Origin of the sequence: Nocardioides asiaticus, assembly GCF_040049175.1 — a bacterium.
Taxonomy (GTDB): domain Bacteria; phylum Actinomycetota; class Actinomycetes; order Propionibacteriales; family Nocardioidaceae; genus Nocardioides; species Nocardioides cheoyonin.
Genome location: NZ_JBDZDM010000005.1, coordinates 1 through 56,490 on the forward strand (window position 1 = coordinate 1; position 56,490 = coordinate 56,490).

The following is a 56,490-nucleotide window of genomic DNA, read 5'->3' on the forward strand; positions in this document are numbered from 1 at the left end:
CGACAGCGACGCTCCCGAACACACCAACTCGAACAACCGCGAACGGACCTCAGGCGAACACGCCCTCGTCATCTGCACCACTCCGTCTCACATCAGGAGCGTTGCTTCGACCGCTGGATTCCGCCGTGTCACCGGACCCGCGAAGTGTCACGGTGACACTTTGGCCGCCCACCAGGCGAGCAGCCGCTCCTTGGCCTCCTCCTCGGAGAGCACGCCCTCGTCGATGCGCAGGTCGAGGAGGAACTTGTACGCCGCGCCGACCTCGGGGCCGGGCTTCAGGCCGAGGACCTCCATGATCTGGTTGCCGTCGAGCGCCGGCCGCATGGCGGCGAGCTCCTCCTCCTCGGAGAGCCGCTCGATGCGCGCCTCGAGGGCGTCGTAGGTCCGGGCGAGCCGCTCGGCCTTCCGCCGGTTGCGGGTCGTGCAGTCGGCCCGGGTGAGGACGTGGAGGCGCTCGAGCTGGTCGCCGGCGTCGCGGACGTAGCGGCGTACGGCGGAGTCGGTCCACTCGCCCGTGCCGTAGCCGTGGAACCGCAGGTGCAGCTCGACCAGCCTGGCGACCGCGTCGATCTCGTCGTTGGAGAACCGCAGCGCCTTCATCCGCTTGCGCACGAGCTTGGCCCCGACCACGTCGTGGTGGTGGAAGCTGACCGTGCCGTCGTCGTGGAAGCGGCGCGTGCGGGGCTTGCCGACGTCGTGCATGAGCGCCGCGAACCGTGCGACGAAGTCGGGGCCTGCGCCGAGTCGCTCCTCCTGATCGATGGTCTGCTCGAGCACCGTCAGGGTGTGCTCGTACACGTCCTTGTGGCGATAATGCTCGTCGCGCTCGAGCCGCAGCGCGGGCAGCTCCGGGAGCACCCGGTCGGCCAGCCCGGTGTCGACGAGGAGGGTGAGGCCGAGTCGGGGGTACGGCGCGGTCACCAGCTTCACCAGCTCGTCGCGGACCCGTTCGGCGGAGATGATCGAGATCCGGTCGGCCATCGCTGTCATCGCCGCGACCACCTCGGGGGCGACGCTGAAGCCCAGCTGCGCGGCGAAGCGGGCCGCCCGCATCATCCGCAGCGGGTCGTCGGAGAAGGAGTCCTCCGGCCGGCCGGGGGTGCGCAGCACGCGGGTGGCGAGGTCGACCACGCCGCCGTACAGGTCGACGATCTCGCGGCCGGGCACGCGGACCGCCATCGCGTTGACGGTGAAGTCGCGCCGTCCGAGATCCCCGGCCAGGCTGTCGCCGAAGTCCACCTCCGGCTTGCGGGAGTCGGGGTCGTAGACCTCGGAGCGGTACGTCGTCACCTCGACGGTCCAGGGCCCCCGGCGGCAGCCGATGGTGCCGAACGCGCGGCCCATGTCCCAGGTCGCTCCCCGCCGGTCGGCGCTCGCCCACCGCTTGAGGATCCGCTCGGTGTCGTCCGGCCGCGCGGAGGTGGTGAAGTCGAGATCGTTGTGGGCCCTGCCCAGCATGGCGTCGCGCACCGGCCCGCCGACGAGCGCGAGCTCGAAGCCCTCGTCCGCGAACGCCTCGCCGAGCTCGTCGATCACGGGCCCGATCCGATCCAGCTCCGCCGTCACCGAGCGCTGGACATCGGCGACACTGATCGGGGGCAGTTCGGTCTCGGACACGACTGACCAGTCTAGGGCCGGTCGGTCGAATCCCCGCCGCCGCGCCGTTGGGAGTGAGGCGGCCGCCGGCCGATATCCTCGACGCCATGCTTCACCGCCCCATGCCGTCGCGCCTGCCCGCGACCGCATGGAAGGCAGGGGGTACGACGGGCCTCCTGCTGGCGCTGCTGCTCGCCCTGCTCGCGCCCGTACCGGCGCGCGCGGCCGAGCCGGACACGCCGCTCGCCCTCAGCATCGACACGCTGGGTGCGACGACCATCAACGGGAAGGGACCGATCCGCGTCAGCGGCACGCTGACCAACCTCGACACCGAGGAGTGGGACGACGTCCGGATCTACCCGTTCATCGGCAGCACGCCGATCACGACCGAGTCCGACCTCGCCGACCAGGCGGCGTCGCCCGACAACGCGCTGGTCGGCAGCCGGATCACCGACGAGGGCGACTACACGACGGTCGACAAGGTGGCCGCCGGTGAGACCGTCGCGTGGTCGCTGACGGTGAAGCGCAGCGACCTTCGAGCGCACCTCGCGGTGACCGAGCCGGGGGTCTACTGGTTCGGCGTCCACGCGCTCGGGTCCAACGACGTCGACGGCGTGCCCACCGCCGACGGACGGGCCCGCACCTTCCTCCCCCTCGTCCCGAAGCAGGGCAAGAAGGCGAAGCCCGAGAAGGTCGCCGTCATCCTGCCGATCCGGCGTCGCGTCATCCACACACCGGACGGACGCATCGCCGATGCTGCCGGCTGGGCACAGCAGCTCGGAGACGACGGCCGCCTCGGCCGCCTGCTCTCGTTCGGCAGCACCAGCACCCGGATCAGCTGGCTCCTCGACCCGGCCGTCCTCGACGCCGTACGCATGCTTGCCGGGGGCAACCAGCCCCGCAGTCTCGGCGCCGTCGACGGCAGCGAGGACGGCAGCTCGTCCGCCTCGCCCAGCGCCTCGGCCTCGCCGTCCGCCGACGCCGGGGAGAGCGACTCCGGCCTGACCGAGGAGGAGATCGCCGACGACAAGGCGGCACAGACCGCCGCGACCCGGTGGCTGGAGCGGCTCCGCAGCGCACTGCCGGGCCACGAGGTGCTGACCCTGCCGTACGCCGACCCCGATCTGCCCGCGCTGGCGGTGCACGACAAGCGGCTGTACGCCAAGGCGCGGGAGCGCGCCGACGCCGTCTTCTCGGCGCTGGGGATCACCGGCGGCGTGCCGGTCACGGCGCCGCCGTCCGGCTACCTCGACGAGGCCGCGATCAAGCTGCTCCGTGACCGGCCGCTGACGATCGTCAGCGACCAGATGGTCGAGGGCGACGCCCCACCCGTGGCCCTGGTCGACGGACACCGCCTTGTCACCACCTCCTCCGAGGCAGCCTCGGGCGGGGCCGGGCCGGGCGACCGGCTCTCGCCGGTCGCGCTGCGCCAGCGGATCGTGGCGCAGGCCTCGCTGCGGCTGGCCACGCACCGGCCGCTCGTCGTCCTGCTGCCGTCCCGGTGGACGCCCGCGGGCAGCGCGCCGGCCTTCTTCGACGACCTGACGACGACGTCGTGGGTCGACCTCACCACCGTGGGAGACGCCGTCTCCGACCAGTCGGCGACGTCCGTCGCGTCCGACGACCTGGTCTACCCCGAGACCGAGGCCGAGGCGCAGCTCGGCGAGAACGTGTTCGACAGCGTCGACGACCTGATCCGCGCCGGCATGACCCTGCAGAGCGTGCTGACGCACAACACCGACGTCGGAACGCAGGTGCTCTCCGAGGCGCTCACCTCGACGTCGTACTTCGCCCGGCGCGGCCGCGGCGAGGCGGCCGACCGCTCCACCAACGTGATCAGGTCCGAGCTCGGCAAGATCTCCGTCGAGACGCCCGCCGCGGTCACGCTGTCGAGCGACAGCGGCAGGTTCGCCGTCACCGTCGCCAACGGGCTCGACGAGCCGATCACCGTCAGGCTCCGGGCGGACGCCGACCCCGGAATCTCGATCACCGGTCCCGAGGAGGTGCAGGTCGGCCCGCAGGCGCGCAGCACCGTCCTCCTCACCGCCAGCGCGCTGAACAACGGCGTCCACACCGTGCGACTGCGGCTGACCGACGCCGACGGCACCCACGTCGGCGACGGTGCCGTCCTGCCCATCCGCTCCGCCCAGGTCAGCACGATCATCTGGTGGTTCGTCGGCGTCGGCCTGGCACTCCTGTTCCTCGCGATCTTCGTCCGGCTGGTCCGCCGGGTGCGCGCCGCGCGGCGTACGCCCGAAGAGGCCGCCGCCACGGCCGACCCCGCCGACCCCGCCGACCACACCGACGCCGCCGCAACCCCGCCGGCCCCGGGGACGCCGTGAGCCCCGCCGGAGCGCCCGACCTGGCGCGCACCGGGCAGCGCTCGATCCTGGCCTCCAGCGCGGTGATGGCCGCCGGGACCGTCGTGTCGCGGGCGAGCGGGTTCGTCCGCAACGCGATGCTGGTCGCGGCGCTCGGGTCCGGGCTGCACGCCGACGTGTTCACGATCGCCAACACGATCCCGAACATGCTCTACATCCTGCTGGCCGGCGGGATCTTCAACGCCGTCCTGGTCCCCCAGCTGGTCCGCGCCCAGCGCAACGACCCCGACGGCGGCATCGCCTACACCAACCGGATCATCACCCTCGCCACCCTCTTCCTCGGCGTCGTGACGGTCGCGCTGGTGGTGGCGGCGCCGGCGCTGCTCCACCTCTACGTCAACAGCAGCTGGTACGCCGCCGACCACGCCGCGCAGCTGGAGTCGGCGATCGACTTCGCCCGCTGGTGCCTGCCGCAGGTGTTCTTCTACGGGCTGTTCGTGCTGGTCGGCCAGGTGCTCAACGCGCGGGGCAGCTTCGGCCCGATGATGTGGGCGCCGATCGCCAACAACATCGTCTCGATCGCGGTGCTGGCGCTCTACCTCGCCAGCTACGGCCCCTCCTCGACCGGCGGCTACAGCTCGGGCGAGGAGCTGCTGCTCGGGCTGGGCTCCACGGTCGGCATCGCGGCGCAGTTCCTGCTGCTGCTCTGGCCGCTGCACGCCGCGGGTGTGCGCTTCGCGCCGCGGTTCGACTTCCGCCGTACGGGCCTCGGCCACACGCTGCGGCTCGGCACCTGGACGGTCCTCTTCGTGATCGTCAACCAGGTCGCCTACACGTTCGTCACCCGGCTGGCCTCGAGCGGGTCGGCCGCCTCAGGCACCGGCTACACCGTCTACTCCAACAGCTTCCTGGTCACCCAGGTCCCGCACTCGGTGGTGACGGTCTCGCTCGCCACCGCGGTGCTCCCGGCGCTCTCGGCACGCGCGGCCGCGCAGGACCCGACCGGCCTTGCCCGGACCCTGTCCGGGACGCTGCGATCGGCGCTCGCCGTCGTCATCCCGGTGGCCGCGCTGCTGCCGGTGCTGGCGACGCCGGTGGCCCACCTGCTCTTCGGGTACGGCGCCAACGCCTCGCGCTTCGAGGTCTACGGGCCCACGCTCGCGCTCTTCGCGCCCGGGATGGTCTTCTTCACCGTCCACTACCTCATGCTGCGCGGCTTCTACGCCCTCGAGCGCAACCGCACCGCCTTCGTCGTGCAGTGCCTCATCGCCGCGACCAACATCGCCGCCGCGATCCTGCTCGTCCGCGAGGCCTCGGCCGAGCACACCTCGCCGGCGCTCACCATCGCCTACGGGCTCTCCTACCTGGTCGGCTCGATCGTGTCGTACGCCGTCCTGCGCCGCGCCCTCGGTGGCCTCGACGGAACCCGGCTGCTGCGGTTCGTCGTACGCCTCCTCGTCGTGACCGCCGCGGCGACCCTGGTGGCGGGCCTCTTCCACGCCGCTCTCCTGACGTACGACGACAACCCGGGCTGGGCGCTCACCCTGGCCGAGACCGTCGCCGTCGGCATCGTCGACGTGTGCATGCTGCTGCTCGGCGCCCAGGCGCTGAGGCTCACCGAGCTCACCTCGGTGATGGGACAGATCGCCCGGCGGCTCGGTGGGCCGCTGGGCCGGCACTGAGAGACTGTGCCCATGGAGTCGACGCGATCCGGTGACGTCCTCGCCGGCAGGTACCGCCTCGCGGACCTGCTCAGCGAGGCCCGCAACGGTCGCTTCTGGAAGGCTGAGGACGCCATCCTCGGCCGCCCCGTCGCCATCCACGTGCTCGCGGCCAACGACGAGCGGGCGCCGGCGCTGATGGCGGCGGCCCGCGACTCGGCGTCGGTCACCGACGCGAGGCTGCTGCGGGTCCTCGACGCGGAGACGACCGGCGACATCGCGTACGTCGTCAACGAGTGGGGCTCGGGCACGTCCCTCGACAACGTCCTCGCCACCGACGGCCCGCTCCCACCGCGCCGGGCGGCGTGGCTCACGGAGGAGGTCGCCGACACGCTGAGCCGGGCCCACGAGGCCGGCCACGCCCACGGCCGGCTCAACCCGGAGAACGTCCTCATCGACGACCTCGGCGCGGTGCGGATCATCGGCTTCGCCGTCGAGGCGGCGCTCCACGGACTCGAGCCGGGCCGGGTCGAGGACGACGTCGTCGACCTCGGCGGCGTCCTGTACGCCGGCCTCACCGGCAAGTGGGCCGGCCGGACCCCGTCCCGCGTCCCGGCCGCCCCCACCGCCCACGGCCACGTCCTGCGCCCGCGACAGGTGCGTGCCGGCGTACCCCGCGTGCTCGACGATCTCTGCGGCCGGGTGGTCGGGGACTCCGCGGCACCGCCGTCGGCCCGCGAGATGGTCGCCGTCCTGGCGTCGTACGTCGGTGACGCGACCGACCTCGGCGGCGCGCCGCGACCCGTGACAGGCGCGCCGGTCCCGCCCCTCGCCCAGGCGGCCGGGCCGAAGCCCGAGGACTCCACTCGCACGCTCGGGACGCCTGACGACGAGTCGGCCACCGAAGCCGTCCCGCTCGGCGCCGCTGCGGTGGCGGACGCCGAAGACACCGGTGCCGACACCGGTGCCGACACGGCCGACGACACGGCCGACGACACGGATCGGTCCGCACAGGAGGACGCCTCCGCGGAGAAGCCCGCCGACGAGGCTCCGTCTGCCGCGCCGTCCGCCCCGTCACCGGCCGACGAGCCCGAGCGCACCCAGCCAGGCCTGCCGACCTTCGACGACGAGGACGAGGAGTGGGACAACTGGCAGGCGCCGCGCACGGAGCCGGTGCCGCCACCGCCACCCCTCGAGCCCCCGGCGCCGAAGCCCCTCTTCGCCGACGAGCCGCGGACCCCCCGGGCGAACGCGCCCGCGAGCACCACCGCGCCGGAGCCGCAGGGCGCCGCGCCGGAGTACTGGCCGTGGTCCGGCGCCACCCCCGGTGTCGACGTCGCCGAGGAGCCGGAGCAGGCGCCCCCCGGCCGCGGCTGGATCCGGCTCGCCATCGCCGTGGCGGTCGCCGCCGTCCTCGTCGTGTGCGTCGCGCTGGCCTACAACGCCACCCACGGCGGGACCCTGCTCGGCGGCGACTCCGACGAGTCGCCCTCGGCCGCCGCGAGCAGCCCGGCGGCCAAGCCCGTGGTCGTCCGGGGCGTGACCGCTCGCGACTTCGACCCGATGGGCGACCCGCCGGCGGAGTACCCCGACCTCGCCCACTACGCCGTCGACGGTGACACCGCCACGGAGTGGCGCACCTCGCGCTACAACGACCAGCTCGGCCCGCCGCCCGGCCTCAAGACCGGCGTCGGCCTGGTGCTCGACCTGCAGGCGTCGTACGCCGTCGACTCGGTGCACCTCGACCTCGTCGGCGAGCCGACCGGCGTCTCGATCTACGTCAGCGACGACCCGCCCGCGTCGACCCCGACCGGCAAGCCGGCGGCGACGGCGCAGGTCGGCACCTCCGACGACGTCGAGGTGTCCGGCCAGCCCGAGGGCCGCTACGTGCTGCTCTGGTTCACCTCGCTGCCGGAGGTGCCGGGCGGCTACCGTCTCGAGGTCGCGGAGGCCAAGGTCACGGGCACGAAGGCCGAGTGACGGCGCCGGCCGGCGCCGGCCTCAGCCCTGCGGCACGAGCCCGTCCCAGGCGTGGTCGTGGAGGTAGCGCTCGATGCCCGCGGAGTCGAGGACGTCTGGACCGATGACGACGCCGGGGTCGACGAGGGCCAGCCGGGCGCGCTCGAGCACCTCGCCCCAGCCGGCGCCGTACGACCAGGCGCCGCGGGCCCTCAGACCGGAGTGGACGACGGTGACCCGGGTGCGCTCCTCGCCGAGCGGCTCGCAGCGCAGCTCGACCACCGAGGCGCCCTCCCCGAAGCCGCCCCAGTCGACCACGACCCGCGCGTGCTCCTCGCACTCGCGCAGGCCGATCATCTGGACGAACTCCTCGGGCACCTCGTCCTCGTTGGTCACCATCGCCATCGTGGTCGTGCCGCCGATCTCGGGCACCCGCTCGAGCCGCCCGAACCAGCGGGCGAGGCGCTCGGGATCGGTCCAGCACTCCCACACCTCCGCGAGCGGGACGTCGTAGTCCTGGGTGAGGGTGATCGTCCAGCTCCCGTCGGGCTCCTGGCGGGCGTCGCGGGAGTGCTGCTCGGCGATCCGCGCGAACACGTCCTTGGTCGAGATCATCGGTCCTCCTCGGAGGTCGGGTGGGTCGAGCGCCTGCCCCGGCGCAGCTCGGTCTCGAGCGCGGAGAGGCGGTTGGTCCAGAACCGGCGGTACGGCGCCAGCCACGCGTCCGCCTCCTGAAGCCGGTCCGGGCGCAGCGCGTAGAGCCGCCGGCGCCCGTCGGGCGTCGCGGCCAGGAAGCCGCTCTCCCGCAGCACCTTGAGGTGCTGGGACACCGCCGGCTGGCTGATGGCGTACGCCGCCTGCACGCTCGCGACGATCTCCCCGGCCGGCAGCGGCCGGTCACTCGACGAGACGGTGTCGAGGATGTGGCGGCGTACGGGATCGCCGAGGACGTCGAGCGCGTGCACGTGACCAGACTGCCGTCGTACGACGCATAAGTCAATACTTATTCTTTCCGTACGGCGCACGTCGCCTTCGGCGCGGGAATCTTCCTCACCTACGATCGGTTATCGCAGCGTCACCGAACCCAGGGAGTGTCCCTATGCCCGTCGCCTCGACCCCGACCGAGCCCCGCAACGTCATCGTGATCGGATCCGGTCCGTCCGGCTACACCGCCGCGGTCTACACCGCGCGTGCCGGCCTGGCCCCACTGGTCTTCGAGGGCTCGGTGACCGCCGGCGGAGCGCTGATGACCACCACCGAGGTCGAGAACTTCCCCGGCTTTCGCGACGGCATCATGGGCCCGGAGCTGATGGACAACATGCGCGCCCAGGCGGAGCGGTTCGGCGCCGAGCTGGTCGCCGACGACGTCGTGGAGGTCGACCTGACCGGTGACGTGAAGGTCGTCAAGACCGCCACCGAGACCCACTACGCCAAGGCCGTCATCCTCGCGATGGGCTCGGGCTACCGGAAGCTCGGCCTGGAGAAGGAGGACATCCTCTCGGGCCGCGGCGTCTCCTGGTGCGCCACCTGCGACGGGTTCTTCTTCCGCGAGCAGCACATCGCCGTCGTGGGCGGCGGAGACTCCGCGATCGAGGAGGCCACTTTCCTGACCCGCTTCGGCTCCAAGGTCTCGCTGCTGGTCCGGCGCGACGAGCTGCGCGCCTCCAAGATCATGCAGGAGCGCGCCTTCGCCGACCCGAAGCTCGAGATCGAGTGGAACACCGTGGTCGAGTCCATCAACGGCACCGACCGGCTGGAGTCGCTGACGCTGCGCGACACCAAGACCGGCGAGACCCGCGAGATGGCGGCCACCGGGCTGTTCATCGCGATCGGCCACGACCCGCGCTCGGAGCTGGTCAAGGGGCAGGTCGACCTCGACGACGAGGGCTACGTCCTGGTCGAGCACGACTCGACGGGGACCAACCTCCCCGGCGTCTTCGCGGCGGGCGACCTGGTCGACCACGTCTACCGCCAGGCGATCACCGCCGCCGGCACCGGCTGCGAGGCCGCGCTGGACGCCGAGCGCTACCTCGCCGAGCTCGCCCACGCGTCCTCCGCGGACGCGGAGGCCGAGGCCGAGTCGGACGCACAGGTCTTCACCGAGCTTCAGCAGACCGCGGGCGCCTGAGCCCCACCCACCCGATCGCCCCGCCGACCAGCAGCAGGGCCGCGCAGACCAGCATCGCCGAGCGGTAGGCGGCGGTGAGGGCCGCCGGGTCGTCGTACTCGCTGCCGCCCAGGCCCACCGCCACCGGCAGCGCCGCGACGGCCAGCAGGCTCCCGATCCGGGCGACGGCGTTGTTGACGCCACTCGCGATCCCGGCCCACCGGTCGGTGACGGCGGCCAGCACGGTGGCGGTCAGCGGCGCGACCAGGCAGGTCAGCCCGAAGGCGAAGACGAGCATCCCCGGCAGCACGGAGAGCCAGTACGACGACGTGGCGTCGACCCCGAGCATGAGGACCGTCCCCACAGCGCAGAGCACCGGCCCGAGCCCCATCTGCAGCCGCGGACCGATCCGGTGCGCCAGGGCGGCGGACTGCCCCGAGAGCGCGAACATGACGACCGTAATGGGGAGGGTCGCGAGTCCGGCGGCGAGCGGTCCGTACCCACCGCTGACCTGCAGCTGGAGCACCAGGAAGAACGTCATCGCCCCGAGCGCGCCGTACACCACGAAGGTGAGCAGGTTGCTCGCGGTGAACACCCGCGACCCGAACATCGCCGGCGGCACCATCGGGTCCGGCCGCCGCTGGCTGACGACGAAGGCGGCCAGTGCGAGCACGCCGCCGACCGCGGCGACCGCGATGGTCGCGGCCGGCTGCTGGCCGGCCTCGATGAGCGCGTACGTCACCGCTCCCAGCCCGACCGCGCCGAGCCCGGCACCGACGACGTCGAACCGGCGGGCGGCCTCCGGGTCCCGGCTCTCCGGGACGTGGTGCACGGCGATGAGCACGACGACCACGGCGATCGGCACGTTGATCCAGAAGACGTAGCGCCACCCGACGCTCTGGACCAGCCCGCCGCCGAGGAACGGCCCGAGGACGGTGGCGATCCCCGACATGCCCGACCAACGCCCGATCGCCTGCGCCCGGTCCTCCTCCCGGAACGACCCCTGCATGAGCGCGAGGCTGCCCGGCGTCAGGAGCGCGGCGCCGACGCCCTGGACGGCCCGCGCGGCGACGAGGGTCTCGGCGTTCGGCGCCAGCGCGCAGGCGGCGCTGGCGAGCCCGAACCAGACGGTGCCGATGGTGAACACCCGGCGGCGGCCGAGCCGGTCGCCCAGCGACCCTCCGACGAGGATGAGGGACGCGAGCGCGAGGAGGTAGGCGTTGACGATCCACTGCAGCTGGGCGAGCGAGGCGTCGAGGTCGGTGCCGATCCGGCGCAGCGCGACGTTGACGACGGTTCCGTCGAGGAAGCCCATCCCCGCGCCGAGGACGGCTGCCGCCAGGAGCCACCGGCCGCGGGCGGAGTCGAGCGAGACCGGGTCGTCGCAGACAGGTGTGCCGCCGGCCGTCGTGGCGGATCCGGGCGCGGCGATGCCGTGCCCGCCGGGTCGGGCGTCGTTCGCCATGGTGCCTCCGTTCCGGCGCCGCGACCTCCGGCTGGCGTACACCCCCGGCTGTCAGAGGCGCAAGTTAGGGTTGGTTCGAGGGGAATGATCCGCGACCGCGACGACGTTCCCCTTCAACGAGCCTCCACCAAGCCAGTTCATCGCAGAAGGGTGCCCACCGTGGCTGACAACATCAACGCCGTGACCGATGCCGAGTTCGAGTCCACGGTCCTCAAGTCCGACAAGCCCGTCCTCGTCGACTTCTGGGCGGAGTGGTGCGGTCCGTGCCGCCAGGTCTCCCCGATCCTCGACGAGCTCGCCGGCGAGCACGGCGACAAGGTCACCTTCGTGAAGATGAACGTCGACGAGAACCCCGTGACCCCGTCCAACTACCGCGTCACCGGCATCCCGACGCTCAACATCTACAAGGGCGGCGAGGTCGTGAAGTCGATCGTCGGCGCCAAGCCGAAGGCCGCGCTCCTCGCCGAGCTCTCCGAGTTCATTGCCTGATCTCACCTGAGCTGCATCCGCACGCAGGCGCTGCTACCGCCCCGCCACCGGTCCCGGCCGGTGGTGGGGCGGAGTCGATTTCGGCCCCTCCTCCCGGCGTACGGGCGACGGCTGGTGGTGGACCGGCACAGGAGCGGGCGCGCGGTGGCGCCGCGGGCGTACGACGCCCCACAGCCGCTCCCAGGCGACCTCGACCTCCTCGCGCCAGCTGACCGCCGCCTTCAGCTCCATCCGGAGCCGGGGCGCGGTGACGTGGGCGCGGTGGGTCTTGAAGCCCACCCGGGCCAGGAACTCCGCCGGCGCCGCGCACCGACGCCCGTGGATCCCGCTGATGGGCCCGACGTCGCCGAAGGCCTCGACAGCGCGGACGTCCGGCCGGCCGATGAGGTCGCGCGCCATCCCCTGCACCAGCATCCGGCCCAGCCCGCCGCCGGCGTGGCGCGGGTCGATCCACACCGTCGTGAGCAGGACGGCGTCCGGGGACACCGGCGCCGTCGGGAAGGAGCCGGCACCGCCCGCGTACGACGGCGGGACGTAGATCAGGAAGCCGACGGTCTCGCCGTCGACGACCGCCACGCGGCCGCAGGAGCCCCACTCACGCAGGACCTCCGAGATCCAGGCCTCCTTCTCGGCGACGGCGCGCTCGGGCGGGACGTGCCTGAGGCGGACCGGATCGAGCTCCCAGAACAGGCAGCTGCGGCAGGGCGCTGACAGCTCCGCGAACCGGTCGAGGGTCAGCGGGAGGATCCTTCGCGACATTTGTTCCTCCGAAAGGCGGACGGAATGCGCGTCGACGGTCGACATCGTTCATGCTAGATCCATCATGGACAACACCCCTACGCGCGCGCCCGGCTCCCGACTCGACCCGTATGTCGACCGCTACGCCGCGCGCACGGCCGGGATGACCGCCTCCGAGATCCGCGCGCTCTTCGCCGTGGCGTCCCGCCCTGAGGTGGTCTCGCTCGCCGGGGGCATGCCCAACATCTCAGGGCTTCCCCTCGACGTGGTCGGTGGCGCGATCGGGGATCTGGTGGCGGCGCACGGCCCGGTCGCGATGCAGTACGGCTCCGGCCAGGGCGTCCCCGAGCTGCGCGAGCAGATCACCGACGTCATGCGGCTCGAGGGCATCGACGCCCATCCCGACGACGTCGTCGTCACCGTCGGCTCGCAGCAGGCGGTCGACCTGGTCACCCGGATCTTCTGCGACCCGGGCGACGTCGTGATCTGCGAGGCCCCGTCGTACGTCGGGGCACTGGGCGTCTTCAAGAGCTACCAGTGCGAGGTCGTCCACGCCGAGATGGACGCCCACGGGCTGGTCCCCGACGCTCTGCGCCAGGCGATCGCGGCCACGAAGGCAGCCGGGAAGTCGATCAAGTTCCTCTACACGATCCCGAACTTCCACAACCCGGCCGGCGTCACGCTGTCGGCCGAGCGTCGCCCGGAGATCCTGGAGCTCTGCCGCTCCGAGGGGATCCTCGTGCTCGAGGACAACCCCTACGGCCTGCTCGGCTTCGACGGCGAGCCCAAGCGCGCGCTGCGCGCCGACGAGGCCGAGGGGGTCATCTACCTCGGCTCGTTCTCGAAGACCTTCGCGCCCGGTTTCCGGGTCGGCTGGGCGCTCGCACCGCACTCGGTGCGCGAGAAGCTCGTCCTCGCCCAGGAGAGCGCAACGCTGTGCCCGCCGCAGTTCTCGCAGATGGCGGTCTCGGCCTACCTCGCCAACCACGACTGGCAGGGGCAGATCAAGCAGTTCCGCGAGATGTACCGCGAGCGTCGTGACGCCATGGTCACCGCGCTCTCCGACCTGATGCCGGCCGCCTGCCGCTGGAACGTGCCGGACGGCGGCTTCTACGTCTGGATGACGCTTCCGCCGGGCGTCGACGCGAAGTCGATGCTGCCGCGGGCCGTTACCGCGCGAGTGGCGTACGTCCCGGGGACGGCGTTCTTCGCCGACGGCTACGGCTCCTCGTCGATGCGGCTCTCGTTCTGCTACCCGACGCCCGAACGGATCCGAGAGGGCGTACGCCGGCTCGCCGGCGTCGTCGAGGCCGAGCTCGAGCTGCTCGAGACCTTCGGTGCCACGGGGCCGATCCCCGGGCTGCCGATCCGGGGCACGGAGTACCCCTCGTCCGACACCCAGTGAGCTGCTGGGTTCGTCGTTGGCGTCATCACGTCGACCTGACGTTTTGTCGACAAATCGACTTATCGCTACGTCGATGAGGCGCTAGATCGGCCTGTCGGTACGGTTCCGGGGATCCATGATGTCGACGATCCGGCGCAGGTCCTCGAGCGTCGCGAACTCGACGGTGATCTTGCCCTTGCTCCGGCCGAGATCGACCTTCACCCGGGTGTCGAACCGGTCGGAGAGGCGGTCGGAGATCTCCCTCAGGCCGGGCGCGCTCGGCTTGGGCCGGCTCACCCGCGGGGCGGACTTCTCGTCCGGCTCATCGAGCGCGACGAGCTCCTCGAGCCCGCGCACGCTGATCCCCTCCGCCACCACACGCTGGGCGAGCCTGTCCTGTCGCTCAGGGTCCTCGACCCCGAGCAGCGAGCGGGCGTGGCCGGCCGAGAGCACGCCGGCGGCGACCCGCCGCTGGACGGCCGGGGAGAGCCGCAGCAGGCGCAGGGTGTTGCTGATCTGCGGCCGGGAGCGGCCGATCCTCCCCGCGAGCTCCTCGTGGGTGCAGTCGAAGTCCTCGAGCAGCTGCTGGTAGGCGGCTGCCTCCTCGAGCGGGTTCAGCTGCGAGCGGTGGAGGTTCTCCAGCAGCGCGTCGCGGAGCATCTCCGTGTCGTCGGTCTCCCGCACGATCGCCGGGATCGTCGCAAGGCCGGCCTGCTGGGTCGCGCGCCAGCGGCGCTCGCCCATCACGATCTCGTACGACGCGTCGCCCGTCCGGCGTACGACGATCGGCTGGAGGAGCCCGATCTCCTTCACCGAGTGGACCAGCTCGGCCATCGCCTCCTCGTCGAAGACCTGGCGCGGCTGGGCGTGGTTCGGGCTGATCTGGTCGACCGGGAGCTCGGCGAAGTAGGCGCCGTCGACGGGGGCCAGATCCGGGCTCTCGACCTGGGGGCCGCCCGCCTCGCCGGTGATCCCCGCCTCCACGGACTCGTCGGCGAGGGCGCTGACGGAGAGGTCGGCTCCCCGGTCGCCTTCGTCGACCGGCGGCGCGGTCGGGATCAGCGACCCGAGGCCGCGTCCGAGCCCTCGACGTACGGGTGGCTTGCTCATCGACCGACTCCCCTCGTGGCCAGCTCCTTGGCGGCCTCGAGATAGCTGAGGGCGCCCGGTGAACCGGGATCGTAGGTCATCACCGTCTGGCTGTACGACGGCGCCTCCGAGACGCGCACGGAGCGGGGGATGTAGGTGCGCAGCACCTGGTCCCCGAAGTGCTCGCGCACCTCGTCGGCGACACCGGCGGCCAGGCGCGTGCGGGCGTCGTACATGGTGATGAGGATGCTCGAGACCGCGAGGCCGGGGTTGAGGTGGGCCCGCACCATGTCGACGGTCTTGAGGAGCTGGCCGAGCCCCTCCAGCGCGTAGTACTCGGCCTGGATGGGGATCATCACCTCGGCGCCGGCCACGAGCGCGTTGATGGTGAGCAGGCCGAGCGAGGGTGGGCAGTCGATGATGACGTAGTCCCAGCGCTCCTCGCCGGCGGTGGCCGCGTCGCCGACGCGCGGGTGGTTCCGCAGGGCCTTCTGCAGGCGGGCCTCGCGCGCGACGACGCTGACCAGCTCGATCTCGGCGCCCGCCAGGTCGATGGTGGCCGGTACGACGTCGAGGCCGGGGAGCTCCGGCGCCGACGTCACGACGTCGGCGAGTGGCGTCCCGTCGACGAGGATCTCGTACGTCCCGGGAGTGCCTTGGAGGTGCTCCACGTTGAGGGCGGTCGACGCGTTGCCCTGGGGGTCGAGGTCGATCACCAGCACCCGCTGACCGAGCTGGACCAGGGCCGCGGCGATGTTGACGGTGGACGTCGTCTTCCCCACGCCGCCCTTCTGGTTGGCGGCGACGATGACCCGGGTGGCCTCCGGCCGCTGCATCGGAGGGCGGTTGCTCGCGACCTGCCGGGCGAGCAGGGTGTGTTCGGTGGCCCGGGCGAGCGGCGTCTGCTCGTCGTCGAGGCCTGCGGTGAAGTCGGCGAGGTCTCCGGCCGTCCTCACCGTGAAGCCCGATCCCCGGGTCGATGTTTCACGTGAAACGTCGACCTCCGTGGCCTGGTCGGTCGGGCGAAAGGGTGGGAGATCGTCGTCCTGTGGCATGTCCTCGTCCTGTGGATGAATGGGTCCACTCTGTGGATATTCACGCTCAGCACCGCGGTCCGGAGCGGTGGATAACCCGCTCACCGACGACGCTTCTGCTTGCCCTTCCTCCGCTGGCTGCCACCCTGTCGGGCGCGCGGTTCCGGCGGCACGGCAGACCGCCAATCTACCCGTGACGGATCCGCCCAGGCCACTCGGACCGCCGTGGTTGTGGACTCCAGCAGCCCCTCGCCGAGAACGTGGACGGACGGCTCCGCGCAGCCCATCGCCGTGAGCGTCGAGCGCGCCTCCACGATCTCGTCGCTCACCGACTCGCCCTTCATCGCGAGCAGTGCACCGAACGGGGCCACCAGCGGCATCGACCATGCGAGGAGCTTCGGGAGAGCGGCGACGGCGCGGGAGGTGACGACGTCGAAGGTCCGGACGCCGTGGAGGCTGTCGGCCCGGCCACGGTGGACCTCCAGACCGTCGAGCCCGAGATCGGACCGGATCTCCTCGAGGAACACCGTGCGTCGCAGGAGCGGCTCGACCAGCGTGACGGTCAGGTCGGGTCGGGCCAGCACGAGCACGACTCCTGGCAGGCCGGCCCCGGAGCCCACGTCCGCGACCGTCGCCCCTCGAGGGATGAGGTCACCGAGCAGCGCACAGTTGAGCAGATGCCGGTCCCAGAGCCGCGGAACCTCCCGGGGCCCGATCAGCCCCCGCACCACACCGTCAGCCGCGAGCCGCGCGGCGTACTCCTCGACAAGTGGCAGCCGATCCTCGGGGAACAGGCGTGCCGCCACCGCCGGCACCTCCGGGGCGGGTGACGGGCTCGGCTCGCTGCTCACGCACCGACTGTTTCACGTGAGACCAGCACCCCGGAAATGCAACGCCCCCGCGCCGAGTGGCGCGGGGGGCGACGAACGGTCCTGTCAACGTTTCACGTGAAACAGGCTCACTCCGGGAGTACGACGACGTACCGACGAGGCTCGGCACCCGAAGACTCCGACGTCAGGCCGGCAGCCGCGACCGCGTCATGGACGACCTTCCGCTCGAACGGGGTCATCGGCTTCAGCGACACAGGCTCGCCCGACGCCTTCACCTTCTCGATCGTCTCCTCCGCAAGGGCGATCAGCGACGCGCGCCGATCGGCGCGGAAGCCGGAGATGTCCAGCATCAGCCGTGACCGCTCGCCGGTCTCCCGGTAGACCGCGAGCCGGGTCAGCTCCTGGAGGGCGTCGAGCACCTCGCCGTGCGCGCCGACGAGCTGCTGCAGGTCGGCACCGACGATCGACACGGCCGCGCGGTCGCCCTCGACGTCCATGTCGAGGTCGCCGTCCAGGTCGGCGATGTCGAGGAGCTCCTCGAGGTAGTCGGCGGCGATGTCGCCTTCCTGCTCGAGCTGCTTGAGACGCTGCTCGTCGACCTCGGGCTGGGTGGTCTGCTCCGTCACTTCTTGCCCCTGTTCTTCTGTGGGTTCGGGCGCGACCCGGGATTCGGCCCGGACTTGCGCTGGCTTCTGGTCTGCTTCTTCGGCTGCTGCCGCTGCGCCGGCCGGCGGTCGCGCTGCTCCGTCGAGGAGCCACTGCTGACGTCCGGGTCGACCGCCCCGGCATCCGCGGGGAGCGGCTGGCCGTGCTTCATCGCCTTGGCCCGGTCGCGCTCCTCCTTCGCCTTGAACGCGGGCGTGCCCGGGGCGGGGTTGTTGCGGATCACGTAGAACTGCTGGCACATCGTCCACAGGTTCGAGGCGGTCCAGTAGAGCATCGCCGCGATCGGGAACGCGAGACCGGAGACCGCGAACACGATCGGTAGGACGTAGAGCAGCATCTTCTGCTGCTGGGCGTACTGTCCCGTCATCGCATCCGACGGCATGTTCTTCGCCATCAGCTGCCGCTGCGTGAGGAACGTCGTGGCACACATGGAGACGACGAGCACCGCCGCGAGGATCTTCGGACCCGCGTCGGCCGACCCGGTGAACGTCGCCGAGATCTTGACCCCGAAGATCGCCGCGTCGTGGATGTGGTCGGCGTCGAGCTGCGAGAGGAAGCCCTTCGGCTCGCCGTGGGCGGCGTGGTTGATCAGCCGGAACAGCACCAGGAAGATCGGCATCTGGAGGATGATCGGCAGGCAGGACGCGAACGGATTGGTGCCTGTGTCCTTGTAGAGCTTCATCGTCTCCTCGGCCAGCTTCTGCCGGTCGTGGCCGTACTTCTTCTGCAGCTCCTTCACCTTCGGCTGGATCAGCTGCATGTTGCGGCTCGACTTGATCTGCCGCACGAAGAGCGGGATCAGGAGCGCACGGATGGTGATCGTCAGGCCGATGATGGCCAGCACCCACGACCAACCGTTGGACGCGGGGATCTGGAAGACGCCCGTGAAGAGCTTGTGCCAGACCAGCATGACGCCGGAGATGGCGTAGTACAGCGGTGTCGCGATCCAGCCGAACAGATCGCCGATGGATCCCACGGAATCAAGCTCCTCGAGTCGGGGTGCCCGCGCTGAGGCGGGCGGGACGGTGATGATGGCGGACGGCACGCTCCGGCACCGGGTCGAAGCCACCGGCCGCCCACGGATGGCAGCGGGCCAGGCGGCGTACGGCGAGCCACGAACCCCTCAGGGCACCGTGCTCACGGACGGCGTCGAGCGCGTACGCCGAGCATGACGGGTAGTAGCGACACACGTCGCCGTAGAGCGGGCTGATGAGGGTCCGGTAGAGCCTCAGCAGGCCGATGAGCAGGTACTTCATGACAGTCGGCCTTCAGGGGAGCACACGAGAGAGGCAACGGTGCAGCTCGGCCCCGAGTTCCGCCGAGGAGAGCGCGGCGGCGTCGGGAAGTGCTCGGACCACAAGCACAGCAGAGCCCGGGAGCTCCGTCAGGAACTCCCGGGCCAGGTGGCGCAGTCGGCGCTTCACACGATTCCGGACGACAGCTGAGCCGACGGCCTTGCTCACCACGAAGCCCACCCGCGGCGGGCCGGAGGAATCTCCGGCCAGCAGATGGACCACCAGGCTGCGAGAGCCGGCGCGCCGCCCCCGGCGTACCGCTGACCGGAACGTCTCCGAGTCGGTCAGCCGGTTACTGCGCGGTAACAACGCAGCTGGTGAGCCGTGGCCGGACGTCAGACGCTCAGGCTCTTGCGGCCCTTGCGACGGCGCCCGGACAGAATGGCGCGGCCGGCGCGGGTGCGCATGCGCAGGCGGAAACCGTGCACCTTGTGGCGACGACGGTTGTTCGGCTGGTACGTACGCTTGCTCACGAGTCTTCCTTCGGTGTCTGACAGGCCCCCAGGGACCTTCGATGGGCGTGTCGCCCCGGCTTCTCGGGCGTGCCGTGCTGGACTTCGGCAGGCACCGCCCGTCCGCGCCGGAGTGCCGACCTCGAGGGCCGGACGGGCGTGGACATGCGGCACCGGTCGACCCGGCGACCTCCAAACGGTACGCGTTGCGCGAAGACAGGGTCAAACCCTCGCGACCCCCTCCTCCGGGCGTGTCTTCGAAGCCTGTGGATGACGGGTTGCTCCGAGCCCGCGCGTGACGTTAAGTTCGACGGACACCGAGGTTCCCTGCATCCCGCCAGGAGCCGTCGGCCGTCACGGGGGGACGGAGTTTCCGAACCGTATCGATTTCGGTTCTGACCTGCCAAAACGGTCGTAAGGATCACTGTGGCGGGGTGTCTCGGCGGGCCCTTCTTTCGTGGAAGAGGCCCCGCTTCACAACTTGTGGACAAAGTTGTGGAGGAGTTACACCCGACAGCCCGAAGACCGACGAGCCCCCACAGGGAAGGCAGGCATCCGTGGACAGTTCCAGCACAGGACCACAGGACAACGGCTCGACGGGCGGGACGGCCACCGATCTCGGGGGCGCCTGGCACGCCGTCGTCGGAGATCTCCCGCCGAACCAGCGTGCGTGGCTCCGGGCGAGCGAGCCCGTGACGCTGCACGGCAACACGGCGATCGTCGCCGTGCCCAACGACTTCACCCGCAACCAGCTCGAGGGCCGGCTCCGACCCGGGCTCGAGGACGCCCTCACCGTGCGCTTCGGGCGCGACATCCGGATCGCCGTGACCGTCAACCCCGAGCTCGAGGTCGACCTCTCGACCGTCTCGACCCCGCCGACGTCCTACACCCCGGAGCCGCCGGAGCCCCGCCACGACGGCGACATGTCGACAAACCGGCAGATCCCCCAGGACCCGCCGGACTACCTCCCGAGCGGCGGCCCGACCCGCGTCGGTCCCAACGGCCACGCCGCCAACGGCCACGGAGACCCCAGCCCGGTGACCCCCCCGACGCTCGAGACCCGGCTCAACCCGAAGTACACCTTCGAGACCTTCGTCATCGGCTCGTCCAACCGGTTCCCGCACGCCGCGGCGGTCGCCGTGAGCGAGGCACCGGGCAAGGCCTACAACCCGCTGCTCGTCTACGGCGAGTCAGGGCTGGGCAAGACCCACCTGCTGCACGCCATCGGCCACTACGTCCGCAGCCTCTACACCGGCGCGAAGGTCCGCTACGTGAGCTCGGAGGAGTTCACCAACGAGTTCATCAACGCGATCCGCGACGACCGGCAGGATCGGTTCAAGCGCCGCTACCGCGACGTCGACGTGCTGCTGATCGACGACATCCAGTTCCTGGAGGGCAAGACCCAGACCCAGGAGGAGTTCTTCCACACCTTCAACACCCTCCACAACGCCAACAAGCAGATCGTGCTCACCTCCGACCGCGCCCCGAAGCGGCTCGAGGCCCTCGAGGACCGGCTGCGCAACCGGTTCGAGTGGGGGCTCATCACCGACGTGCAGCCGCCGGACGTCGAGACCCGGATCGCGATCCTCCGCAAGAAGGCGGCGATGGAGCGGCTCACCGCGCCGCCGGACGTGCTCGAGTTCATCGCGAGCAAGATCCAGACCAACATCCGTGAACTCGAGGGCGCGCTGATCCGCGTGACGGCCTTCGCCAACCTCAATCGCCAGGAGGTCGACATGACCCTGGCCGAGATCGTCCTCAAGGACCTCATCCCCGAGGGCGGCGAGCCCGAGATCACCGCCGGCCTGATCATCGCCCAGACCGCGGCGTACTTCGGGCTGACGATCGAGGAGCTCACGGGGCCGAGCCGCGGCCGTCACCTCGTGATGGCGCGACAGATCGCGATGTACCTCTGCCGCGAGCTCACCGAGCTGTCGCTGCCGAAGATCGGCGCACAGTTCGGCAAGCGCGACCACACGACGGTGATGTACGCCGAGCGGAAGATCAACCAGCTGCTCGCCGAGCGCCGCGCCGTCTTCAACCAGGTCAGCGAGCTCACTAACCGGGTCAAGATGCAGGCCCGGCAGGGCTGACCCACCCGACGTACGTCGACTTCTGTGATCCCCGTCCTGTGGAGAACTGCGGGCCGAGGGTGAGAACTACACGGGGAGGATCTGTGGAGGTCCCGTCGATCCGGCAACAGCGGCCCGGCGGCGTGCACAGCGAGGCTTGTGGTTCCACCGCCGCGTCCACACCCCTTGTGTACGCCGAAATCGCAGCACGACCTGCGACGATGCCGGCTCTCCACAGTTTCCACCGACGCTCTTACACCCCCTGGACCACACACTGCTCGATCGATCGTGTAACTCCTCCCCGGCCCCGGCCTGGGGATGAACCACACAAGATCACGACGCACCTCCCCGGCCCTGCCCATGCCGTGGAGGTCCGTGGCAGGATTCATGTCCCAGGACTCATGTCGTCGGGCCGAGTCATCTGAGAAGCGAAGGACAGGTCATCGTGAAGTTCCGCGTCGACCGCGACGTGTTCGCGGATGCCGTCGCCTGGGCTGCCCGCAGCCTCCCGGTCCGCCCGAGCACGCCGGTGCTGTCGGGTCTGCTGATCGAGGCGAGCGACGAGGGGCTGGTCCTCTCGACGTTCGACTACGAGACCTCGGCCCGTGCGACGCTGTCGGCGGAGGTCGCCGACGAGGGCAAGGCCCTGGTCAGCGGCCGGCTCCTGGCCGACATCTGCCGCAGCCTGCCGGCCAAGCCGGTGGAGATGGTGATCGACGGTGCCCGGGTCTCGCTGACCTGCGGCTCGGCGCGGTTCAGCCTCCAGACGATGCCGGTCGAGGACTACCCCACGCTCCCGGAGATGCCGACCGCCGCCGGCACGGTGAAGTCCGAGCTGTTCGCCCACGCCGTCGCCCAGGCGGTCACCGCCGCCGGCCGCGACGACATGCTGCCCGTCCTGACCGGCGTACGCCTCGAGATCGAGGGCTCGACCATCTCGCTTCTCGCCACCGACCGGTTCCGGCTCTCCCACCGCGAGCTCGAGTGGGACCCACGGACCCCCGACGAGTCGCTCGCCGCGCTGGTGCCGGCGAAGGTGCTCGGTGACACCGCTAAGTCGCTGACCAGCGGGAGCGAGGTCACCATCGCGCTCTCCACCGGCGGCACGGGCGAGGGGATCATCGGCTTCGAGGGCGCGGCCGCCGGCGGCGTACGCCGTACCACCACGCGCCTCCTCGACGGCGAGTTCCCCAAGGTCCGCAGCCTCTTCCCCAACGAGCACAACACCACCGCGCTCGTGGACAAGGCCGCGCTCATCGAGTCGGTCAAGCGCGTCGCGCTCGTCGCGGAGCGCAACACCGCCGTCCAGCTCGCCTTCTCCGATGGGGTCATCACCCTCGACGCCGGCTCGGGCGACGAGGCCCAGGCCTCGGAGTCGATCGAGGCGACCATCGACGGCGACGACCTCACGACCGGCTTCAACCCTCAGTTCCTGCTCGACGGCCTGACCGCGATCGACGAGCCCGTCGTCGAGCTCGCCTTCACCCAGCCGTCGAAGCCCGTGGTGATCACGGGCAAGGCCGACGGCGGCGAGGATCCGGGCTTCCGTTACCTCCTCATGCCCCGCCGTCTGCTTTCCTGACCGCTACTCGACACGGCACCGACCCCAACCCCGAAGAGGATCGCTCCATGGACATCGGACTCGTCGGCCTCGGCAAGATGGGCGGCAACATGCGCACCCGGCTGCGCAACGCCGGCCACACCGTCGTCGGCTACGACCGCAACCCGGAGATCTCCGACGTCAGCTCGCTCGAGGAGATGGTGGCGAAGCTGCCCTCGCCGAAGGTCGTGTGGGTGATGGTGCCGGCCGGTGACCCGACCCACTCCACCATCGAGGCGCTCAAGGCGCTGCTCGGCGAGGGCGACCTGGTGGTCGACGGCGGCAACTCAAAGTACACCGACGACGCCGTCAACGCCGCCAGCCTCGCCGAGAAGGGGATCGGCTTCGTCGACTGCGGGGTCTCCGGCGGTGTCTGGGGGCTGCAGAACGGCTACGCCCTCATGTACGGCGGCAGCGAGGAGGACGCGGCCAAGGTGATGCCGGCCTTCGAGGCACTCAAGCCCGCCGGCACGCCCGACGGCCTCGTGCACTGCGGCCCCACCCCCGGCGCGGGCCACTTCTCGAAGATGGTCCACAACGGCATCGAGTACGCCATGATGCAGGCGTACGCCGAGGGCTGGGAGCTCCTCGAGAAGGTCGACATCGTGGAGAACGTCCCGGAGATCTTCGCCTCCTGGCGCACCGGCACCGTCGTCCGCTCGTGGCTCCTCGACCTGCTGGTCGACCAGATCCGGGCCGACGAGCACCTCGAGAAGATCCGCGGCTACGCCGAGGACTCCGGCGAGGGCCGGTGGACCGTCGAGGCGGCGATCGAGAACGCCGTGCCGATGCCGGCGATCTCGGCCAGCCTGTTCCAGCGGTTCGTCTCGCGCCAGGACGACGACGTCGCGATGAAGGCGATCGCCGCGATGCGCAACGGCTTCGGTGGCCACGCCGTCATCTCCGAGTCGGAGGCCTGACGGGCGGGCGACCGGGCCCGGTCCGCGTCGTACGTCTGGGGAGGTGACATGTACGTCTCGCACCTCTCGCTCCACGACTTCCGGTCGTACGCCGTCGCGGAGGTGCCCCTCGACGCCGGTGTGACCGCGTTCCTCGGCCGCAACGGGCAGGGCAAGACCAACCTGGTCGAGGCGGTCGACTACCTGTCGCGGCTGCAGTCCCACCGGGTCGCCACCGACGCCCCGCTCGTCCGCTCCGGGGCGGACCAGGCGGTGGTGCGGGCCGCCGTGGTGAAGGACGGCCGGACCGCTGTGCTCGAGGTGGAGATCAACGCCGGCCGCGCCAACCGCGCCCGCGTCAACCGGTCCCCGCTCCCCCGGACCCGCGACCTCGTCGGCCTCGTCCGCACCGTCGTCTTCTCCCCCGAGGACCTCGCGCTGGTGAAGGGCGACCCCTCGGAGCGGCGGAGGTTCCTCGACGACCTGATGGTCCTGCGCGCGCCGCGGCTGGCCGGCGTACGCTCCGACTACGACCGGGTCCTCAAGCAGCGCAACTCGCTGCTGAAGACCGCCGGGCTGGCCCGCGGCACCGCGCGGGACGGGGCGCTCGCGACCCTGTCGGTCTGGGACGACCACCTCGCGCGCACCGGGGCCGAGATCCTTGCCGAGCGGCTCGTCCTGGTCGACGCGCTCCGGCCCTACGTCGGCAAGGCGTACGAGACGGTCGCGCGCGGCGCGACCCGCGACGACGCGGAGATCGACTACAAGCCGTCCTTCGACCTCGGTGGCGCGACCGAGCGCCGGGAGATCGCCGAGGCGATCCTCGCCGAGGTCGGGCGCCGGCAGCGCGACGAGCTCGACCGCGGGGTGTCGCTCGTCGGCCCGCACCGTGACGACCTGGTGCTCTCGCTCGGCCACGGGCCGGGCGAGGAACGCCTCCCGGTGAAGGGCTACGCCAGCCACGGGGAGTCCTGGTCGTTCGCGCTGGCGCTTCGGCTGGCGTCGTACGACCTGCTCCGGGCCGACGGCGACGACCCCATCCTCGTCCTGGACGACGTCTTCGCCGAGCTGGACGCCGGCCGGAGGCAGCAGCTGGCCGAGCTGGTGTCCGGTGCCGAGCAGGTGCTGGTCACGGCGGCGGTGCCGGAGGACGTGCCCGAGGCGCTCATCGGGGCGAGGTACCGCGTCGGCGACGGGGAGGTGGTCCGGGATGAGTGAGGACGAGGGCCCCGAGGCCGGGTCGGCCGGGGACGCCGCCGAGGGGGACGAGACGCAGAAGTCGGACGGGCTCGACCTCGCCCGCGCGCTCACCCGCGCGACGGCGAAGGCCCCGGCGCCGAAGGCCCAGCCGGCGCGGAGGAAGAGCCGGGACGCCCCGCGCCGCGGCCGCGTGAGCGGCGCGCGACCCGACGACCGCGACCCGCAGACCCTCGAGACCACGCTCGGCCGGCTCGTCGACGACCACGGCTGGGATCTCTCGCTCCGCGTCCACGGCGTGTTCGGCCGCTGGGAGGAGCTGGTCGGGGAGGAGGTCGCGCAGCACTGCACCCCGGAGAGCTTCGCCGACGGACGCCTCGTCGTACGCACCGACTCGACCGCCTGGGCGACCCAGCTGCGGCTCCTCTCCCCGGCGCTCGTACGCCGGCTCAACGAGGAGCTCGGCCACGGGACGGTCGTCCTGATCGAGGTGCTCGGCCCGCACGGACCGTCCTGGAAGAAGGGCCGCCGGTCGGTCCGCGGTGGCCGCGGGCCGCGCGACACCTACGGCTGACGACGGCCGCAGGACCGGCCCAGGAAACGGGCCCGTTACGGCCCCGGATCTGCCGCATCGTCTGCCGCCCGGACGTACAGGGACCCAGCGACCGCCCTGCCAAGCGCTCAGAAGTGGCCTGAAAAAGCGCAGACGGGCCAATCTCATCCACAGATGGACCCCCGGCGAAGCGGCGTACGTGGAATACGGTCCTCCACGGGGTATCATGGACGTCGGGTCGACCCACCAGCTTCGCGGTCGGCCCTCTTCATGCCAGCCCTTCAAAGAAGGTGGATGCCACCGGTGAGCTCCGCGGACGAGACGACTCCCCAGCCGGACGACAATGAGCAGCAGCCGACTGCTCCCACTCCCCCCAACGGAGTGGAGTACGACGCCTCCGCGATCCAGGTGCTGGAGGGCCTCGAAGCGGTCCGCAAGCGTCCCGGGATGTACATCGGGTCCACCGGCGCCCGCGGCCTCCACCACCTCATCTGGGAGATCGTCGACAACGCGGTCGACGAGGCGCTCGCCGGCTACTGCGACCGCATCGTCGTGACCCTCAAGGAGGACGGCTCCGTCCGGGTCGTCGACAACGGCCGCGGCATCCCGACCGACACCGCCCCCGGCCAGGAGGTGCCGGCCGCGACCCTCGCGCTGACCGTGCTCCACGCGGGCGGCAAGTTCGGTGGCGGCGGCTACAAGGTCTCCGGTGGCCTGCACGGCGTCGGCGTCTCGGTGGTCAACGCGCTCTCCAGCAAGCTGATCCTCGAGGTCAAGAATCGCGGCCACCTCTGGAAGCAGACCTTCACCTACGGCGTCCCGGACGGCCCCCTCGAGGCCGTCCGCGAGCTCGAGCCGGGCGAGCGCACCGGCACGGCCGAGACCTGGTTCGCCTCGACCGAGATCTTCGACACCGTCGAGTACGACCTCGAGACGATCACGAGCCGGTTCCGGGAGTACGCCTTCCTCAACAAGGGTCTCGAGATCGTCCTGCGCGACGAGCGCCCGAAGGCGATCGAGGTCGCGGACGCGGTCGACGTCGAGCCCGCCGACGGTGTCGGCGAGGGCGCGGAGATCGCCGCCGGCGTGGCCGACACCGAGGAGAAGGCCGCCGCCGACGCGGAGATGGGCACCGAGAAGGGTGCCGAGCGGCAGTTCGAGCAGATCTTCAAGTACGACCGCGGCCTGGTCGACTACGTCGAGTACATCAACCGCAAGAAGGTCCCGGCCAACCCGACGATCATCGACTTCGAGGCCTCGACGGGTGAGGACGTCCCGAACCCGATGAGCGTCGAGATCGCGATGCAGTGGAACACGTCGTACTCCGAGTCGGTCCACACCTTCGCCAACGCCGTGAACACCCCCGGCGGCGGCACCCACGAGGAGGGCTTCCGCGCCGCGCTCACCACCCTGGTCAACAGGTGGGGCGAGGAGTGGGGCCTGATCAAGAAGAAGGAGGACCGCCTCACCGGGGACGACATCCGCGAGGGCCTCACCGCGATCATCTCGGTCAAGATCTACGAGCCGCAGTTCGAGGGCCAGACCAAGGACAAGCTCGGCAACACCGAGGTCAAGGGCTTCGTCCAGAGCGTCGTCAACGAGCAGCTCGGCGATTGGCTCGAGAAGAACCCCGCCGAGGGCAAGGAGATCATCCGCAAGGCCCAGGCTGCGGCGACCGCCCGGATCGCCGCGCGCAAGGCCCGCGACCTGGCCCGCAACCGCAAGGGCCTGCTCGGCGGCGGCGGCCTGCCCGGCAAGCTGGCCGACTGTCAGTCCACGGACCCGGCCGAGTGCGAGATCTTCATCGTCGAGGGCGACTCGGCCGGCGGCTCGGCGAAGTCCGGCCGCGACCCGCGCATCCAGGCGATCCTGCCGATCCGGGGCAAGATCCTCAACGTCGAGAAGGCCAGGCTCGACAAGGTGCTCGCCAACCAGGAGGTCCAGGCGATCATCTCGGCGCTCGGCACCGGCGTCCACGAGGACTTCAACCTCGAGAAGCTGCGCTACCACAAGATCGTGCTGATGGCCGACGCCGACGTCGACGGTCACCACATCAACACCCTGCTGCTGACGCTGCTGTTCAGGTTCATGAAGCCGCTCATCGAGAACGGCTACGTCTACCTTGCCCAGCCGCCGCTCTACCGGCTGCGGTGGAACAAGCCCCACGAGCACGAGTTCGTCTACTCCGACGCCGAGCGCGACGCCCTCATGCGCGACGGCCTGGCCCAGGGCAAGAAGCTGCCCAAGGAGAACCCCGTGCAGCGCTACAAGGGCCTCGGCGAGATGAACGCCGACGAGCTGTGGGAGACCACCATGGACCCGACCCAGCGGCTGATGCTCCAGGTGACCCTGGACGACGCCGCGCACGCCGACGAGATCTTCTCGATCCTCATGGGCGAGGACGTCGACCAGCGCCGCTCCTTCATCCAGCGCAACGCCAAGGACGTCCGATTCCTCGATATCTGAGTCTCTAGCTCAGACCCTAGACATCGATAGACACACGCAGAGAGAGCAATCGTGACCGATACACCGATCGAGGGCCCCGCCGGCCGGATCGAGGCCATCGAGCTTCAGACCTCGATGCAGCGCAGCTACATCGACTACGCGATGGCCGTCATCGTGGGGCGCGCCCTGCCCGACGTACGCGATGGTCTGAAGCCGGTGCACAGGCGCGTCCTCTACGCGATGTTCGACGGGGGCTATCGCCCGGACCGCGGCTTCTCCAAGTGCAGCCGTGTCGTCGGCGACGTCATGGGTCAGTACCACCCCCACGGTGACTCGGCCATCTACGACACCCTCGTCCGCCTCGCGCAGACCTGGGTGATGCGCTACCCGCTGATCAACGGCCAGGGCAACTTCGGCTCCCCGGGCAATGACCCGGCCGCGGCGATGCGATACACCGAGTGCCGTCTGGCCGCGCTGGCCATGGAGATGGTCCGCGAGATCGACGAGGACACCGTCGACTTCGGGCCGAACTACGACGGCCGCTCGCAGGAGCCGGCGATCCTGCCCAGCCGCTTCCCCAACCTCCTCGTCAACGGCAGCGCCGGCATCGCGGTCGGTATGGCGACCAACATCCCGCCGCACAACCTGCGCGAGGTCGCCGACGGTGCGAAGTGGGCGCTCGAGCACCCCGAGGCCACCCGGGAGGAGCTCCAGGACGCCCTCGTCGAGCGGATCAAGGGCCCCGACTTCCCCAACGGCGCGCTCATCGCCGGCCACGCCGGGATCGAGCAGGCCTACCGCACCGGGCGCGGCTCCATCACCCAGCGTGCGGTGATCGAGGTCGACGAGGACAGCAAGGGCCGTACGAACCTCGTCATCACCGAGCTGCCCTACATGGTCAACCCCGACAACCTGGCGCTCAAGATCGCCGAGCTGGCCGACAGCGGCAGGGTCCAGGGCATCGCCGACGTGCGCGACGACACCAGCTCGCGGACCGGGCAGCGGCTCGTCGTCGTCCTCAAGCGGGACGCGGTCGCGCGGGTCGTGCTCAACAACCTGCTCAAGCACACCGAGCTGCAGACCAACTTCTCCGCCAACATGCTCGCGCTCGTCGACGGCGTACCGCGGACGCTGACCATCGACCAGTTCGTCAGCAACTGGGTCCAGCACCAGATCGACGTCATCCGGCGTCGTACGGAGTACCGCCTGCGCAAGGCCGAGGAGCGGGCCCACATCTTCCGCGGCCTCGCCAAGGCGCTCGACATGCTCGACGAGGTCATCGCCCTCATCCGGCGCTCGCCCGAGGTCGACGACGCCCGCCAGGGCCTGATCGCGCTGCTCGACATCGACGAGATCCAGGCCAACGCGATCCTCGACATGCAGCTGCGCCGCCTCGCCGCCCTCGAGCGCCAGAAGATCATCGACGAGCTGGCCGAGATCGAGCGCCAGATCGCCGACTACGAGGACATCCTCGCCCGGCCCGAGCGGCAGCGCTCGATCGTCGGCGAGGAGCTCGACGAGATCGTGGAGAAGTACGGCGACGAGCGGCGTACCCAGATCATCGCCGCCGACGGCGACCTCTCGATGGAGGACCTCATCCCCGACGAGGACCTCGTCGTCTCCATCACCCGCGGCGGCTACGCCAAGCGCACGCGGGCCGACCAGTACCGCACGCAGAAGCGCGGCGGCAAGGGCGTCCGCGGCGCCACGCTGAAGGGCGACGACGTCGTCGACCACTTCATCGCGACGACCAACCACCACTGGCTGCTGTTCTTCACCACGGCCGGCCGCGTCTACCGCACCAAGGCCTACAACCTGCCCGAGGCCTCGCGCGACGCCAAGGGCGGCCACGTCGCCGGGCTGCTCTCGTTCCAGCCAGACGAGCGGATCGCCCAGGTGCTCGCCATCCGCGACTACGACCAGGCGCCGTACCTCGTCCTCGCCACCCGGGCCGGGCTGGTGAAGAAGACCCGCCTCGCCGACTACAACAGCCCGCGCCAGGCCGGCGTCATCGCGATCAACTTCCGCGAGGACGACGACGAACTCATCGGCGCCGAGCTGGTCAACGCCGAGGACGACATCCTGCTGGTCTCCCACAAGGGCCAGGCGATCAGGTTCCGCGCCGACGACACCCAGCTGCGGCCGATGGGCCGCGCCACGTCGGGCGTGACGGGCATGAAGTTCCGCGACGGCGACTCGCTGCTGTCGATGTCGGTCATCCGCGCCGCGCAGGTCGCGGCGGAGGTGGCCGCCGGCCTCAGCGAGGCCACCGAGGACAACGCCGACGTCGAGGTCTCGGCCGAGGAGGTCGAGGAGGTGAAGCAGCAGTACGTCTTCACCATCACCGACGGCGGCTACGCCAAGCGGACCCGGATCAGTGAGTACCGCCTGCAGTCGCGCGGCGGCATCGGGATCAAGGCGATGTCGCTGACCAACGAGGACCGCGGCGGACTCGTCGGGGCCTTCATCGTCGAGGACGGCGACGAGATCCTCTCGATCACCACCGACGGCCAAGTGGTCCGCAGCCCGATCAACGACGACTTCCGGCCGACCGGCCGCTCCACCATGGGCGTGCGGTTCGTGAGCCCCCGGACGGGTGCCTCGGTGGCCGTCGTGGCCCGCTCGGTGGAGGCCAAGGAGGACGCAGAGGCCGAGGCGGTTGCCGCTGCCGATGAATCCGCGGATGGGACTCCGCTGGACTCGGATGCAACAATCGAGGCCGAAGGCGTGTCCACCGAGAGTTCCGAGGATGCGTCGAACGAGCCGACGAGCGATGGAGATGACGCCTGATGACGGATCGCCCTGCCGAGCGCGCCGCGGCATCGGTGGCGAGCCGGGGTCATGAGGACACCGCTGTTCGCCCCATGACGCAGCGCATCCAGGCCAAGCTGGCGGACGCCGCCGAGGCTGCCCGCAAGAACGCGACCGCCCCGACGAAGCGGCCGGGCAAGGCCCCGCGCCGGGCGCGGCTGAGGCTCACCCGCATCGACCCGTGGTCGGTCATGAAGATGTCGTTCCTGCTGTCGGTCGCCATCGGCGTCGTCACCGTCGTCGCGGTGCTCGTCGTCTGGGGCGTCCTGAGCATGGCCGGCGTCTGGGACTCGATCAATCAGTCGGTCCAGGACATCGTGGGCGACCAGGGCTCGACCTGGGACATCCACGACTACCTCGGCACCTCGCGCGTGCTCGGGTTCACCCTCGTGATCGCGGTCGTCGACGTCGTGCTCCTGACGGCTGTGGCCACCCTCGGGGCCTTCCTCTACAACATGGCCGCGAACCTGCTCGGAGGCGTCGAGGTCACCCTGTCCGAGGACAACTGAGGCGCGTTTTGGTCGGCGGGAACCCCCTCCGGTAATGTTCCGCCTCGGCCGCTGGTACGAGGCTTCCACTCTCCAGCGACCACCTCGGGCCTATAGCTCAGACGGTTAGAGCGCTTCCCTGATAAGGAAGAGGTCACAGGTTCAAGTCCTGTTAGGCCCACCATCGATCCGGCTCCTGACCCGCGTGATGCGGGCAGGAGCCGATCTGCGTCGGGGCGCGATTTCCTGGGCGGCGTACGCCTTCAGTACCCTCACGGCATGAAGAAGATCGTGCTGGTGCTGCTGGCCGCTGCAGGTGCCGTGCTCGCGAAGAAGAAGCTGGACCAGAGCAAGGCCGAGCAGGCCCTGTGGGCCGAGGCGACCGACACGGTCTCCAAGTCCTGACACATCCCTTCGGGGCGTTGGCGCAATTGGTAGCGCACCTGCTTTGCAAGCAGGGGGTTAGGGGTTCGAGTCCCCTACGCTCCACCATGTGAGGCTCCCCGACTGGCCGCTGTTCGACCTGCGGCTGCGCTGCGGCGGAGTGGGGCTGCGGCCGGTGCGCGAGGACGACCTCGCGCTGCTCGGCGAGCTGCAGCCGGACGACTACGAGCTCGACCCGCGGTTCCCGGCGTACAACGGGCACAGCGGCGAGCAGCATCGGCGGCGACTGGTCTACCAGAGCTACTGGCGGTCGATGGGCACCTGGTCGCCGGAGGCGTGGTCGCTCGAGCTGCTGGTGGAGTACGCCGGCGAGGTCGTCGGGCTCCAGGGTATCGAGGGTGACGACTACCCCACGCTGAGGACGGTGGACTCGCACTCGTGGCTGGTGCCGCGCGCCCGCCGCCAGGGCATCGGGGTCGCGATGCGGCAGGCCGCGCTGGCGCTGGCGTTCGACCGCCTCGGCGCGGTGGCGGCGGTGACGTCGGCGCGACGCGACAACGCCGCCTCGCTCGGAGTCTCGCGGCACCTCGGCTACCGCGACAACGGCGTCAGCCTCAACCACGCGGCCGACGGCGTCATCGAGCTGCAGCACCTGCGGCTGACCGCCGCGGAGTGGCGGACCTCCGGACTGGGCGGCGAGGTCGAGGTCGACGGCGTCGAGCCGTGCCTGCCCTGGTTCGGCCTCGGGCGGGCGTGACCGCCGGCCGACGTGATCGTTGGCCGGTCGTGGGCAGGGGCCTAGGGCATGTCTCTCAAGCCGGAAAGCGCCTGCTGCGCGCCGCCCATCACGCGCCCTGGCTGCGTTGTCGTCAGTCGCCGGGACTCCGTCCCGGCTCCCTCCTCCGCCTTGCCAGGACACGCGCTGGACGACGCTCGCGACGGCGCCGACCTGGGAGACATGCCCTGGTCACCGCGGCGCTCGCGCTGCTGCTCGCCGCCGGCGCAGGCGGGTGCCGGCACGACTCGGCAGCGCCGACGCCCGAGCCACCGCCCGCGGCGACCCGGCCGCCGGCGTACGACGGCTCGCTGCCACCCGCCCAGGCGGCCCTGGCGCTGGTCCCGGCCGCGGCGACGACGCTGCGGGTCACCGACTACGACCGGGTGAAGGCCGAGCTCGGCGTACCCGACCTGAGCAGCGCCTCGCCGCCGGGCGATATCGCGACCTTCTGGCGGCGTACGTCCCAGGTCGCCGTCCTCACCCCCGGCCTGCTGCGGCCGGTGGACGACCGGCTCGAGACGGGGTACGGCTTCGGCCAGGCCGACGTGGCCTGGGAGGCGGTGTTCGCGGGGCCGTCCGGCGACGGATGGGTGCTCAGGATGAAGGGCAACGTCCCGATGGCCGCCGTACGCCGCGCGGTGCGGGCTCGCGGCGGCCCGCTCGCCGGAGTCGAGGTCGACGCCGCCCACCATCTCGTCACGCGGGGGGCGGCGGGGCCCGGCGAGCCGAACTGGGCGGCCCGGCCCGGCCTCGCCGACCTCGTCGGGACGCTCGGCCTCTCGACGTACGCCGAGCGTGGCTGCCGGCGCGGCGACAGCGGTGGGCAGCGGCTGCAGCCGCTCACGGCGTACGCCGTCGAGTACGCCGGCACGCTCGCGACCGCGCGCCTCGGCCCCGACCGCGACGACCTGTTTGCACGGATGCGGCTGGGACGGAGTCAGCGGGAGTTCAGCCAGGTCTACACGCGCGGCGCCGCCGACCCGTCGACCGGCAGGATCGGCTACGAGATGACCGACCCGCCGGCCGCGGCGCGGCTCGCGCTGCACCATCGGCTGCCGTTCGCGGTCTGCGAGGAGTGATGCCTCTCGACTGCGTCCTCCGCCGCTCGCAGACGTACGCTGGACCGGCCATGACCAGCCCACCCCGTCCCGTCAGCAGCGTGTTCTCGCCGCCGCTGTGGGGCGCCCACCTCGCGATGCTCGTGGTGGTGGCGGCGACGGTCGCGCTCGGCCTGTGGCAGTACGGCGTGAGCCATCAGCACAAGGCCGACCAGGTCGCGCAGCTCGCCCACGCGACGCCACGGCCGCTGACCGAGGTGATGGGGGCGAACGACCCGTTCCCGGGCGACCAGATCGGCCGCCCGGTGCTGGTGACGGGCAGCTGGGAGCCCGACGGCACGGTCTACGTCTCCGGGCACGCCCACGACGGCCGCGAGGGCTACTGGGCCGCCACCCCGCTGGAGCTGGAGGGCGGTGACGCGGCCGTCTACGTCGTCCGCGGCTGGACGGCATCGGTCCAGCGGGCGCCCGCGCCGCCGACGGGCACCGCGCGCCTGGTCGGCTGGCTCGAGCCCGGCGACTCGGCCCAAGACACGACCGAGGACGCGACCGGCGACAGCGACGCCGGCGACGCCGTCGTAGCCTCCCTCGACATCGCGTCGCTCATCGACCACGTCGACGTCGACCTCTTCAGCGCGTACGTCGTCGGGGCCGACCACCAGGCCGACTGGCCGGCTTCGGCGAGCCCGGTCAACGACGGCAGCGCGGGCCTGGCCGACGTGTCAGCCCCGGCCCTGCCGAAGGCCGACGCGACGACCGGACTGCGCAACTTCCTCTACGCGATCGAGTGGTGGCTCTTCGCCGTCTTCGCGGTCTACGTCTGGTGGCGCTACGTCCGGGACGTGACGCGTCCCGCACCGGAGGGCGACGACGGGGAGCCTGCTGAGGAAGACACTCAGGATCGAGCCGTAACCTCGGACGTGTGAAGGCCGCGCTCAACTGCTACAAGGTGATCGCCACGATCGTGGGCTGCCTGCTCATCGTGCTCGTGGTGATCGGTGTCCCGCTCGAGTTCCTCTCCGCGGAGGGGAGCGGGGCCAAGGACGCGGGCAACTTCATCACCGAGTACGTCGGCATCGCCCACGGCTACCTCTACATGATCTACCTGGTGACCACCTTCGTGCTGTCGCGGAAGGCGAGGTGGGACGTCCCGTTCACGATCGTCACGCTCATCTGCGGCACGATCCCGTTCGCCAGCTTCTGGGCGGAGCTCCGGGCGATCCGCCACACGGAGGCGGAGCACCCGGAGCTCGTCAGCGCTTAGCCGCTGTCTAGGTGAGCGGGTCGCCGGCCGGCTTGGTGTCGTCGGTGAACTCCGGCTCGGCGACGGCGTCGTCGGAGACCGGGCCGTCGTTCATGACCGGCGACGGGGTCGGGCCGACGGCCGACTGCCAGGTGTCCTGACCGCCTCCGGTGGCCTTCTTCGCGATCACGGCGGCGACGCCCGCGGCCGCGGCGAGGCCGAGGAAGGTCAGCAGCCGGCGGCGCCGGCGGGCCTTCTTCCGCCCGGTGAGCTCGTCCGCCTTGTCGGTGGCGAACTTCTTCGCCTCGTCGGCCTTGTCGGCGACGTACGACGCCCCGGTGGCCATGAGCGGCAGCCCCTTGCTCTTCGCCTGCTCGCCCGCCTCGAGGGCGGCCTCGCGCGCCTTCACGCCGGCGTCGGCGAGCGCCGGCCGGGCGGTGGATTCGACGAACTCCTCGACGTTCTCGAGTGCCGAGGTCAGCGCCGCGATCACGTGGGGCTTGAGCGTCTCGACGTAGTCGGCTGCCTGGTCACGGAGGTCCGTGGCGGTCTCGGCGATCGGCGTCGTCTTCGAGCTGGTCATTGGTCCAGAGTCCCTTTCAGCTTGCGGCGCATGGGAGGATTCAACGCGCGCGTAACACGTGCACTAGCGCGGTACCCGTCAAGGTATCTCGCAAACGAGTTGTAATGACACCGTCAGACAGAAGGGCAGCCATGGCTGATCTGCAGGCCATCCTCCACACCAACAAGGGCGACATCAGGATCACCCTCTTCCCCGACCACGCGCCTGAGACGGTGGCGAACTTCGTGGGGCTCGCGAAGGGCGAGAAGGCGTACGACACCGGCACCGGCAAGAGCGGCCCGTTCTACGACGGCCTCGGCTTCCACCGGATCATCGACGGCTTCATGATCCAGGGCGGCGACCCGCTCGGCACCGGCACCGGCGGCCCCGGCTACACCTTCAAGGACGAGCCGCACCCGGAGTTGACCTTCGACAAGCCGTACCTCCTGGCCATGGCCAACGCCGGCCCGGGCACCAACGGCTCGCAGTTCTTCATCACCGTCGCGCCGACGACGTGGCTCAACTTCAAGCACACGATCTTCGGCGAGGTCGCCGACCAGGAGTCCCGCGACATCGTCGACGCGATCGCGAAGACGCCGACCGCCGCCATGGACCGGCCGGTCGACCCGGTCGTCATGGAGACGGTGGAGATCGTCGAGGCCTGAGGCCCGCCCACCCGAGCACGTGAGCAACTCACCCGCTGACCCGGGCCCGCCACCGGCCGGGGTGCCGACTTGTTACCGGCACCCCGGCCGCGAGGCCTACATCCGCTGCCAGCGCTGCGACCGGCCGATCTGTCCGGACTGCATGAACGCCGCCTCCGTCGGCTTCCAGTGTCCCGAGTGTGTCCGCGAGGGGCACCGCGCGACGAGGACCGGCCGGACGGCGTACGGCGGCCTGCGCCCCACCGACGCCTCCCTCACCACGATGGTGCTCATCGGGCTCAACGCGATCGTCTGGCTGCTGATCAACGTCACCGGCCGCTACGGCAGCCGGCTCTACGACGTCTTCAGCCTCAAGGCGAGCGGCGTCTGCGAGCAGGGCAACGGCTACTACCCGAGCGTCCCCGAGGCGATCTGCGGTCGGATCGGTGCCGCCCACTGGGCGCCGGGGGTGAGCGACGGCGCGGTCTGGCAGCTGATCACCGCGGGCTTCGGCCACGTCGAGGTCTGGCACATCGTCTCCAACATGTTCTTCCTCTACATCGTCGGGCCGCAGCTCGAGGTGCTCTTCGGCAGGGCCCGCTTCCTCGCGCTGTACTTCCTGTCGCTTCTCGCGGGCTCGACGCTGGTCTACTGGGCGGCCCCCGAGCACACCGCGACCCTCGGGGCGTCGGGGGCGATCTTCGGCCTGATGGCCGCGATCCTGGTCATCTCGGTGAAGCGCCACGCCGACCTGCGGCAGATCCTCATCCTGATCGCCCTCAACTTCGGGATCACCTTCGCGCTCTCGGGCATCTCCTGGCAGGGCCACGTCGGCGGCTTCGTCGGGGGCGCCCTGACCGCGGGGATCCTGGCGTACGCGCCGGCGGGCCCGCGCCGGATGCTCGTCCAGGTGGGCGGGCTCGCCTGCCTCGGCGTGGTGCTCGTCGTGCTCGTCGCCGTACGCAGCGCCGCCCTGGGCTGACTCCACAATCCACACCTGTGCACACAGATGTGGAGAACTACACCGTTGTAGTTCTCCACAGGGTTATCCCCGGATGTGAAGAACCGACCGCGAAAGACGACCGGCGCAGCCCTGTGGGGACTGCGCCGGTCGTCGTACGAGAAGAGGGCGGCCCGCTCACTCCCAGCGGGTGGCGTAGGCGAACCCGACCGCCATGAAGACGATCCCGACGATGAGGTTCTTCTGGCCGAGGTCGTTGAACACCCAGATCTTGTCGAGGTCGTTGCTGAAGATGTAGAAGACGCAGATCCAGGCGAGGCCGAGCAGGAAGCAGCCCAGCATGCCGACGACGACGCCCCGGCCGCGGCCGAGCGGGGTCTTCGGGTGCGCGGCGATGATCAGACCGAGGAAGAACAGCACGAAGCCGACGAGGTAGTTCCAGCCCTTGAGGTCGCGGAGGAGGCTGATGCCGGTGTACTTCCCGCCGGCCTCGTCGGGACGGACCCCGACGTAGTAGTAGGCGATCCACGCGATCCCGAGCGCGATGAGCAGGAGCGCCAACCCGAAGCGGACGGTGAGGACCGGCCCCCGGTCGACGTCGAGCGCGCTCTTCGGGAGCTTGAGCTTGGCCACGGGTACTGCTCCGTTTCGGGTCCTGATTGGGGAATGTCTGGAACGCTCCGCATACCCTAATGGGCGTGACACGAGGATCCCACGCGGGCGCCCACGAGCGTCCCGACGCTCACCGACTTCGCAGCCGGCTCACAGCCTGGCGCGTCGGTACGCCGGTCGTGGTCCTCGTCTGCGGCGGGCTCCTCGCCGTGAGCGCCGCCAACAGCCACGGGACCGATCTGCGTCCCGGGCGCTACACCGACCTGGCGTCGCTGGTGCAGAGCGAGGCCGACCGTTACCACGCGCTCGAGGACCGGGTGACCCGGCTCAACAGCGAGGTCGAGAGCCTCTCCGACGCGGTCTCCGACCGCGAGGTGGCCCGCTACCACCGCCGGGTCGAGCAGCTCGAGGACCCGGCCGGTCTCACCCCGCGCTCGGGTCCCGGCGTCTCGATCACCCTCAGCGACGCGCCCACCGAGCTGATCGACAGCACCGACCTCGATCCCAACCTGCTCGTCGTGCACCAGCAGGACATCCAGGCGGTCGTCAACGCGCTGTGGCAGGGCGGCGCCACCGCCGTCACCATCGCGGGGAAGCGGATCATCACCACGACCGGGATCAAGTGCTCGGGGAGCACCGTCCAGCTGCAGGGCGTGCCGTACCCCGAGCCGTTCGTCATCAAGGCCGTCGGCGACCCGGACAGCCTCGAGACGGCGCTCGACAACGACTCCTACGTGAGCCTCTACAAGAGCCAGTCCGAGGACCCGCGCATCGACATCGGGTGGGACTTCTCCCGCGAGGACCACGTCACCGCGCCGGCGTACGACGGGCTGCTGTCGCTGCACTACGCGCAGCCGCTGGACGGCGGCTGACCGCGGCCTACGGCGTCGGCGAGCTGCTCGGCGAGCTGGACTCGGACGGCGAGGGCCCCGGCGTACACGTCGGCGGGTTGCCCGGGTCGGCGGGGATCGTCGTCGTCGTGGACGCGAGCGGGTTGGTCGGGTCGGGGACCACCGAGGTCGAGGTGGGGCACGTCGGCAGCGGCTCGTAGGTCGAGACCCAGATGACCACCTCGGTGCCCTGCGGCTGGGAGGAGCCCTTCGGGGACTGGTCGGTGACCGTGCCCTTGGGCTTCTTCGTCGAGTTGTCCTCGGTGACGCGCGGGACGAATCCCGCGTTGCGCAGGATCTGCTCGGCCTGCTGCTGCGTCTTGCCGATGACGTTCGGGACCGCCTGCGGGCCCTTGGAGACCGTGAGGATGACCGTCGTGCCGGGGCCGCTCGTCACGCTGGTGCCGGCCCGCGGGTTGGTCTCGAGGACCTCGTTCTTCGGCTGGTCGGAGTCGACCGGCTCGACGGTGACCTTGAACTTGTAGCCGTCCCCGGTGAGCAGGCTGCGGGCCGTCTTCAGCGACGAGCCGACCACGTCGGGCATGGTCACGTCGGGCAGCCCCGTCGAGACGGTGATCGTGACGATGGTGCCGGGGTCGGCGTACGCCCCCTGGCCGCCCTCGGGATCCTGGCTGATGACTCGGCCGGACTTCACCGTCTGGCTGGACTGCTGGGTGGTGCTGACCTCGAGCTGGGCGTTGCCGATCAGCTTGCGCGCCTGCGTCTCGGTCTTGCCGACGACATTGGGGATCTCGACCCGGTCCGGCGCGTCGTCGAACAGCTTCGGCATGAAGAACGCCCCCACCGCGACCAGCGCGAGCACGATGAGCCCGAGCAGCACGAGCAGCCAGGTGCGCGGACCGCGCTCCTCGTCCTCCTCGCCCGGCGGCGGGACGGGCGCACCGGGCCCACCGGCGGAGGGTACGACGGCGGTGGCGGCCGTCGCCGGGCCGGCGACCGTGGCGGGCGCGGGGGGCACGACCGCGTGGACCGGCCGGCCGGCGAGGTAGCGCTCGATGTCGTTGCGCATCGCGGCGGCGGACTGGTAACGGTCCTCGACCCTCTTGGCCAGCGACTTCATGACGATCGCGTCGACCTCGGGCGGCAGCGCGGTGTCGTGGTCGGACGGCGGCGTGGGCATCTCGCGGACGTGCTGGTAGGCGACCGCGACCGGCGAGTCGCCGACGAACGGCGGCCGGCCGGTGAGCAGCTCGTAGAGCAGGCAGCCGGCGCTGTAGACGTCGGAGCGGGAGTCGACGGTCTCACCGCGGGCCTGCTCGGGGGAGAGGTACTGCGCCGTGCCGACGACGGCGGCGGTCTGGGTCATCGTCGAGGAGGCGTCGCTGATCGCCCGGGCGATGCCGAAGTCCATCACCTTGACGTCGCCGGCGGGCGTGAGCATCACGTTGCCGGGCTTGATGTCGCGGTGGATGATCCCGGCCCGGTGGCTGTAGTCGAGCGCGGAGAGGACGTCGGAGGTGATCTCCAGCGCTCGCTCGGGCAGGATCTTGCGGCCCTCGCGCAGGATGTCACGCAGCGTCCGGCCGGCGACGTACTCCATCACGATGTAGGGCTGGGCGACGCCCTCGGCGGTCTTCTCCTCGCCGGTGTCGTAGACGGCGACGATGGCCGGGTGGTTGAGCGAGGCCGAGGACTGCGCCTCACGACGGAACCTCGCCTGGAAGGTGGCGTCGCTGGCCAGGTCGGTGCGGAGCCGCTTGATCGCGACGGTGCGGCCGAGGCGGGTGTCGGTGCCCTTGCGGACCTCGGCCATCCCGCCGCGCCCGAGGAGCTCCCCGACCTCGTAGCGCCCGGCGATCAGGCTCGGCTCTGGCTGGTTCATGGCGTGCTGTCTCCCCCTGCTGCACCCTGGTCCCCCTGGTCGTCGCCCCCGCCCGGGAGGATGTCGATCGACGGACTGTCGGAGGCACTCGGCGACTCGGTGGGCGACGGCGTCTCGCTCGGCGTCTCGCTCGGCGTCTCCGTGGGCGTCGGGGTCGGCGTCGGTGTGGGCGTCGGCTCCGGGGCCGCGCCGTAGTAGCGGACCAGGATCCGGTCGCCCTCGTGCAGGTTGCGGGACGGGTCGAGACTGCTCACGGTGTCGGCCTCGTGGCTGCCGTCGTTGTCCTCGACCTCGGTGTAGGGCCGGAGCCCCTGGTTGCGCAGCTCGGCGAGCACGTCGTCGACGTCACGGCCGACGTACTGGCTCTCGTCGAGGCTGAAGGTCTTCTCCGTCGGCGACTTCTTGGCCGGCTTCGACGTCTTGGCCTGCGCCGACGACGTGTCGCTGGCGGTATCGGTCGGCGCCGGGCTCTCGCTGCTGTTGAAGAAGGTGACCAGCCAGATGACGGCGATGATCGCGAGCAGCAGGAGGACGAGGAGCGCGATGTTCCACGGGTTCTTGTACCAGGGCCGGTGAGGCTCCTCGTCGTCGTAGCGCGGCGGCGGGGTGACGTCGGTGGCATCGGTCGGTACGGACGGGAGCACCGCAGTCTCCGACCCGGTCTCCGACCCCGCGGCAGCGGCCGCGAGCGGGGCGGCGACGACCGGGATGGTCGCCGAGGTGTCGGTACGGCTCGCGGCCAGGCCCCGCAGGGCGGCGGTGAACGCGGCGGCGTCGGGGTAGCGCTCGGACGGCTCCTTGGACAGCGCCTTCATCACGACCGCGCCGAGGTCGGCGGGCACGCTGTCGGGCAGCGGCGGGACGGCGTCGTGGAGGTGGGCGATCGCGGTGGCGACCGGCGTCTCCTTCTGGAACGGGCGGTAGCCGGAGAGGCACTCGAACGCGACCACGCCGAGGGCGTAGACGTCGGAGGCGGGGGTGGCGCTCTCGCCGCGGGCCTGCTCGGGGGAGAGGTACTGCGGCGTGCCCATCACCTGGCCGGTGCTGGTGATCGCGCTTGCCGACGCGGCCCGGGCGATCCCGAAGTCGGTGACCTTCACCTGGCCGTCGGGGGTGACGAGCAGGTTGGCGGGCTTGACGTCGCGGTGGACGATCCCGGCCCGGTGTGCGGCGGCGAGCGCGTCGCCGGCCTGGCCGAGCAGGTCGCGTACGACGTCCGGGTCGAGCGGCCGGCCGCCCCGGATCAGGTCGGAGAGCGGCTTGCCGTCGACGAGCTCCATCACGAGGTAGGGCCGCATCAGGCCGCTGGCGGTCGGCATCTCGCCGACGTCGTAGACGGCCGCGACGTGCGGGTGGTGGAGGGCGGCGGCGTGCCGCGCCTCGGAGTCGAACCGCTGGCGGTTGACCGGGTCGTCGGCGTACTCCGGCTTGAGGAGCTTGATCGCGACGTCGCGGCCGAGGTTGGTGTCGGTGGCGCGCCAGACCTCGCCCATGCCACCGGTGGCGATGAGCTCGTGGAACTGGTAGCGCCCCGGCCGGGCCTGCCCGGTCTGCTGGTCGGTCACTGTCCCACCGCCGCCTGGATCATCGCCCGTGCGATCGGGGCGCACAGGGCACCACCCGCGATGTCGTTGCGCGGCGTACCGCTCTTCTGGACCATCACGGCGACGGCGATCTTGGGGTTCTCCGCGGGAGCGAACGCCGTGAACCAGGCGTACGGCGGCCGGTCCGGGTCGCTCTGGGCCGTGCCGGTCTTGCCCGCGACCGTGATGCCGGGGATCTGCGCGGCGGTGCCGGTGCCGTGGTCCACCACTGACTCCATCATCGTCGTGAGCTGGTCGGCCGTGCTGGAGGAGATGGCCGGCTGGCCGTCGTCGAGCGGCTCGGGGTGGCCCTGGTCGATGACGTCGAGCGAGGCGGAGGTCACCCGGTCGACCAGGTAGGGCTTCATCACGGTGCCGCCGTTGGCGATCCCGGCCGAGACCATCGCCATCTGGAGCGGGGTGGCGGCGACGTCGTACTGGCCGATGGCCGACAGCACGCGGTAGGCCGGACCGAGCGTGCCCTGCGGGAAGCTGCTGCGCGCCTGAGGCGAGATGTCGTCCAGGTAGTGCTGGCCGAAGCCGAACTTCTCGGCCTGCTCGCGCAGCTCCTTGTCGCTGAGCTTGAGCGCGACGTCGCCGAAGGCCACGTTGCAGGACCAGTCGAGGGCGGTGGTGAAGCTCACCTTGGCCTGGCCGAGGTTGCCGCAGCTTTCGCCGCCCTCGTTGTGCATGTCCTTGTCGGTCTGCGGGACGTCGAGCGCGTTCGTGCCGTTGACCAGGCTGTCGGGGGTCATCTTGAGGTTCTCGAGGGCCGCGGCGGCGGTGACCAGCTTGAACGTCGAGCCCGGCGGGAGGGTCGTCTGGGTCGCACGGTTCGACATCGGCTGGTTGTCGTCGGCGTTGAGCCGCTTCCACGTCTTCTCGGTCTCGCCGATGTCGTGGCTGGCCAGGTTGTTGACGTCGTACGACGGCGTGCTGGCCATCGCGAGGATGCGGCCCGTGCTCGGCTCGATCGCGACCGCCGCGCCCTGGACGTCGGAGCCGAGGGCGGTGAGTCCGTTGTAGGCCGCGTCCTGCACCTTCGGGTTGATCGTCAGCTCGACGTTGCCGCCCTTTGGGTCACTGTTGGTCACCAGATCGATGAGCCGGTTGGTGAAGAGCCGGTCGTCGTCACCGGAGAGGATGTCGTTCTGGGAGCGCTCGATGCCGGTCTGGCCGTACTGGAAGGAGAGGAAGCCGGTGATCGGGGCGTACTCGAACGGCTTGGGGTAGGTCCGCTGCCACTCGTACTGGTCCTTGCTCTTCACGCTCTTGGCGATCGCCTGCTTGCCGGCCAGGATCGCGCCGCGCTGCCGGGAGAAGGACTCCTCGGTCACCCGGCGGTTGCCGGCGTGGTCGTCGTAGGAGTCGGCCTTCACGAACTGCACGTAGGTGATGTTGAGCATCAGCGCCACGAACAGGATCAGGCAGCCGATGCTGAGGGTACGGATGGGACGGTTCACAGCTTGACCACCTGTGTCGCGTCGGAGGCGACCTCGTCGTCGGAGGGGAGCGAGGGCAGCGGCCTGCGGGCCTGGTCCGAGATGCGCAGGAGCAGCGCCACGATGACCCAGTTGGCGACCAGCGAGGACCCGCCGTACGACAGGAACGGCGTGGTGAGGCCGGTGACCGGGATCAGGTTGGTGACGCCCCCGATGACCACGAAGACCTGGATCGCGAACGACGTCGCGAGACCGACCGCGATGAGCTTGCCGAAGTCGTCGCGCGAGATGACCGCCGTGCGCAGCCCGCGCTCGACGATGAGGCCGTAGCAGAGCAGGATCGCGAACACCGCGGTCAGGCCGAGCTCCTCGCCGATGGCGGGGACGATGAAGTCGGAGTTGGCGTACGGGATGCGCCACGGCTCGCCCTCGCCGAAGCCGCGGCCGAGGAGGCCGCCCCAGGCGAGGCCGAAGAGGCCGTTGACGAGCTGGTCGGAGGCCGGGCCGGACTGCGCCTGGTAGTAGTCGAACGGGTGCAGCCAGATCTCCACGCGGGAGTGGACGTGGGAGATGAAGGTGCCGGCGAGCACCGCGCCGACGAGGAAGAGTCCGCCACCGACGATGATCCAGCCGCGCCGCTCGGTGGCGACGTAGAGCATCACCACGAAGATGCCGAAGAAGAGCAGGCTGGAGCCGAGGTCGTGCTGGCGTACGAGGATCGCGAGGCTGACCAGCCACATCGCGAGGATCGGGCCGAGGTCGCGGCCGCGGGGCAGGTCGATGAACAGGATCCGCCGTCCGGCGAGGGCGAGCGCGTCGCGGTGGAGCACGAGGTAGCCGGCGAAGCAGACCACCAGCAGGACCTTGGCGACCTCGCCGGGCTGGAAGCTCATCCCGCCGAGCTGGATCCAGATCTGGGCGCCGTTCTTGCTGCTGCCGATGACCGGGAGCATCGGCAGGATCAGCATGACGACCGCGGCCAGCCCGCAGGTGTAGGTGAACCGCTGCAGCATCCGGTGGTCGCGGACCAGGAACAGCGTCCCGACGAAGAGCCCCACCCCGATCGTCATCCAGATCAGCTGCTGACGGGCGAACGCGCCGCCGGCGTCGGTGAGCCCCGCGGCCAGGTCGAGCCGGTGGATCTCGGCGAGGCCGAGCCCGTTGAGCATCGCCACCAGGGGGAGCAGCACCGGGTCGGCGTACGGCGCCAGGAAGCGTACGGCGATGTGAGCGCCGATCAACAGCGCGACCAGCCAGGTGCCGTAGCCGAAGATGTCGGGCGGGACCTCCTCCTTCACGCCGAGGCCGACGGCGGCGTAGCCGCCGATCCCGACGGCGAGCGCGAGGATCATCAGGACCAGCTCGGCCCCGCGTCGCTGGCGGTGGACGAAGCCGGACAGGCCGTTGAGCGTGCTCATGAGACGCTCGCTCCGTCGGACTCGGCGTCGGCGCGCAGGTCGCGGACCTTCTGCCTGGCGGCGTCGAGGCTGTCCTGGTGGAGACCGTCCTCGACCTGCTGCTGGTAGACGTCGGCGAGCTGGTCGATGTCGAGGTCGGAGGTCTGGTACGGGGTATAGAGGTCGAACCCGAGCAGCGTCGTGTGGACGCCGCGGTAGATGGCGACCCGGCCGTCCTTCTCGCCGACGAACCACTGGCTCTGGGTCCACGACCAGCCGGCCGCGGCGGCGACCCAGAGGACCCCGACCACGGCGAGCAGCAGGAGGAACCGCCGCAGCCACGGGAAGCGCCGTGGCGGGTGGAGCGCGTAGCGGGCGTCCTCGGGGTCGTGGTCGATCGCGTCGGCCGGGACCTCGAACCCGTCGGCGTAGTCGTCGGAGACGGCCTCGAGCTCGCCGGTGTCGCCCATCCGGTGGCCGCGGAAGAGCCCGCTGACCGCGCCCAGCGGGAGCTTGCGGCGCAGCTCGGCGGCGGCGCCGACGAGCATGGGCTCGCGCTCCTCCTCGACCGGCTGCTGTGCCGACTCCGGGGCCGACTGCTGGGCCGGGACGACGTCCGCCACGATGCAGGTGACGTTGTCGGTGCTGCCGGCGTCGAGGGCCACCCTGACCAGCTCGACCGCGGCGAAGTCCGGACTGCCGGTGCCGAGCACGTCGGCCAACCGCGCGTCGGGGAGCACGCCGCTGACGCCGTCGCTGCAGAGCATGACGCGGTCACCGGGCTCGAGGGGTACGACGAAGAGGTCGGGCTCCACGTCGCGCATGCCGTCCAGGGCGCGGAGGATGAGGTTGCGGTGGGGGTGGTTCCGCGACTCCTCCTCGCTGATCCTGCCCTCGTCGATCAGGGTCTGCACGAAGGTGTGGTCGTGGGTGATCTGGGAGACCGCGCCGCCGCGGTAGAGGTAGGCCCGGCTGTCGCCGACGTGGCCCATCGCGAGCCGCTCGCCGTCGAAGAGCGCCACGGTGGCCGTCGTACTCGTGCCGTTGAGGGAGGGGTCGTGCTCGACCAGCTCGCCGATCCTGTCGTGGGCCCGGTGGAGCGCGCCGGACACGAGGCCGAGCAGGTCGTCCTCGGTGTGGCCGGGCGTCGGTGGCTCGTCCAGCCTGCGCAGCTGCTGCACCGCCGTGCTCGACGCGATGTCGCCGCGCGCCGCGCCGCCGACACCGTCGCAGACGGTCAGTAGCCAGGGACCGGCGTACCCGCTGTCCTGGTTGTCCTTGCGGACCCGGCCCACGTCCGACATCGCGGCGTAGTCGAGGCGCAGTGCTGGCTTCTCTTGGGTCACTTGCGCAGTTCCAGGATCGTTTTCCCGATGCGCACCTGGGTGCCCAGGGAGATCGCGGTCGGCTGGTTGATCCGGACGGAGCCGATGTAGGTCCCGTTGGTCGAGCCGAGGTCCTCGACGAACCACTGCTCGCCGGAGACCGCGATCCGCGCATGTCGGGTGGAGACGTAGTCGTCGTCGAGCACGATCTGGGCGTCGGCGCCGCGCCCGATGACGATGGGCGCCGACTCGAGCGAGACCGCCGTGCCCGCGTTGGAGCCCGAGACGACGACGACCTGGGTGGGTACGCCGCGGCGTGGCGCCTTGGGTGCCTTCTGCTTCTTCCGCGCGCGCTCCGGGGCCGGCTGGCGGGCGCCGTCGGCCACCCGGGCGCCGAACATGTCGGAGCGGATCACCGAGATCGCGGCGAGGACGAAGATCCAGAGGATCGCCAGATAGGCGACCTTGATGAGGAAGAGGGTCAGCTGGCTCACTGAGTCTCCTCCACGACGTGGACGGTGATCGTGGTGGTGCCGATCCGCACCTGCGAGCCGTCGTCGACGACCGCGCTGCCCATCTTCTGCCCGTCGACGAGCATGCCGTTGGTCGAGCCGAGGTCGCGGACCTCGAGGTGGAGCCGGTCGTCGCTGCCGCGCATCCGGAACTCGACGTGCCGGCGGCTCACCCCCGGGTCGTTGATGCGCAGGTCGGCGTCGGTCCCGCGGCCGACCACGACGGAGGCGTGGAGCGGATGGCGGGTGCCGTTGATCTCGAGGTAGGCGCGGGCGCGGCGTACCTGCGTGTCGGTCATCGACGCGCCGCTCACCCCCGCGAGGGCGCGGCTCTTGATCCGGAACCGGCCGGTCGTGAGGTCGGGGTGCTCCTCGAACTCGATCGTGATCCGGCCCGGGAAGACGAAGCCCTGCTGGTCGGCGTGCTGCTTGAGCTGCTGCTTCAGCTCCTCGGCCAGGGTGGAGTCGTACGGCGCCAGCCGGGTCATGTCCGGGGGTGAGAGCTCCACGTGGAAGTCGTTGGGCGCCAGCCGGCGCTGACGGCTCAGGATCTGGGAGTTGTTGTCGACCTCGCGCTGGAGCGCCGCGGCGATCTCCACCGGCTGCACGGCCGACCGGAAGGCCCGGGCGAACGCCCCGGAGATCCACCCCTCCAGGCGCTGCTCGAACTTCTGCAGCCCGCCCACCGCGGCCTCCTCTCTCCTGTGTGTCTGCATGCCGACGACCCGAGTGTGGTCCCCCGGGTTCGCGCCGATCGTATCGGGGCACTCTAGACGGGTGCCCCCACCGCGCCGCCGGTTTGGGGATGGCCGCGGCGCTGGGATAGCCTTCCGGTGCTTCGACGCGCGAGTGGCGGAATAGGCAGACGCGCACGGTTCAGGTCCGTGTGCCCGAAAGGGCGTGGGGGTTCAACTCCCCCCTCGCGCACTTGAGAAGGCCCAGGTTTCACCTGGGCCTTCGTGCATTTCGGGCGTAGCCTCGGGACTCCGGGTAGCACGGTGGTAGCACCAGCACCTACCTGGAGGTGCACGGATGGCTTGGATCGAGAAGCGCAAGCGTCGCGACGGAGGGACCTCCGCGCGGGTGGTCTGGCGCCTGGGCGGGACCCGTGAGGGGCCGTATCAGGTCGAGACTTTCAGCGCCGGCAGTGACGCTCAGAACCTCGCTCGTGCCGACGGCTTCAAGCAGATGGTCCAGGCGGCCGGGCAGCGCTGGCCGGATGGCTGGGTCAAGGGCGAGGGATTCGTGCGAGCCGCAGGCAGCGGCGACCCCATGAGGCCCCCGCCGACCTTCGACGAGATCGGTGAGGAGTACGTGCGCCAGATCGTCGATCTCTCACCCGGTCAGCGCAAGCGGTAGCTGGGCCAGCTGGGCGTGCTGTCCGACACTAAGGTCCGGGGCGCTCACCTGTTCACTCGGCCGGTCACCGAAATCAGTGAAGCCGACCTCAAGGACTGGCTGATCGACTGGAACCGCTCGTTGAAGACCAAGTCGAATTACCACGGTCTGATCCACGGGGTGTTCGCCTACGCGGTCAAGCGGGGTCATCTGACAACCAACCCCGCCGTCGGCAGCGCGCCGAAGGGATCCAGGGTCAAACAGGCACGACCCGAGCTGCGGTTCCTGACCGAGACCGAGCTGGAGAAGGCTGTGAAGCTGGCCGGCGCCCACGGGGACGTCCTCACCGTGGCCGCCGGCACCGGTCTGAGGTTCGGCGAACTGAGCGCACTCTGGGTCAGCGACGTCGATCGGGCCCACAACCGGATGCGGATCAACAAGGCCTGGAAGCGCGACGGCGAGGATGGTGAGGCCGACACCCCGGCCTGGCTGGCGAAGCAGCTCAAGCCGAAGCACCGGATGCGCGGACATCACCTCGGCAATCCGAAGACCGTGAAATCGAGGCGCACGATCACGATCTCGCCGGCGGTCGCGTCCGTGCTCTCGAAGCGAGTCAAGGGACGAGCGCCCGACGACTTCATCTTCGTCACACGCACCGGCCTGCCGCTTCACCACGGCGACTTCTACACCCACGTCTGGAGCAAGCTGATGAAGAAGCTGGAGGCCGACGGCATCGCGCGGTTCCGGTTCCACGACCTGCGCCACACCCACGTCGCCTGGCTCGTTGCCGGTGGAGCGCCGCTGCCACACATTCAGGCGCGACTCGGGCACGAGTCGATCACCACGACCATCGACACGTACGGTCACCTGCTGCCGGCGGGGGACGAGCTGATATCGGGGATCATCGACACTGCTCTTGGCGGCGGCACGATCCGGCCGAACGGTCGCCCGTGATTGTCGGCCCGATCTGGCAGGCTCCCCGTCGAAGGGAGTGGCCGTGGATCGTTCCGTCGTGACTGAGCTGCATTACATGGCGCCGATGGCAAACCTTGCCTCGATCGCGTCGCTCGGCCTGATGAGTCATGCCCGCGCGAGCGACGTGGCGCATGATTCGGTCGCGTTGGCGGATGTGCAGGATCGTCGCGCGGGCAAGCGGGTTCCCGGCGGCAGGCTCCTCCATGAGTACGTCAACCTCTATTTCGACGCTCGCAACGCGATGATGTGGATGCGCCGCAGTGATGACCTCGTTGTTGTCCGCATCGCGCCGGCCGTGCTGGATCTCGACGGCGTGGTCGTCTCTGATGGGAACGCGGCGAACGGTCCGACTCGCTTCTTCCCATCGCCGGGCGGCCTCGCGAATCTGGATGCCGAGCGGGTCTACGCTGAGTGGTGGACTCATGATGACTACTGGGAGCAGCAGGAGCGGAAGCGTCAACGCCAGGCAGAGGTTCTCGTGCCGGACGTGGTGTCGCCAGAACACATCCTGGGCTGCTACACGTGGCGTTCGTCCGCAGCTCAAGAATGTCGGCGGCTTGCTGCACACTGGGCAGTGGAGGTGAATGCGCATGTCTACTTTGCTTGAGACCGGCAACGTCAGAATCGTGGCCGGCGACCTCCTGAAGTCCCGCCAGCAGACCCTCGTCAACACGGTGAACACGGTCGGTGTGATGGGCAAGGGCATCGCGCTGGCCTTCAAGAAGCGCTATCCCGACATGTTCACTGACTACGTTCGGCGTTGCGATCGTGGCGATCTGATGCTCGGAAGGCCCTATGTCTTCGAGGAGTCAGACCACTTGGTGCTCAACTTCCCGACCAAGGGCCACTGGCGCGCCGTCAGCAAGCTCTCGGACATCGTCGCTGGCCTGGAGCACTTGGAGCGGCACTACAAGGAGTGGGGCATCACCTCGATTGCCGTTCCTCCACTTGGCTGCGGCAATGGGCAGCTTGAGTGGGAGGTCGTTGGACCAACACTCGTCAGACACCTCTCCAGGCTGGACATCCCGGTTGAGCTCTACGCGCCGGCGGGCGCGACGACCGATCAGGAGCAGCTCGCGCTGCTCGAGGAACCGAGTGCTGAACCGCGCGTGCCACCTGAGTGGGTCGCCGTGGTCGCTGTCCTTGACCGGCTTCAACGGCAGACGTATCACTGGCCAGTGGGCAGGATCATGTTCCAGAAGCTCGCGTATTTCGCGACCGAGGCCGGTATTGCCACGGGTCTCGCCTTCGAGCGCGGCTCCTACGGACCATTCAGTCCGGACCTGAAGCGACGGATCGGCCAACTGGAGAACAACGGGCTCGCGGTCGAAACGCAACGCGGCAACATGTTTGAGGTGCAGGTTGGTCCCACGTACGCCGATGCCGTGGCCAGGGTGCGGGAGCGGATGGAGCCCTACCGCGACGCGGTCGAGCGCACAGTCGACCTGATGGCACGAATGAACTCCACTTCGGCCGAGGTTGCGGCCACCGTCCACTTCGTGGCCGCGGAGTCCTTCAAGGAGTCCGGCATCGTCCCGCGGCTCGATGAGGTCGTCGGCAGCGTGGAGGCCTGGAAGCCCGGCCGTTTCAAGCGCGACGATGTCATCGACGCGGCGGCCCTGCTGTGCATGCGGGGATGGTCCCGGATCGAGGTTGACGAGGAAATGGCATCGCTCGTCGAGACTCGACTCTCCGCCTGACTGCATTTCAGAGCCGCGATCGTCGGCAGTCCCGGCGGATCGGGATCACCGGTGCTGTCAACGGCTGCTCGCCCGCCTCGATGAGCTCGTCAAGGTGCTCGATGCGGAAGCGGACGTGCTTGCCGAGGTGCGTGCACCGGACCTTGCCTTCGCGCGCAGCATCCGCGACCCAGCGAGTGGGGACGTTGAGGTACGCCGCGGCCTCCTCCGTGGTCAGCAGCGGATGCAGCTCGACATTGGCAGACATGAGTGCCTCGGGTCAGCGGCCCTGCCGCAGGAACCGGCGGGCTCGGCGACGGTCGTGTAAAGACGGCCGTTGCCGTTGAACCGCCACCAGCATGGCCCGCGGCCTTCGACGCGCCAGCACCTGACGGTGCGGGGACGGGTGCGGATGAACGTGCAGAACTCCTCGAAGAGCAGGATGTCGTTGTCGTCCCACTCGTCGGGGATGTGGATCGGCGTGATGGTCATGGTCAGCCTCCGTTCAGGGCCGTTTGGAAAGGTGCCTGTATGAGGGAGAGGCAACCGGCGACCGCCCGGATCGGACATCTGGTGCTGAACTTTCGCTTGCTGCCTCTGCCCACAGAAGGCAATGGAGGCGGCCCTCGTGCTCACTTCGGAACGAGTGCCCTTCCCGGCGCCGTGAGATCCGCTGAGAATGTCTACGTACATAGACCTTGCGAAATGTCTATGATCGTGGACATGGAGGCGGGATGAGGATCGGGAATCCACGCCAGTTCGGGGCGGTCATCCGGGCGGAGCGGAAGGAGCGCCGCCTCACGCAGGTGCAGCTCGCGGAACAGGCGGGGGTGTCACGCGCGTGGCTGGCGAGGTTCGAGACGGGGCATCCCGCGGCGAGCATCGAGCCGATCTTCCGGGTGCTCGCGGCTCTCGAACTGGATCTCTCGACGGTCGAGCGACGCATCTCGCCGCAGGAGGCGGTGGTGATGGCGGCGGTCGCCGAGCGCGACCGTCGGGGCTAACGTCCGATTCCACGCCCCGACGTGGGGGTCATGACCGACGGTGGCTCGGGGCGACGGCGTACGCCGGCGGTGAGAAGCTGCGCTTGGAGCGCCGTCGAGCGGGCGGGCGGCTGTGAGCCGTAGCGATCGATGTCCTCCGCGGCTCTTCGGGCTGCGTGGGCCGGACCGAGATCGGCACGGTCACGGTTGAAGACATCGATCCACTGGCGACGAGCGTCCTCGACAGACCCCGCGACGAGGTGAGCGACGTTCGAGTCGCGGCCGCGAGTCATGCCGACGTACGCAGCAGCAGCACCGGTGGTCTCACCGACTCCTTCGCTACGAACTCGACCTATGACGGTCCGGCGAGAGATCGATCGGAATGCGCAACGCACTGCGCCGCCGCGTCGACCGGCTGACACGGGCGGACCGATCACCGTGCGCCTTGCGTATCCACTCCGGCTGCCGATGCGAGCCAGCATTGGACCTCGTCCACGTCGTCCTCGGTCAGGCCACCGATGTCCTGACACACAACCCTCACCGACGTCCCGCGACACGACACCTTCAGGTGGACTAGACACGCCACCGGCTAGAACATAGGTTCGAATGCCATGACCGCTAGGGTGCCTCTGAGAGTGATCTTGTTCTGGACACCTCCCGGGGATGAATCACGCGCTGCGTCGCGTTCTCGGTAGCGTGAAGAGAACCGGTATGGGGCAGTCTGGAGGAGCGGTGGCGACTATCAGCGCGATCGAGTGGACCGAGGTCACCTGGAACCCCGTTACCGGGTGTGACCGCGTGGCTGCCGGGTGCGACAACTGCTACGCGCTCGCGTTGGCGAAGAGGCTTCGGGCTATGGGAGCCGAGAAGTACCAGAACGACGGCGACCCGGTTACTTCTGGGCCAGGGTTTGCGGTCACCGTTCACCCCTCCGCATTGACGCAGCCCTATAAGTGGCGCTCGCCGAAGGTCGTGTTCGTGAACTCGATGAGCGACCTGTTCCACGCCAAGGTGCCGGTCTCATTCATCCGGGACGTGTTCGACGTCATCGCAGAGACTCCACGACACACCTACCAGGCGCTGACGAAGCGGGCGCATCGGATGGCACGTATCGCTGACCGACTCGACTGGCCCGACAACCTCTGGATGGGCGTGAGCGTCGAGTCCCATGATGTGACGAACCGGATCGACCACTTGGCCGCGACACCTGCTGCGACGAGGTTCCTCTCCTGCGAGCCGCTTCTAACGGCGCTCCCAGGTCTTGACCTGACCTCAGTCGATTGGGTGATCGTGGGCGGGGAGTCCGGCCCGCGTGCTCGGCCGATGGACTACGCCTGGGTCGAGGACATCCAACTCCAGTGCGCCGATGCCGATGTGCCGTTCTTCTTCAAGCAGTGGGGCGGACGGACACCAAAGGCGAACGGGCGCGAACTTCACGGGCGTACGTGGGACGAGATGCCCGCGCTCGCCGGAGCCTTGTGACAGTCAGCCAGCGAACGTGAACGGCGCCTTGCCCAGCGGGTATCCCGGCTCCCTGACCAGCCGCTTCTCGCTCACCAAGCCCTTGAGGACCTTGCCGAGGGTGGATTCGGTCATGACGCCGTAGTCGGGGCCGTACACCTCGATCACATGGTCGACCAGGACGAACTTGCGGTGGTCGGCTGCCAGGCGCAGTATCCGGGTCCGTGCGCGCTCGGCGGCGGTGGTCTGCTCTTCCTCGATCTTCTCGCCCACGATGTCGAAGTCGAACAGAGGACCCTGCTCGTCGTCTGGCTGCGGGCCGACCTCGCGCAACCACTTCTGGCGAGCGCGGGCCAGCGCGTCGGCCATCACCCAGTGACCGTCATTGGATCTGGTCAGGTAGACCAAGTGGTAAGTCGGCTGGTTCTCCGGCTTGCGACGTACCGGAATCACCACACCGCCGGTGTTGGCGGCGCGGGCGAGTCTGTGGGTGCACTCCGAGGCGACCTTGTCGGCAGCCACGCCCCAGGTGCCGTCCGGCGTCGCCGCGTGCGCGTCTAGAGCGATCTTTCGCCACCACGAACCGCCCATCACCTGGTCCATGGTCTCCAGGCCAGCCGACTGCTGACCAGCATGGAGTACGCCCGAGACCCGCCTGGTGAAGTCTGCGCTCAGGTTCAGCAGAGCCTCCGTCGGCGGCCATCTCTTGCCGCGGTCGCCGCTCAGCGCCCCGACAACTGTGTCGAACGGAAGATTCTGGCCGCATGGGTCGAGGAACAGGAACAGCGGTATTCCGTCCGCCTCCTTGATGGCCGCGCTCAGTCGGGTTTCGACGTCAGCACACTCCGATGTCACGTCGAGGCCCATCGCCCGGTATTCAGCGACAACGTCGGCGAGCCGCTCAGCGTCGTCGCGGTTCTTCTCGAACAGCCGGATGCTGGCCACGGTGCGAGGCGCAAGGCCCACTGCGGCGCTCATGAACAATTCGGCTGATCCCGGCGTGCCGTCAACGAACCGACCGCGCCCAGCGAACCCGTCGAGGACCATCACCCGGCCACCCGTCGAGCGAGAGGCGACCTTCGCGAGGAACACCGTGCTGTACTGCTTCAAGATCTCGTGCTTGAAGATGGAGGTCGCTTTCGGCGTGGCGAGCAGACCTCCGCCCGTGCCTGTGGCCATCGCGTCGCCTCCCCGATACACCCGAGTGCAGCCATGATGTCAGTCACACATCCGACGCGGGACAAAAGTGCAATATCCCTATTCGAGGGCGGACTTGTGGCGCAGTGCCGGATGACAGCGATCGCTACCCCGAAACCCTGCTCGTCCGAGTTACAGCGGGTCGAGTCGGATAGCCCTGCTTCTACGCGCCTTGCCGCTAGCCAGGCTCACCCTGGCGCGCAGGAAAACCTCCCCGCCGGACGGGTCGGCGGCCTCCTGCACCACCGCCCGCTTGTAAACGAACGACTGCTCGGAGTTGCCCTCCACGCGTTCGGGCCACTTGACCAGTACGTCGTCGGGCACCGGTATCAGGGCCTCCCGACTCCACCGCCTCCACCGTGACGACTTGTACTCGAACGCGACGTTGCGCACCGTCACCGCGGCCAGCCCCTTGTTGGCGACCGTGACGGTGATCGACTTGAACAACTCCCGTCCAGCATCGGTGTCGACGATGCGACCAATCTCGGCGCTCACCCAGATCAGGGCGCCCGCGCGCCGGTAGGTCATGCACGCCACGGCAAACGAGCCCAGCGCCACGAGAGCGGCGATCGCCGAGATGACGAGCGCGACGTTCGCTGTCGGCCACTCGTGGACGGTCGGGGTGCTGGGCTTGGCGGCCAAGAGACCCACCTCGCCATCATGGCGAGCGGTCATGGGATACCGGCCGCCTTGTTATGGGATCGAGACCGAGCAGGGTGCGCGTCTGCGCAGGTCAGACGGTTTCGCAAACACGTCACCACCACGACGGTGGTTGAGGAGGCGCGCCAGCGCCGCCTCGAACCCGGCCCCGGTCCCATCGACCGGGGCCTTCGTCGTCCCCGGCGTCGTTTCCGGCGTCGTCCCCGAGGTCGTACGACGGCGGACGGCCCTGCGCGGGTGAGGCGTGGGCCGCTACCGTGCCGGAGAGGAGTACCGACCGCGCAAGGAGTTCAACGATGAGCACGAACCCGCCCTTCCGCGCCGACGTCGTCGGCAGCTTCCTGCGGACCGACGCGATCCACGAGGCCCGTGCGGCCCACGAGGCCGGCGAGCTGGACGACGCGGCGCTGCATGAGATCGAGGACCAGCAGATCCGCGAGCTGATCGCGAAGGAGAAGGAGAACGGCCTCAAGGCCGTGACCGACGGCGAGTTCCGCCGGTCGTGGTGGCACTTCGACTACTTCGGGATGCTCGACGGGGTCGACGTCGTCGAGCTCGACCACGGCATCCAGTTCTCCGGCGTCGAGACCAAGCCGCGGGGGGTCCAGGTCAGCGGGAGGATCGGCTTCCCCGACCACCACCCGATGCTCGACCACTTCGCGTTCCTGAAGGAGCACGCCGGCGGCGTACTCCCCAAGATGACGATCCCCTCGCCGACCGTCCTGCACTTCCGGCTCGAGCAGCACGCGATCACGACCGACCTGTACGAGCACCGCGACGACATCTTCGAGGACCTCTCCGCGGCGTACCGTGACGCGATCCGCGCCTTCTACGACGCGGGCTGCCGCTACCTCCAGTTCGACGACACCGCGTGGGCCTACCTGTGCTCCAAGGAGGAGCTGGCGAAGGCGGAGGAGCGGGGGATCCGGATCGACCACCTCCCGGAGGCGTACGCCGGCGTCCTCAACGACGCGCTGCGCGACAAGCCGGACGACCTCGTGGTCACCACGCACGTCTGCCGCGGCAACTTCCGCTCGACCTGGATCTCCTCGGGGGGCTACGAGCCGGTCGCCGAGCAGCTGCTCGGCAACACGGCGTACGACGGCTACTTCCTCGAGTACGACACCGAGCGGGCCGGCGGCTTCGAGCCGCTCCGCTTCCTGCCGGCGGGCGACAAGACGGTCGTCCTCGGGCTGATCACCTCCAAGAGCGGGACGCTCGAGGACCCGGCCGACGTGAAGCGTCGGATCGACGAGGCCACCGCGTTCGCGCCGCTCGAGCAGCTCGCGCTCAGCCCGCAGTGCGGCTTCGCCTCGACCGAGGAGGGCAACGTGCTGACCGAGGACGAGCAGTGGGCGAAGGTCCGCAGCATCGTGGACATCGCGTCCGACGTGTGGAAGTGAGGGAGCAGGCATGCAGCAGGTGAAGGGTGTCATCGCGCGGAGCAAGGGCGCCCCGGTCGAGGTGGTGACGGTCAACGTGCCGGACCCGGGGCCGGGCGAGGCGGTCGTGAAGGTGCAGGCGTGCGGCGTGTGCCACACGGACCTGCACTACCGGGAGGGCGGGATCAACGACGAGTTCCCGTTCCTGCTCGGCCACGAGGCCGCCGGGATCGTGGAGGCGGTCGGCGAGGGCGTCACCGACGTGACCCCTGGTGACTTCGTGGTGCTGAACTGGCGGGCGGTGTGCGGCCAGTGCCGGGCGTGCAAGCGCGGCGAGCCGTGGTACTGCTTCAACACGCACAACGCCTCCCAGAAGATGACCCTCGAGGACGGGACCGAGATGTCGCCGGCGCTGGGGATCGGGGCGTTC

The 56,490-nt window shown here is 70.1% G+C and carries 56 protein-coding genes and 3 tRNA genes (1 of these 59 only partly in view); 33 read left to right on the forward strand and 26 right to left on the reverse strand.

Annotated elements, in window-relative coordinates:
- Positions 1-147: 147 nt before the first annotated feature.
- Positions 148-1,617, reverse strand: a complete 1,470-nt coding sequence (locus ABLE53_RS17560) for a CCA tRNA nucleotidyltransferase (RefSeq protein WP_348860387.1) — start codon at positions 1,615-1,617, stop codon at positions 148-150.
- Positions 1,618-1,703: 86 nt separating this feature from the next.
- Between ABLE53_RS17560 and ABLE53_RS17565 the strand changes: the two genes are divergently transcribed.
- From ABLE53_RS17565 to ABLE53_RS17575, 3 genes are read left to right on the forward strand one after another with little or no spacing between them, the layout of a single operon-like run.
- Entirely contained in the window at positions 1,704-3,938 is a 2,235-nt protein-coding gene (locus ABLE53_RS17565) for a DUF6049 family protein (RefSeq protein WP_348860388.1), read from the forward strand.
- Positions 3,935-5,599, forward strand: coding sequence for a murein biosynthesis integral membrane protein MurJ (gene murJ / locus ABLE53_RS17570; protein WP_348860390.1), 1,665 nt, complete (start codon positions 3,935-3,937; stop codon positions 5,597-5,599). The genes ABLE53_RS17565 and murJ overlap by 4 nt, the downstream gene beginning before the upstream one ends.
- Positions 5,600-5,611: 12 nt before the next feature.
- Positions 5,612-7,558 carry a protein kinase family protein gene (locus ABLE53_RS17575; RefSeq protein ID WP_348860391.1) on the forward strand — a complete coding sequence of 649 codons (1,947 nt, stop codon included), beginning with the start codon at positions 5,612-5,614 and terminating at the stop codon, positions 7,556-7,558.
- Between the two features lie 21 nt (positions 7,559-7,579).
- Here the strand turns inward: ABLE53_RS17575 and ABLE53_RS17580 are convergent, their stop codons facing one another.
- Positions 7,580-8,152 (reverse strand): SRPBCC family protein, encoded by a 573-nt coding sequence (locus tag ABLE53_RS17580; RefSeq protein ID WP_348860392.1) that lies wholly within the window; start codon positions 8,150-8,152, stop codon positions 7,580-7,582.
- A complete protein-coding gene (locus ABLE53_RS17585; RefSeq protein WP_348860393.1) occupies positions 8,149-8,502 on the reverse strand; it encodes an ArsR/SmtB family transcription factor in 354 nt (117 codons plus the stop codon). The genes ABLE53_RS17580 and ABLE53_RS17585 overlap by 4 nt, the downstream gene beginning before the upstream one ends.
- A 134-nt stretch (positions 8,503-8,636) precedes the next feature.
- Here ABLE53_RS17585 and trxB point away from each other — a divergent pair, with 134 nt between their 5' ends.
- A complete protein-coding gene (gene trxB / locus ABLE53_RS17590; RefSeq protein WP_348860394.1) occupies positions 8,637-9,665 on the forward strand; it encodes a thioredoxin-disulfide reductase in 1,029 nt (342 codons plus the stop codon).
- Here trxB and ABLE53_RS17595 read toward each other — a convergent pair.
- A complete protein-coding gene (locus tag ABLE53_RS17595; RefSeq protein ID WP_348860395.1) occupies positions 9,634-11,109 on the reverse strand; it encodes an MFS transporter in 1,476 nt (491 codons plus the stop codon). The genes trxB and ABLE53_RS17595 overlap by 32 nt on opposite strands.
- Positions 11,110-11,268: 159 nt before the next feature.
- Here ABLE53_RS17595 and trxA point away from each other — a divergent pair, with 159 nt between their 5' ends.
- On the forward strand, positions 11,269-11,598 hold the full coding sequence (gene trxA, locus ABLE53_RS17600) for a thioredoxin (RefSeq protein WP_348860396.1): 330 nt from the start codon (positions 11,269-11,271) through the stop codon (positions 11,596-11,598).
- Positions 11,599-11,631: 33 nt separating this feature from the next.
- Here the strand turns inward: trxA and ABLE53_RS17605 are convergent, their stop codons facing one another.
- Positions 11,632-12,357, reverse strand: a complete 726-nt coding sequence (locus ABLE53_RS17605; RefSeq protein WP_348860397.1) for a GNAT family N-acetyltransferase — start codon at positions 12,355-12,357, stop codon at positions 11,632-11,634.
- A 64-nt stretch (positions 12,358-12,421) separates the two neighbouring features.
- Between ABLE53_RS17605 and ABLE53_RS17610 the strand changes: the two genes are divergently transcribed.
- Positions 12,422-13,741: an aminotransferase-like domain-containing protein gene (locus tag ABLE53_RS17610; protein ID WP_348860398.1), complete on the forward strand. Its 1,320-nt coding sequence runs from the start codon at positions 12,422-12,424 to the stop codon at positions 13,739-13,741.
- Between the two features lie 81 nt (positions 13,742-13,822).
- Here ABLE53_RS17610 and ABLE53_RS17615 read toward each other — a convergent pair whose 3' ends face one another.
- From ABLE53_RS17615 to rpmH, 8 genes are all read right to left on the reverse strand, one after another.
- On the reverse strand, positions 13,823-14,830 hold the full coding sequence (locus tag ABLE53_RS17615; protein ID WP_348860399.1) for a ParB/RepB/Spo0J family partition protein: 1,008 nt from the start codon (positions 14,828-14,830) through the stop codon (positions 13,823-13,825).
- A complete protein-coding gene (locus ABLE53_RS17620; RefSeq protein WP_348860400.1) occupies positions 14,827-15,765 on the reverse strand; it encodes a ParA family protein in 939 nt (312 codons plus the stop codon). Before ABLE53_RS17620 ends, ABLE53_RS17615 begins: the two co-directional genes overlap by 4 nt.
- A gap of 179 nt (positions 15,766-15,944) precedes the next feature.
- Positions 15,945-16,694 (reverse strand): 16S rRNA (guanine(527)-N(7))-methyltransferase RsmG, encoded by a 750-nt coding sequence (rsmG, locus tag ABLE53_RS17625; RefSeq protein ID WP_348860401.1) that lies wholly within the window; start codon positions 16,692-16,694, stop codon positions 15,945-15,947.
- A 107-nt stretch (positions 16,695-16,801) separates the two neighbouring features.
- Positions 16,802-17,299 (reverse strand): Jag family protein, encoded by a 498-nt coding sequence (locus ABLE53_RS17630; RefSeq protein ID WP_348860402.1) that lies wholly within the window; start codon positions 17,297-17,299, stop codon positions 16,802-16,804.
- A complete protein-coding gene (gene yidC / locus ABLE53_RS17635) occupies positions 17,296-18,315 on the reverse strand; it encodes a membrane protein insertase YidC (RefSeq protein WP_348860403.1) in 1,020 nt (339 codons plus the stop codon). Before yidC ends, ABLE53_RS17630 begins: the two co-directional genes overlap by 4 nt.
- Before the next feature lie 4 nt (positions 18,316-18,319).
- Positions 18,320-18,595, reverse strand: a complete 276-nt coding sequence (yidD, locus tag ABLE53_RS17640) for a membrane protein insertion efficiency factor YidD (protein ID WP_348860404.1) — start codon at positions 18,593-18,595, stop codon at positions 18,320-18,322.
- 12 nt (positions 18,596-18,607) lie between these two features.
- The gene (rnpA, locus tag ABLE53_RS17645; RefSeq protein ID WP_348860405.1) at positions 18,608-18,943 is read right to left on the reverse strand and encodes a ribonuclease P protein component; all 336 of its coding nucleotides are present in this window, start codon (positions 18,941-18,943) and stop codon (positions 18,608-18,610) included.
- Positions 18,944-18,969: 26 nt separating this feature from the next.
- Complete coding sequence (gene rpmH / locus ABLE53_RS17650) at positions 18,970-19,107, reverse strand: 50S ribosomal protein L34 (RefSeq protein WP_348860407.1); 138 nt, start codon at positions 19,105-19,107, stop codon at positions 18,970-18,972.
- A gap of 536 nt (positions 19,108-19,643) precedes the next feature.
- Here rpmH and dnaA point away from each other — a divergent pair.
- The 15 genes from dnaA to ABLE53_RS17725 all read left to right on the forward strand — a co-directional run bounded on the left by dnaA (position 19,644) and on the right by ABLE53_RS17725 (position 34,635).
- Complete coding sequence (gene dnaA / locus ABLE53_RS17655; protein ID WP_348860408.1) at positions 19,644-21,179, forward strand: chromosomal replication initiator protein DnaA; 1,536 nt, start codon at positions 19,644-19,646, stop codon at positions 21,177-21,179.
- A 424-nt stretch (positions 21,180-21,603) separates the two neighbouring features.
- Positions 21,604-22,740, forward strand: coding sequence for a DNA polymerase III subunit beta (gene dnaN / locus ABLE53_RS17660; protein ID WP_348860409.1), 1,137 nt, complete (start codon positions 21,604-21,606; stop codon positions 22,738-22,740).
- Between the two features lie 47 nt (positions 22,741-22,787).
- Complete coding sequence (gene gnd, locus ABLE53_RS17665; RefSeq protein WP_348860411.1) at positions 22,788-23,678, forward strand: phosphogluconate dehydrogenase (NAD(+)-dependent, decarboxylating); 891 nt, start codon at positions 22,788-22,790, stop codon at positions 23,676-23,678.
- Positions 23,679-23,726: 48 nt separating this feature from the next.
- Positions 23,727-24,875, forward strand: a complete 1,149-nt coding sequence (recF, locus tag ABLE53_RS17670; RefSeq protein ID WP_348860412.1) for a DNA replication/repair protein RecF — start codon at positions 23,727-23,729, stop codon at positions 24,873-24,875.
- Positions 24,868-25,428: a DciA family protein gene (locus tag ABLE53_RS17675; protein WP_348860413.1), complete on the forward strand. Its 561-nt coding sequence runs from the start codon at positions 24,868-24,870 to the stop codon at positions 25,426-25,428. Before recF ends, ABLE53_RS17675 begins: the two co-directional genes overlap by 8 nt.
- A gap of 273 nt (positions 25,429-25,701) precedes the next feature.
- Positions 25,702-27,873: a DNA topoisomerase (ATP-hydrolyzing) subunit B gene (gene gyrB / locus ABLE53_RS17680; RefSeq protein WP_425474892.1), complete on the forward strand. Its 2,172-nt coding sequence runs from the start codon at positions 25,702-25,704 to the stop codon at positions 27,871-27,873.
- A gap of 51 nt (positions 27,874-27,924) precedes the next feature.
- Positions 27,925-30,642, forward strand: a complete 2,718-nt coding sequence (gene gyrA, locus ABLE53_RS17685; protein ID WP_348860414.1) for a DNA gyrase subunit A — start codon at positions 27,925-27,927, stop codon at positions 30,640-30,642.
- Between the two features lie 74 nt (positions 30,643-30,716).
- On the forward strand, positions 30,717-31,172 hold the full coding sequence (locus ABLE53_RS17690) for a DUF3566 domain-containing protein (protein WP_348860415.1): 456 nt from the start codon (positions 30,717-30,719) through the stop codon (positions 31,170-31,172).
- A gap of 86 nt (positions 31,173-31,258) precedes the next feature.
- Positions 31,259-31,335 (forward strand) — tRNA-Ile (locus ABLE53_RS17695).
- Between the two features lie 95 nt (positions 31,336-31,430).
- Entirely contained in the window at positions 31,431-31,556 is a 126-nt protein-coding gene (locus ABLE53_RS17700; protein WP_348860416.1) for a DLW-39 family protein, read from the forward strand.
- An 11-nt stretch (positions 31,557-31,567) separates the two neighbouring features.
- Positions 31,568-31,643 (forward strand) — tRNA-Ala (locus ABLE53_RS17705).
- Position 31,644: 1 nt separating this feature from the next.
- Positions 31,645-32,292: a GNAT family N-acetyltransferase gene (locus tag ABLE53_RS17710; RefSeq protein ID WP_348860417.1), complete on the forward strand. Its 648-nt coding sequence runs from the start codon at positions 31,645-31,647 to the stop codon at positions 32,290-32,292.
- 29 nt (positions 32,293-32,321) lie between these two features.
- On the forward strand, positions 32,322-33,392 hold the full coding sequence (locus ABLE53_RS17715; RefSeq protein ID WP_348860418.1) for a hypothetical protein: 1,071 nt from the start codon (positions 32,322-32,324) through the stop codon (positions 33,390-33,392).
- A 50-nt stretch (positions 33,393-33,442) separates the two neighbouring features.
- Positions 33,443-34,297 (forward strand): SURF1 family protein, encoded by an 855-nt coding sequence (locus tag ABLE53_RS17720; protein ID WP_348860419.1) that lies wholly within the window; start codon positions 33,443-33,445, stop codon positions 34,295-34,297.
- Positions 34,294-34,635, forward strand: a complete 342-nt coding sequence (locus ABLE53_RS17725) for a DUF3817 domain-containing protein (RefSeq protein WP_348860420.1) — start codon at positions 34,294-34,296, stop codon at positions 34,633-34,635. The genes ABLE53_RS17720 and ABLE53_RS17725 overlap by 4 nt, the downstream gene beginning before the upstream one ends.
- Before the next feature lie 7 nt (positions 34,636-34,642).
- On the opposite strand, the gene ABLE53_RS17730 is transcribed toward ABLE53_RS17725, so the two are convergent.
- Positions 34,643-35,197, reverse strand: coding sequence for a hypothetical protein (locus ABLE53_RS17730; protein ID WP_348860422.1), 555 nt, complete (start codon positions 35,195-35,197; stop codon positions 34,643-34,645).
- 131 nt (positions 35,198-35,328) lie between these two features.
- Between ABLE53_RS17730 and ABLE53_RS17735 the strand changes: the two genes are divergently transcribed.
- Positions 35,329-35,841 carry a peptidylprolyl isomerase gene (locus ABLE53_RS17735; protein WP_348860423.1) on the forward strand — a complete coding sequence of 171 codons (513 nt, stop codon included), beginning with the start codon at positions 35,329-35,331 and terminating at the stop codon, positions 35,839-35,841.
- A 19-nt stretch (positions 35,842-35,860) separates the two neighbouring features.
- Positions 35,861-36,802, forward strand: a complete 942-nt coding sequence (locus tag ABLE53_RS17740) for a rhomboid family intramembrane serine protease (RefSeq protein ID WP_348860424.1) — start codon at positions 35,861-35,863, stop codon at positions 36,800-36,802.
- Positions 36,803-36,958: 156 nt separating this feature from the next.
- Here the strand turns inward: ABLE53_RS17740 and ABLE53_RS17745 are convergent, their stop codons facing one another.
- A complete protein-coding gene (locus ABLE53_RS17745; RefSeq protein WP_348860425.1) occupies positions 36,959-37,414 on the reverse strand; it encodes a cell division protein CrgA in 456 nt (151 codons plus the stop codon).
- A 59-nt stretch (positions 37,415-37,473) separates the two neighbouring features.
- On the opposite strand from ABLE53_RS17745, the gene ABLE53_RS17750 reads away from it, so the two are divergent.
- Positions 37,474-38,265, forward strand: coding sequence for a DUF881 domain-containing protein (locus tag ABLE53_RS17750; protein WP_348860426.1), 792 nt, complete (start codon positions 37,474-37,476; stop codon positions 38,263-38,265).
- A gap of 7 nt (positions 38,266-38,272) precedes the next feature.
- Here the strand turns inward: ABLE53_RS17750 and pknB are convergent, their stop codons facing one another.
- Genes pknB through ABLE53_RS17785 form a run of 7 tightly spaced genes read right to left on the reverse strand, consistent with a single transcriptional unit; the run spans position 38,273 to position 47,071 of the window.
- Complete coding sequence (gene pknB, locus ABLE53_RS17755) at positions 38,273-40,126, reverse strand: Stk1 family PASTA domain-containing Ser/Thr kinase (protein ID WP_348860428.1); 1,854 nt, start codon at positions 40,124-40,126, stop codon at positions 38,273-38,275.
- Complete coding sequence (locus ABLE53_RS17760; protein ID WP_348860429.1) at positions 40,123-41,691, reverse strand: serine/threonine-protein kinase; 1,569 nt, start codon at positions 41,689-41,691, stop codon at positions 40,123-40,125. Before ABLE53_RS17760 ends, pknB begins: the two co-directional genes overlap by 4 nt.
- A complete protein-coding gene (locus ABLE53_RS17765; protein ID WP_348860430.1) occupies positions 41,688-43,172 on the reverse strand; it encodes a peptidoglycan D,D-transpeptidase FtsI family protein in 1,485 nt (494 codons plus the stop codon). The genes ABLE53_RS17760 and ABLE53_RS17765 overlap by 4 nt, the downstream gene beginning before the upstream one ends.
- On the reverse strand, positions 43,169-44,569 hold the full coding sequence (locus tag ABLE53_RS17770) for an FtsW/RodA/SpoVE family cell cycle protein (protein ID WP_348860431.1): 1,401 nt from the start codon (positions 44,567-44,569) through the stop codon (positions 43,169-43,171). The genes ABLE53_RS17765 and ABLE53_RS17770 overlap by 4 nt, the downstream gene beginning before the upstream one ends.
- Positions 44,566-45,894, reverse strand: coding sequence for a PP2C family protein-serine/threonine phosphatase (locus tag ABLE53_RS17775; protein WP_348860432.1), 1,329 nt, complete (start codon positions 45,892-45,894; stop codon positions 44,566-44,568). The genes ABLE53_RS17770 and ABLE53_RS17775 overlap by 4 nt, the downstream gene beginning before the upstream one ends.
- On the reverse strand, positions 45,891-46,367 hold the full coding sequence (locus tag ABLE53_RS17780; protein ID WP_348860434.1) for an FHA domain-containing protein FhaB/FipA: 477 nt from the start codon (positions 46,365-46,367) through the stop codon (positions 45,891-45,893). The genes ABLE53_RS17775 and ABLE53_RS17780 overlap by 4 nt, the downstream gene beginning before the upstream one ends.
- Positions 46,364-47,071 carry an FHA domain-containing protein gene (locus ABLE53_RS17785; protein WP_348860436.1) on the reverse strand — a complete coding sequence of 236 codons (708 nt, stop codon included), beginning with the start codon at positions 47,069-47,071 and terminating at the stop codon, positions 46,364-46,366. The genes ABLE53_RS17780 and ABLE53_RS17785 overlap by 4 nt, the downstream gene beginning before the upstream one ends.
- 157 nt (positions 47,072-47,228) lie before the next feature.
- Here ABLE53_RS17785 and ABLE53_RS17790 point away from each other — a divergent pair.
- The 5 genes from ABLE53_RS17790 to darG all read left to right on the forward strand — a co-directional run bounded on the left by ABLE53_RS17790 (position 47,229) and on the right by darG (position 50,398).
- Positions 47,229-47,312, forward strand: a tRNA-Leu gene (locus tag ABLE53_RS17790).
- A gap of 105 nt (positions 47,313-47,417) precedes the next feature.
- The gene (locus ABLE53_RS17795) at positions 47,418-47,744 is read left to right on the forward strand and encodes a hypothetical protein (protein WP_348860437.1); all 327 of its coding nucleotides are present in this window, start codon (positions 47,418-47,420) and stop codon (positions 47,742-47,744) included.
- A gap of 15 nt (positions 47,745-47,759) precedes the next feature.
- Positions 47,760-48,677, forward strand: coding sequence for a tyrosine-type recombinase/integrase (locus tag ABLE53_RS17800; RefSeq protein WP_348860439.1), 918 nt, complete (start codon positions 47,760-47,762; stop codon positions 48,675-48,677).
- A gap of 58 nt (positions 48,678-48,735) precedes the next feature.
- Positions 48,736-49,305 carry a DUF4433 domain-containing protein gene (locus tag ABLE53_RS17805; RefSeq protein ID WP_348860440.1) on the forward strand — a complete coding sequence of 190 codons (570 nt, stop codon included), beginning with the start codon at positions 48,736-48,738 and terminating at the stop codon, positions 49,303-49,305.
- A gap of 19 nt (positions 49,306-49,324) precedes the next feature.
- A complete protein-coding gene (gene darG / locus ABLE53_RS17810; RefSeq protein ID WP_348860441.1) occupies positions 49,325-50,398 on the forward strand; it encodes a type II toxin-antitoxin system antitoxin DNA ADP-ribosyl glycohydrolase DarG in 1,074 nt (357 codons plus the stop codon).
- 7 nt (positions 50,399-50,405) lie between these two features.
- Here darG and ABLE53_RS17815 read toward each other — a convergent pair whose 3' ends face one another.
- Positions 50,406-50,645 carry a helix-turn-helix domain-containing protein gene (locus ABLE53_RS17815; RefSeq protein WP_348860442.1) on the reverse strand — a complete coding sequence of 80 codons (240 nt, stop codon included), beginning with the start codon at positions 50,643-50,645 and terminating at the stop codon, positions 50,406-50,408.
- On the reverse strand, positions 50,612-50,869 hold the full coding sequence (locus tag ABLE53_RS17820) for a hypothetical protein (RefSeq protein WP_348860443.1): 258 nt from the start codon (positions 50,867-50,869) through the stop codon (positions 50,612-50,614). Before ABLE53_RS17820 ends, ABLE53_RS17815 begins: the two co-directional genes overlap by 34 nt.
- Before the next feature lie 242 nt (positions 50,870-51,111).
- On the opposite strand from ABLE53_RS17820, the gene ABLE53_RS17825 reads away from it, so the two are divergent.
- Together ABLE53_RS17825 and ABLE53_RS17830 are read left to right on the forward strand one after the other, a co-directional pair.
- On the forward strand, positions 51,112-51,381 hold the full coding sequence (locus tag ABLE53_RS17825) for a helix-turn-helix domain-containing protein (RefSeq protein ID WP_348860444.1): 270 nt from the start codon (positions 51,112-51,114) through the stop codon (positions 51,379-51,381).
- Positions 51,382-52,071: 690 nt separating this feature from the next.
- Positions 52,072-52,842, forward strand: a complete 771-nt coding sequence (locus tag ABLE53_RS17830) for a DUF5131 family protein (RefSeq protein WP_348860922.1) — start codon at positions 52,072-52,074, stop codon at positions 52,840-52,842.
- Positions 52,843-52,845: 3 nt separating this feature from the next.
- Here ABLE53_RS17830 and tcmP read toward each other — a convergent pair whose 3' ends face one another.
- On the reverse strand, positions 52,846-54,000 hold the full coding sequence (tcmP, locus tag ABLE53_RS17835) for a three-Cys-motif partner protein TcmP (RefSeq protein WP_348860445.1): 1,155 nt from the start codon (positions 53,998-54,000) through the stop codon (positions 52,846-52,848).
- Positions 54,001-54,150: 150 nt separating this feature from the next.
- A complete protein-coding gene (locus tag ABLE53_RS17840) occupies positions 54,151-54,660 on the reverse strand; it encodes a hypothetical protein (RefSeq protein WP_348860446.1) in 510 nt (169 codons plus the stop codon).
- 314 nt (positions 54,661-54,974) lie between these two features.
- Here ABLE53_RS17840 and ABLE53_RS17845 point away from each other — a divergent pair, with 314 nt between their 5' ends.
- Both ABLE53_RS17845 and ABLE53_RS17850 read left to right on the forward strand, forming a co-directional pair.
- Entirely contained in the window at positions 54,975-56,081 is a 1,107-nt protein-coding gene (locus ABLE53_RS17845) for a 5-methyltetrahydropteroyltriglutamate--homocysteine S-methyltransferase (protein WP_348860447.1), read from the forward strand.
- A 10-nt stretch (positions 56,082-56,091) separates the two neighbouring features.
- On the forward strand, positions 56,092-56,490 hold the 5' portion of the coding sequence (locus ABLE53_RS17850; RefSeq protein ID WP_348860448.1) for an S-(hydroxymethyl)mycothiol dehydrogenase. Its footprint extends 702 nt past the window's final position; the window shows 399 of its 1,101 coding nt (coding positions 1-399); its start codon is at positions 56,092-56,094; its stop codon lies off the right edge, out of view.

Bases quoted from the DNA above. Each gene is read 5' to 3' on its own strand.
- ABLE53_RS17565 (WP_348860388.1), top strand. From the start codon at position 1,704: ATGCTTCACCGCCCCATGCCGTCGCGCCTGCCCGCGACCGCATGGAAG.
- ABLE53_RS17575 (WP_348860391.1), top strand. From the start codon at position 5,612: ATGGAGTCGACGCGATCCGGTGACGTCCTCGCCGGCAGGTACCGCCTC.
- ABLE53_RS17580 (WP_348860392.1), bottom strand. From the start codon at position 8,152: ATGATCTCGACCAAGGACGTGTTCGCGCGGATCGCCGAGCAGCACTCC.
- trxB (WP_348860394.1), top strand. From the start codon at position 8,637: ATGCCCGTCGCCTCGACCCCGACCGAGCCCCGCAACGTCATCGTGATC.
- ABLE53_RS17595 (WP_348860395.1), bottom strand. From the start codon at position 11,109: ATGGCGAACGACGCCCGACCCGGCGGGCACGGCATCGCCGCGCCCGGA.
- ABLE53_RS17605 (WP_348860397.1), bottom strand. From the start codon at position 12,357: ATGTCGCGAAGGATCCTCCCGCTGACCCTCGACCGGTTCGCGGAGCTG.
- ABLE53_RS17610 (WP_348860398.1), top strand. From the start codon at position 12,422: ATGGACAACACCCCTACGCGCGCGCCCGGCTCCCGACTCGACCCGTAT.
- ABLE53_RS17615 (WP_348860399.1), bottom strand. From the start codon at position 14,830: ATGAGCAAGCCACCCGTACGTCGAGGGCTCGGACGCGGCCTCGGGTCG.
- yidD (WP_348860404.1), bottom strand. From the start codon at position 18,595: ATGAAGTACCTGCTCATCGGCCTGCTGAGGCTCTACCGGACCCTCATC.
- gnd (WP_348860411.1), top strand. From the start codon at position 22,788: ATGGACATCGGACTCGTCGGCCTCGGCAAGATGGGCGGCAACATGCGC.
- recF (WP_348860412.1), top strand. From the start codon at position 23,727: ATGTACGTCTCGCACCTCTCGCTCCACGACTTCCGGTCGTACGCCGTC.
- ABLE53_RS17675 (WP_348860413.1), top strand. From the start codon at position 24,868: ATGAGTGAGGACGAGGGCCCCGAGGCCGGGTCGGCCGGGGACGCCGCC.
- gyrB (WP_425474892.1), top strand. From the start codon at position 25,702: ATGCCACCGGTGAGCTCCGCGGACGAGACGACTCCCCAGCCGGACGAC.
- ABLE53_RS17690 (WP_348860415.1), top strand. From the start codon at position 30,717: ATGACGCAGCGCATCCAGGCCAAGCTGGCGGACGCCGCCGAGGCTGCC.
- ABLE53_RS17700 (WP_348860416.1), top strand. From the start codon at position 31,431: ATGAAGAAGATCGTGCTGGTGCTGCTGGCCGCTGCAGGTGCCGTGCTC.
- ABLE53_RS17720 (WP_348860419.1), top strand. From the start codon at position 33,443: ATGACCAGCCCACCCCGTCCCGTCAGCAGCGTGTTCTCGCCGCCGCTG.
- ABLE53_RS17730 (WP_348860422.1), bottom strand. From the start codon at position 35,197: ATGACCAGCTCGAAGACGACGCCGATCGCCGAGACCGCCACGGACCTC.
- ABLE53_RS17735 (WP_348860423.1), top strand. From the start codon at position 35,329: ATGGCTGATCTGCAGGCCATCCTCCACACCAACAAGGGCGACATCAGG.
- ABLE53_RS17750 (WP_348860426.1), top strand. From the start codon at position 37,474: ATGGGCGTGACACGAGGATCCCACGCGGGCGCCCACGAGCGTCCCGAC.
- pknB (WP_348860428.1), bottom strand. From the start codon at position 40,126: ATGAACCAGCCAGAGCCGAGCCTGATCGCCGGGCGCTACGAGGTCGGG.
- ABLE53_RS17770 (WP_348860431.1), bottom strand. From the start codon at position 44,569: ATGAGCACGCTCAACGGCCTGTCCGGCTTCGTCCACCGCCAGCGACGC.
- ABLE53_RS17795 (WP_348860437.1), top strand. From the start codon at position 47,418: ATGGCTTGGATCGAGAAGCGCAAGCGTCGCGACGGAGGGACCTCCGCG.
- ABLE53_RS17815 (WP_348860442.1), bottom strand. From the start codon at position 50,645: ATGTCTGCCAATGTCGAGCTGCATCCGCTGCTGACCACGGAGGAGGCC.
- ABLE53_RS17820 (WP_348860443.1), bottom strand. From the start codon at position 50,869: ATGACCATCACGCCGATCCACATCCCCGACGAGTGGGACGACAACGAC.
- ABLE53_RS17825 (WP_348860444.1), top strand. From the start codon at position 51,112: ATGAGGATCGGGAATCCACGCCAGTTCGGGGCGGTCATCCGGGCGGAG.
- ABLE53_RS17830 (WP_348860922.1), top strand. From the start codon at position 52,072: ATGGGGCAGTCTGGAGGAGCGGTGGCGACTATCAGCGCGATCGAGTGG.
- tcmP (WP_348860445.1), bottom strand. From the start codon at position 54,000: ATGGCCACAGGCACGGGCGGAGGTCTGCTCGCCACGCCGAAAGCGACC.
- ABLE53_RS17845 (WP_348860447.1), top strand. From the start codon at position 54,975: ATGAGCACGAACCCGCCCTTCCGCGCCGACGTCGTCGGCAGCTTCCTG.